Genomic DNA, 57,671 nt, shown 5'->3' with positions numbered 1-57,671 from the left:
ATTACGGCTGCCTGGGTACCGGGAGCATTTGAGATTCCGCTGACTGCACAGAAGATGGCACAGTCCGGAAAGTATGATGCAGTCATCTGCGTGGGAGCAGTTATCCGCGGGGATACTTCCCACTATGATCTGGTGTGCAATGAATCAGCCAAAGGAATCGCACAGGTTGAACTTGCAACAGGAATTCCGGTATTATTCGGGGTGATCACCACAGAGAATATCGAACAGGCTATCGCACGTGCAGGAAGTAAAGCCGGAAATAAAGGATATGACTGTGCATTGTCCGCAATTGAGATGGTAAATCTGATGAAGCAGCTTTAATCAGGTGCAGCCGATGGTGAAAACAATCATTTTTGATTATGATGGAACGATACATAATACTATTGGAATCTATGAACCGGCGTTCAGGGAAGCTTATCAGTGGTTGACAGAACAGGATGTTGTAGAGGAACAGAAGATAGAGACGGCACAGATCGCAGGATGGCTGGGCTTAAACAGCAAAGAAATGTGGGATACATTTCTGCCGGAATTAGATCAGAGGTACAAAGATCAGGCGAGTGCGATCGTGGGAGATTCCATGGTCAGGCAGATCAGGAAGCACCGGGCAGTGTGGTATCCGGGAGCGGAAGAGATGCTTACGGCTTTGAAGAACAGAGGATATCATCTTGTGATCTTAAGCAACTGTAAAGTGGCATACCGCAAAGCACATTGGGAAGAATTCCGGATGGAAAGATGGTTTGAACAGTTTTATGACTGTGAATCGTATGGATTCTGCCCTAAGACGGAGATCGTGCAGGAAATTGTCCGGGACTATCCGGGACCTTATCTGGTGATCGGAGACAGAAGACAGGATTTGGAATGTGCCAGATCCTGTAAAAGTCCGTTCATCGGATGTCTGTATGGCTATGGTGAGAAGGGAGAACTGGATGGAGCAGATTATTTTGTGAAATCTGTAGAAGAGATAACCGGAATCATATAATGTGAAAAAATGCACAAAAATAGAATTCTATTTTTGTAAATTATGTTTAATTCCACTCTTGCACTTTACAAGAAAAAAGTGTAAAACATTAAGTAAGCTAAAAAAAGTAAATAAGAAATGCAATGAAAGGGACACGTCACAAATCAAATCCGGATTTTCAGAGAGCCGCCGGATGGTGCGAAGCGGCAGAAGGTAGTTTGTGATATCACCTGGGAGCATCTCGCTGAAATATGTGTAGAAAGTGTATGGATTCATATCAGAAAAATATAAAGTAAGCAGAGACGTCATCTTCACGTTACAGAAGAGACTGTTTAATTATGACAGTAATGAGTGGTTGTAGGTAGTGATAGCTGCAGTAATACAAAGTGGTACCACGGAAGAATATTCCGCCTTTGTTATCTGAAAAGATAGCGAAGGCGTTTTTTTATATATTTTTTAACGCTAAATGCTAAAGAGAAAGAAGAGGATAGTTTATGAGTGGAATATTAATGATGATAATCGCCATCGTTGTTCTCGGAGGAGCATATCTCCTGTATGGCCGTTATCTACAGAACAAATGGGGCATTGACCCAAATGCCAAAACTCCGGCATACGAGATGGAAGACGGGGTTGACTATGTACCGGCCGATACGAACGTCGTATTCGGTCACCAGTTTGCATCAATCGCAGGTGCCGGCCCGATCAATGGACCGATCCAGGCAGCAATCTTCGGATGGCTTCCGGTGCTTTTGTGGATCTTAATCGGTGGTGTATTCTTTGGAGCGGTTCAGGATTTCGCATCTATGTATGCATCTGTAAAGAATAAAGGACGTACAATCGGATATATCATCGAAGAGTATATCGGAAAATTAGGTAAGAAATTATTCCTGTTATTCTGCTGGCTGTTCTGCATCCTTGTAGTTGCAGCATTCGCAGACGTTGTAGCCGGAACATTTAACGGATTCTCTGTAAGTGAAGCCGGAAAAGTAACAAAAATTGCAGCTAACGGTGCAGTCGCAACTACTTCTATGATATTTATCTTAGAAGCAGTCGGACTTGGAATGTTTTTGAAATACACAAAATTCAACAAGTGGATTAATACAGCAGTTGCAATCGTATTATTGGTAGCAGCAATCGCACTGGGACTTCATTTCCCAATGTATGTAGGACTGGATGCATGGCATCTCATCATCTTCGTTTACATCCTGATTGCCAGTGTTGCTCCTGTATGGGCACTTCTTCAGCCTCGTGACTATCTGAATAGTTACCTTCTGATTTTTATGATCGTTGGTGCGGTTATTGGTGTATTTGTAGCAAATCCATCTTGTAACCTTCAGGCATTCACAAGCTTTAACGTAGATGGACAGTATATGTTCCCTATCTTATTTGTAACAATCGCTTGTGGTGCGGTTTCCGGTTTCCATTCACTGGTATCTTCCGGTACAGCATCCAAACAGATTAAGAATGAGAAGAACATGCTTCCTGTATCATTCGGAGCAATGTTAATGGAAAGTATGCTTGCAGTTATCGCACTGATCGCAGTTGCATCTTTTGCCAAAGGTGAAGCAGCAGCACAGGGACTGACAACACAGCCTCAGATTTTCGCCGGAGCGATTGCGAACTTCCTGTCAGTCATCGGACTGCCACACTCACTTGTATTTACGCTGATCAATCTGGCAGTATCCGCATTTGCACTGACTTCTCTGGATTCCGTAGCCAGAGTAGGCCGTCTGTCATTCCAGGAATTCTTCCTCGATGATGATGTAGATCAGGATAACATGAGTCCATTCTTAAAAATAGTAACGAATAAATATTTTGCAACGGTCATTACACTGGTACTTGCATATTTCCTGACAAAAGTCGGTTATGCAGAGATCTGGCCATTATTCGGTTCAGCCAACCAGCTGTTATCCGTACTGGCACTGGTAGCTTGTGCGGTATTCCTTAAGAAGACGAAACGCCAGGGATTCATGCTCTGGGGACCAATGGTATTCATGATGGCTGTTACATTTACAGCACTTGGTATGACGATCGTGAAACTGACAAAAGCATTCCTGACAACAGGGCTGGATCTTGGAAATACATTACAGCTGATTTTTGCCGTATTGCTTCTGATCCTTGGTGTGCTGGTTGCAATCCAGGGTGTAAAGAAACTTCTTGAAAAAACAGATGATAAGAAAGCAACAGCTTAATCATTATTTTATTTGTAATAAGAACATATAAGAGAAACTGTGGTAATAGCGTGAAGGTTATTATCGCAGTTTTTTTTTATTTGATTTTCTTTATATAAATATGAGTAAAAACAGGACTTTGCCGAATTGGGAAAAATATATAAAAAAATAAATGATAACATAAAAATATTGATAATTAATCCAAAAATATTCTATGTCAAAAAAATAGTGTTGTAATTATAATGAGATTAGTCAATGAGTTAGACGCGATTAAAAACAAAACGCACAAAACAGGAGGAAAGAAAATGAAAAAGAAAAAAGTATTTGCACTCATGATGGCAGCAACACTTGCATTATCACTGGCAGGCTGTGGAGGATCTTCATCAGGGGATTCAAAATCATCAGGATCTTCAGACAGCAGCTCTGTAGCCAATAAGGACAAACCGCTTTGCTGGTTTAACCGTCAGCCTTCGAACAGTTCAACAGGGGAATTGGACAAAGAAGCGTTGAATTTCAATGACGATACTTATTATGTAGGATTTGATGCTAATCAGGGAGCAGAACTTCAGGGAGAGATGGTTGTTGATTATATCAAAGCAAATGCTGATAAGATTGACAGAAATGGTGACGGAGTTATCGGATACGTACTTGCAATCGGTGATATCGGACATAATGATTCTATCGCACGTACACGTGGTGTTCGTTCGGCACTTGGAACAGGAGTTAAAGATGGTGACGAAGTTGCTTCCGAACCGGCAGGAACAAACGTAGACGGAAAAGCAAAAGTTGTTCAGGATGCTAAGATTGATGTAGACGGAAAAGAATTTACAGTCCGTGAGCTTGCTTCTCAGGAAATGAAGAACTCAGCAGGAGCAACATGGGATGCGGCTACAGCAGGTAACGCAATCGGAACATGGGAAGCTTCTTTCGGAGATCAGATTGATATTGTTGTTTCTAACAATGACGGTATGGGAATGTCAATGTTTAATGCATGGGCAAAAGATAACAAAGTTCCTACATTCGGATATGATGCAAACAGTGACGCTGTTGCAGCAATCGCTGAAGGATACGGCGGAACAATCTCGCAGCATGCAGATGTTCAGGCTTATCTGACATTAAGAGTACTCCGTAACGCACTTGACGGAGCAGACGTTGATACAGGTATTGGTACAGCAGATGATGCCGGTAACTGCCTGACAGAAGGTGAAGATTACAGATACAGCGAAGAAGAAAGATCTTACTACGCATTAAATGTTGCAGTAACAGCTGATAATTACAAAGACTTTACAGATTCAACAAAGATTTATGACAAAGTGTCAAAACAGCTTGATTCAAGCAAGAGTCCATCTAAGAAAGTATGGCTTGATATTTACAATGCATCAGACAACTTCCTGAGCTCAACATACCAGCCACTTCTTGAGAACTATGATGATCTCCTTAACCTGAAGGTTGATTACATCGGTGGAGATGGACAGACAGAGTCAAACATCACAAACCGTCTCGGAAATCCAAACGAATATGATGCATTTGCAATTAACATGGTTAAGACAGACAATGCATCAGCATACACATCACTTCTCTCAAAATAAGAGACTGGTTAAATGGTAAATGAATGAAACGCAGAGGGGTGTCAGAGATGATACCCTTCTTTCATCAAGAAAAGGAAGCAGAGTTATGACAGTAGATAAGAATAAATACATCTTATCGATCAATGGCATGAGCAAGTCATTCGGTAGAAACAAAGTTCTGAAACATATAAGCCTGAATGTCAAACCTGGGACCATTATGGGACTTATGGGTGAAAACGGTGCCGGAAAATCGACAATGATGAAATGTCTCTTTGGTACTTATCAGAAAGATGAGGGGACAATTATATTAGACGGCAGAGAAGTAAATTTCTCGGGACCAAAAGATGCACTGGAAAACGGGGTAGCGATGGTACACCAGGAATTGAACCAATGTCTTGAAAGAAGCGTTGTAGATAATATGTTTCTTGGACGATATCCAAAGAATTCTTTTGGAATTGTCGATGAAGGAAGAATGAAAAAGGAAACTGCAAATCTCTTCAGACAGCTTGGAATCACAGCAAATCTGACGCAGCCAATGAAAAAAATGTCTGTGTCCAAGCGGCAGATGTGTGAGATTGCAAAAGCTATTTCCTATCATTCCAAAGTAATTGTACTGGATGAACCAACCTCATCCCTGACAGCACCGGAAGTTGAGAAACTTTTCAAGATGATGCGTCAGTTGAAAGCACAGGGAATTTCGCTGATTTATATATCACATAAGATGGATGAGATTTTCAATATATGTGATGAGATATCTGTGCTCAGAGATGGTAGTCTGGTTATGACAAAAGAGTGTAAAGATACCGATATGAATGAACTGATATCGGCAATGGTTGGGCGCTCGCTGGATAACAGATTTCCACCTGTTGACAATGAGCCCGGAGAGAAGATTCTCTCTGTACAGAATCTTTCGTCAAAATATGCACCAAAGATTCAAAATGTATCCTTTGATATCAGAAAAGGAGAAATATTTGGATTTTACGGTCTGGTTGGTGCCGGTCGTACGGAACTTTTAGAAACAATCTTCGGAATCCGCACAAGAGCAGAAGGAAATGTAATATACGATGGAAAGATCATGAACTTTTCATCGCCGAGAGATGCAATGGATCATGGATTTGCCCTGATCACAGAAGAAAGAAAAGCCAATGGTCTGTTCTTAAAAGGTGATATTACATTTAATACGACCATTGCTAACATGAATCATTATAAGAATGGTGCAGTGCTGTCGCATGACAGAATGGTACGTGCAACTGCGGAAGAGATTAAAATCATGCATACAAAGTGTATGGGCCCGGATGATATGATCACAAGTCTTTCCGGAGGAAACCAGCAGAAGGTAATCTTCGGAAAATGGCTGGAGCGTTCACCGAGTGTATTCATGATGGATGATCCGACGCGAGGAATTGATGTTGGTGCGAAATATGAGATTTATGAACTGATCATCAATATGGCAAAGCAGGGGAAAACAATTATTGTTGTATCTTCTGAGATGCCGGAGATTCTTGGTATTACGAACCGTATCGGTGTTATGTCAAACGGACGACTGGCCGGAATCGTAAATACAAAAGAGACGAATCAGGAAGAACTATTGAGACTCAGTGCAAAATATCTGTAACAGAGAGGGGTATGGAAGATGGCAGAAAAAAGCATTATCATTTCGGCTGAAGAAGAAGCAATACTTTTGAAACCGATTGACGAATATGTTGGGAAAATACAGGAGCAGATCGATGCACTGCGTGTGGAGGGATCTGACAAAGTCAACAGTTTAAAGAATCAGATTGCAATAGCAAAAGAGAATAAGAACTTAACAAAAGAAGAACAGAATAAGATTATCGGGGAATGTAAAAAGAATCTGGAGAAGGCAAAAGCAACAGAAAATGCAAATAAACAGCAGATTGCAAAACTGATCGCAGATGCCGAAGGTTTTCTTTCCAAACATTACAACAGTGAGTATTATAACCTTGTTGCAAAGAGCTGCGAAGCAGAGAAAAAAGCGGAAAACAGTAATTTTGAAAAAATAAAAGCAGATTTGCAGGAAGAACATAAGAAGGCAGTCAGCAGACTGAAAGATGCAGATGAGATCAAAGCTGAAAAATACACATATAAGAATAAATTATATGATGCACAGATGACACATGAGTCCAGGATCCAGGAGATCAAGGATAGGAAACATGATGCATTCATGCATAAATTCCACCTGATTGATCTGCTCAGGATGTCAAAATATACATTTGCACAGAAGCAGGCACAGAATTTTGAAAATTACAAGTATACATTTAATATGACACAGTTTCTGTATAAGAACGGTCTGTATATTGTAATTATCATGATCTTTATCGCATTGTGTATTATTACACCGATTGTGAAAAATACACAGCTTTTTACAACTACAAACATCCTTAACATTCTGCAGCAGGCTTCGCCGCGAATGTTCCTTGCACTTGGAGTTGCCGGTCTGATCCTTTTGACAGGTACAGACCTTTCTGTAGGACGTATGGTTGGTATGGGTATGGTTACAGCAACCATTATCATGCATAACGGAATTAACACAGGTACTGTGTTTGGTCATGTTTTTGATTTTTCGGGTATGGCACCGGCATCAAGAGCTATATTAGCCTTATGCGTGTGTATACTTTTTACAACTGTATTTGCAATGACAGCCGGATTTTTCATGGCAAGATTCAAGATGCATCCATTTATTTCAACGATGGCAAATATGTTGATCATCTTTGGTCTTGTTACATATGCTACAAAAGGTGTTTCTTTTGGTGCGATCGATCCGACGATCCCAAATATTTTTATTCCACAGGCAGGACGTTTCCCGATGATTATTTTATGGGCAGTAATTGCGATTGCTGTTGTATGGTTTATCTGGAATAAGACAACATTTGGAAAAAATTTATATGCAGTTGGTGGAAATCCAGAGGCGGCAGCTGTATCAGGAATCTCGGTATTTAAAGTAACGATGGGAGCATTTATCCTTGCCGGTATCCTTTATGGATTCGGTTCATGGCTGGAGTGTGTACGAATGGTTGGATCCGGTAGTGCCGCTTACGGACAGGGATGGGATATGGACGCCATTGCAGCCTGCGTAGTTGGTGGAGTTTCCTTTACCGGTGGTATTGGTAAGATATCGGGAGTTGTGACAGGTGTACTGATCTTTACATCATTGACCTATTCTTTGACGGTTCTTGGTATTGATACAAACCTTCAGTTTATTTTTGAAGGTATCATTATTCTGGCAGCAGTAACACTTGACTGTCTGAAATATGTACAGAAGAAATAATAAATAAAAGACTGTTTATACAGGTTCATACAAAAAGAAGTAGACCGTCCTGCTCATCGGAAAGATGAAAGGGACGGTTTTTTTCACTATGATGCGTTCGAAAGAAATTTTGAAGGCAGATTTTGCATTTGAATATGCTATAAGAGACGTAAATTTGTTATACTGGAATAAACGTATAGCGACCATGAAAAAGGGGAAAAAAGATGGAACGATATAAAGTGATTCTCGTAGATGATGAAGCAGAAGTCATCGATATGATAGAGAAAAAAATTCATTGGAATGATCTGGGGTTTGAGGTGGCAGGAAGTGCGACAAATGGGGTAAAAGCACTGGAATTGGTAGAAAAACTCCAGCCGGATGTGGTGCTGACGGATATTAAGATGCCTTATATGGACGGGCTAGAGTTATCCAGAAGGCTGAATCGGGAATATCCGAATATTTATATCATGCTCTGTACAGGATTTGATGAGTTTGAATATGCGAAAGAAGCAGTGCATCTGGAAATCAAGGAATATATGCTCAAACCGGTCAATGCAACAGAATTGTCGGAAAGCCTGACCAATCTGAAACATACGCTGGACAGGGAAAGAGAAGAAAAATTAAATGTAAAAAAATTAAATGATTATTTTCAGGAAGTACTTCCGAAATTACAGTCCAATTTTTTTATTTCATTAATTGAAGGAAGAGTAGAAAAACATGATTATGAAAGATTTTTACAGGCGTATCAGGTAGATATGAAAGGACCTCTCTTTGGTTGTGTAATCTTCCATACATCGGAGAACCATGTGCCCGAAGGCATGAACCCACTGCTTTTATCCATGTCGGTAGAAAGAGAAATCAAGCAGAGACTGATGGATCAGTGGAACTGTCGGGAATTTATATATATGGGAAATACACTGCTGATTCTGGAATTGGATGCGGAAGATAAGATTACCCAGATAACAGATGCCTGTGACAGATTCTGCCGGTGGGCGTACCGCATCATGGGTGCGGTTGTTACGGCAGGGATCGGAACAGTGTGTGACAGTCTGTATGAGATCAGTCTTTCCTACGAGCGGGCAAGAGAGGCAGTTTCTTACAGGGTTTTATACGGAACCAAACGGGCAATTAATATTGGAGAGATTGTTCCGAAGGAACAGATCAAACCGGTTCAGTCAGAAGAGTCAAGGATGCAGACGCTATTTCGTGCAATTCGTATAGGAGATTCAGCAGAGATAGAACGGGCAGCACGTGAAGAGATGGAAAAGCTTCATAAAAATACAGAAACCATGAGTCAGTATAATCTTGCCACAATGGAGATCGTCAGTGGATTTTTTAAGTTCTGTACAGATAATTCGCTGGATTTCAATAAAATATCCGGTAATATGCAGAACATTTACGAAAAAGTATCGCAGATGGATGAGAGTTCACTGACAGCATGGATTGTGCAGATGTCGGAAAGGATCAGTGAAAAGCTGAAATGTGCAAGAAACAGTTCTGCCAGACGGCTCATTGTGGAAGCACAGAACATTGTGAAAGAAAGATATATGGAAGCGGATATATCATTGGACGAGGTATGTGCGGTTCTAGGTGTATCGAATTCTTATTTTTCTTCTGTATTTAAAAAAGAAGCGGGAAAATCGTTTATCTCTTATTTGACAGATTACAGAATGGATATTGCAGCAGAAATGATATTGAATACAGATGAGAAAAGTTATACCATAGCAGAAAAAGTAGGGTATCTCGATGCCAATTACTTTAGTTATGTATTTAAAAAGAAGTTCGGAGTTTCTCCTTCGAAATATAGAGCATCTGTAAAGTAGAACAGTAATCCGTATGAAGGGAACAGGAAAAAGCGTGAAAAAAGGAAAAAGAGATTCGGATTTAAAAGAAAATGTTGTATTTAATATACAGTCGATCATCATGTCTGTTCTTATGGCGATTACACTGGTCACGATTGTAACTATGGGATTCCTTTTGTATCAAAGATTTAAGCTTGCGATCGATAAGATGGCAGTATCAAATACAGAGGCGACGGTGGAAAGCACAGTAGACAGGGTGAATTCGGATCTGTTGGATATCCGGCAGATTTTTAATGCAGCGAATTATAATATTGTTCAGGAATTTGATATATCCAGCGGAAAATTTGCTGAACAGTTCAGTTTATTATACGAGGTGAATTCGGATAAAATCGAGAGTCTGGCATTATATGGGAATGAAGGCCGGGTGATTGCTTCGGAACCGGTTGCTGTTGAAAAAGAAAATATAGATGTAAAAGGACAGGACTGGTATAAGAATGCCGAGAGTGCAATTGAAAATGTGCATTTTTCCGTTCCGCATATTCAGAATTTGTATGAAGATGGTCTGTACCGTTATCATTGGGTTGTTTCACTGAGTCGTTATGTGGATATAAACGATGGGGAAATTCCGGAAAGCGGCGTCCTTCTTGTAGATATGAAATATTCGGTGATTGAAGATGTCTTAAAGCAGATTAATGATTCTTCGGAAGGAATCTATTATTATATGATCAGTAGTGACGGACAGATGATCTATCATCCGAGAAAAACAGAGATGGCCAGAGGACTGTTTGAAGAGAATAGTCTGAAGGCTTCCGGGTATGAGGAGGGCACTTATGAGATCACAACAGATGGACACAAGGAAAGTGTAGTGGTTGGCAACATTGCCTATACAGGATGGAAACTGATCGGAGTTGTACCGGAGAGCGTGCAGACTGCAAGAATTAACAATTTCAGATATTATATCTTTACAACAATCATGGTTCTTATGATGATGCTTCTGGAAGGAAACAGGCTGATTTCCAGAAAAATATCCAAACCGATCCGAAAACTGGATGAATCAGTTAAAACATATGAAGCAGGAGGAAAACCGGATATTTACATAGGAGGCTCTTCGGAAATACGACATCTGGGTTATTCCGTTCAAAGATCATATGAACAGATTGAGACGCTTATGGAGGAAATTATCCGTCAGCAGAATGAACGGAGAAAAAGTGAACTGGATGCATTACAAAGTCAGATCAATCCGCATTTTCTGTATAATACACTGGAATCGATTACCTGGATGGTTGAAGCACAGAAAAATGAAGAAGCAGTTATTATGATCTCCGAACTGGCAAAGCTTTTAAGAGTCAGCTTATCCCGCGGAAAGACGATCATTCCGGTTAAAGATGAACTGCAGCACAGCAGAAGCTATATGAATATTCAACTTGTGCGTTATAAAGAACGTTTTCAAATGGAGTTTCAGACAGATAAAGAAATAGAAGATTATTGTATTGTAAAATTAGTTATTCAGCCGATTCTCGAAAATGCAATTTATTACGGAGTGGGAAATATGGATGAGGATGACGAAGGAAAAATCACGGTCCGGGGAGAAAAAAAAGAAGATGATATTTACATTACAATAGAAGATAATGGAATGGGAATGCGGAAGGAAGTCCTGGAAAATATCCTGAAAGATAACAATAAAGTTCCAAAACATGGTTCGGGTGTTGGCGTGATCAATGTGCATTCCAGAATTCAGCTGATGTTTGGCGAGCAATATGGTCTGGAGATATATAGTGAACCGGATGAGGGGACCAGGGTTGTTATCCATATACCGGCAATTCCATATACAAAGGAAAATGCGGAACAATTGGAGATGCAGAAATACATACAGGGGAGGGATGTAGATGAAAAAGAATAAAATTACATTCCTGATACTGGAGTGTATTTTCCTGATACTGACATTATTTTTTGCCTGGAAGATTTTTGACCGGGATGTGCCGGAAAAACGAGTGGCGGTAATCTTACCGGAATCAGGAGATAACCGGTGGAATTCGCTGATTAAAGGGATGAAGCAGTCGGCTAAAATAAACAATCTTCATATGATTATCTGTAATACAGATGAAATTGAAAATGCAGAGATGGAAAAAGAAATTATAAAAGAGCAGAAGCACAACAATATAGATGCATTTATCATATGTCCGGCACCGGGAAGTGATACGAAAGACATGTTAAAAAAACAGTGTGCCAAGACGCCCTATACTCTGATCATGGAGGATGTATATTCCAAAGAAGGCGATAATTCCGGTAATCCGGTAATCGGACCGGATTATTATAAGATAGGTTCTGAACTTGGAAAGCAGCTGGGAAAGAAGCAGCAGAAAATCGGAGTTGTCGCAAACTGGAAAGAATCAGAGTCAGATCAGGATGCGATCCGGGGATTAAAGGATTCACTGAAAGATACAAAAAGTCAGATCGACTGGTATTGTTACCGGAAAAAAGATCAGAATATCTATGAAAAAGTGAGTAAAAAAGACAAAGTAGACGCGATAGTGGTTCTGGATCCACATGCATTGGAAGAACTAGGTGAGCAGTCAGATGAAGATTCATATCAGGGAGCGGACATATATGGCATTGGGAGCAGTGTAAAAGCGGTAGTGTTATTGGATAACGGGAATATACAGGGACTGGTGGTTCCGGATGCCTATGAGATTGGATATAAAAGTGTCGGGGAAATGGCACAAAGGCTGGAACACAGATTTTACAGGCTAAAAGGCCATAAAACAGAGATAAAGGTGTTTGCCAGAGATGAATTTTCATTAAATGATAATTTGGAAAGGTTCTTATATTCTTATGAGTAAAAAAGACAGAAAAAAAAGAAGTATGACAGCAGTTATCCTGCTGATTGCTTTTCTGATTACCGGATGTGAAGACAAGAGTGTAAAGACAGATCCTATCATCCGGATAGGAGTTGTAACCTATACGCAGGATGATCCATTTATCAATGCTATGACAGATCAGTTAAAAGAGAATCTGAAAAAAATGGAAACAGATCATATGAAGATCATCACAACAGTAAAAAATGGCGATGATAATCAGCAGGATCAAAATGAGATTGTTGAGGAGATGATTGACGCCGGCTGTGATGTGTTGTGTGTGAATCTGGTTGACAGAACGGCACCATCCCGTATTATCAGGATGGCAAAACAAGAAGATATCCCGGTCCTCTTTTTTAACAGAGAGCCGGTCAGAGAGGATCTGATGCAATGGGAGAAGCTGTATTATATAGGATGTGACGCGGAGCAGTCCGGGATCATGCAGGGAGAAATTGTGGCGGATTATATTAAAAATCATCCGGAAGTTGATAAGAATCAGGATGGGAAAATTCAGTATATACTTCTGGAAGGAGAGGCCGGACATCAGGATGCCATCAGCAGAACAGACTATTCGGTTAAGACCTTGCTTGAGCAGGGGATTAATCTTGAAAAATTGAGTTATCAGTTTGCAGACTGGAACCGTGGACAGGCTGAAAACAGGATGAGTCGTCTTATTGAACAATATGGAGAGAAAATAGAACTGGTTATTTCCAATAATGATGAGATGGCACTGGGAGCAGTAGCAGCCTGGCAGAAGGCCGGATATGACTGTCCGGACTGGCCTGTCATATTTGGAATTGACGGTCTGGATGATGCTTTGGAGGCAATCAGGACTGGAAAAATGCAGGGGACCGTCTATAATGATAAAGAGGATCAGGCAATGGAATTGGCAAAATTATCGGTAGAGATCGTCTGTGGAAAAGACACAAATCGGAAAGACTTAAAGGAAGGCAGATATTATGTCTCCGAATATTGTCGTGTGGATAGCAGTAATGTAGATCGTTTTTTGAAATAATAATGAGGAAATGAAAAATGGACAACGCATGGATAATTGCATTTTACAAAGAAACAGATCCTGTAAAAAGGTTGGAATTATTAAAAGAGAATACCGGTGATGGAGAGTCGGAGGAAGACAAATACCGGAAACAGTTATGGGTTGCAAGACATGGAAAACGAACCCCTGTAAAAGATGAATTTATGAGATGCCTTATGGAAATGAAATATCTGGCAGAGGGCACGACAGTGGATCTGGGAGGAAAGCGGAGAAAGCAGGGAGCGAAGATAGCTGCCACTTTGGGGCTGTCAGAATCACTGCTTCAGGAAAAAGTATATAAGGAAATTCTTTTGCAGGAGCTTCAGAATGTCTTCCTGAAATTCATTGAAGTCAGCAGGGGAGGAAGAGCATTTACGTCACTTGTATTTGGAATGGGACAGATGTCAGAAGAAGGAGTGACAAAAAAGATTGCGCAGCAGATTAGTATGATCGCTTTCCATGCACCGCATCTACTTCATATGGAGAAAGAGTTTGGGCTGTTACAGGAGGCGGCGCTTGGGGCTTTCAGGCAGGCATATCCGAACAGGGAACATTTCCTGAAAAAACAATGAAATAAGAACGAATGTTCGAAAAACACTTGAAAAAAAGAACGCTTGTTTGTATAATAAAACTATGAATATAGAAATCAAAAACAGTAATTATACAACACAGGAGAAATTACAGATTCTCGCTGATGCGGCAAAATATGATGTGGCATGTACGTCAAGTGGTTCCAGCCGCCGTGGAAAGAAAGGAGAACTCGGCAATACAGAGGCATGCGGCATCTGTCACAGTTTTGCAGCGGACGGAAGATGTATTTCTTTATTAAAGATTCTGATGACAAACCATTGTGCCTATGATTGTAAATATTGCATTAATCGTGCAAGCAACGATGTGAAACGGGCAACATTTACGCCTGAAGAGATTTGTGAACTGACGGTTGAGTTTTACAGGCGTAACTATATAGAAGGCCTTTTCTTAAGCTCCGGAGTTTTGAAAAATCCGGCATACACGATGGAAAAGATGTGTGAGACTTTACTGCTGCTTCGAACAAAATATCATTTTAACGGATATATCCATGTGAAGACGATTCCGGGAGCTTCAGATGAACTTCTGGCCGCGGCGGGATATCTGGCCGACCGTATCAGTGTAAATCTGGAACTTCCGACGGAAGAGAGTCTTCGGACTCTTGCACCGAATAAGACGATGAAGACAATCCTTAATCCTATGGGAAAGGTTCAGAATACAATTGCTGCACACCGGATGGCCATCGGAAAGACAGCATATATGGAAAGAAGCAGGGGGAATCAACTGTTAAATAACGGCATTTTTTCGGAAATATCAAAAAGAAATTATCGGGAAACTCTGGAAGAAAAAAAGAAGATGGCCAGACTGGCAGGTGGAAAGAACGGAAGTCTGCCTTCTCAAAAAGAAATGGGGACATTGGATGGAATTCTTACATGGGACAATGCATATCAGTTAGCACCCCATGATATGTCCAGTTTAAAGCGTCGTTTTGCACCTGCCGGGCAGAGCACACAGATGATCATCGGTGCGACGGGGGAAAGTGACTATACATTATTGCAGACGACACAGCAGTTGTATCAGGGCTTTGATCTGAAACGAGTGTTTTACTCAGCATATATTCCGCTGAATGAGGATGATGCACTGCCGGGGCTTGGAACACCGACACCGCTTTTGCGTGAACACCGCCTCTATCAGGCAGATTGGCTGCTTAGATTTTATGGATTCCAGGCAGGTGAATTATTGTCGGAAGAAAAGCCGGATTTCAATGAACTGATCGATCCGAAGTGCGACTGGGCATTACGCCATCTCGAACAATTTCCTGTGGAAATAGAGACTGCAAGTTATGCAAGACTGCTTCGGGTACCGGGAATCGGTCCCAAATCCGCCAGCCGGATCACACATGCAAGACGGTATGGAAGACTGGATTTTGCAAGCTTAAAGAAGATGGGTGTGGTACTTAAGCGGGCGCATTATTTTATTACCTGTGGGGGAAAACAGATGTATCATACACCGGTTGAAGCATCGTATATTACGAGACAACTGGTGAGTGTAGATAAGAAAGATGTATGGAATATAGAACATTCCAATGAATCTTATGTACAATTGTCGTTGGCAGACTTTGGGATTGGGTAGGAAATTATGAAGATATATACTTGTAAGGATCGTCTGGAGGACATTATGACCTGCATCTATGATGCCTGGTCGGAAGCTTTACGAATCGGTCATGATCAGATACAATTAAAGAAAGAACCGATATTACAGCAGACAATGTTTGATGAGTATGTCCATGTAGACGGGGATAATGTGAAAGCAGAAAAAGTAATCCGTTCTGTTCGCAGGGATATTTCCGATGAAGCATATCTGGATGTATATTATGCAACCCTTTCTGCGGAGGAAGATGCGTTACAGGCAATCTATAATTTCCTGCGTGTTGGATTTGCTGTGGGAAGTAAGGTACTGGAACAGTATTCGAATCCTCATGTGATGCGTATATTGGAACTTCGGCGGAAAGTCGGTAATGAAAGCCATCATTTTAATGAATTTGCACGATTCCAGTCGCTGGACAGAAAAGTCTATGTCAGCCATCTGGAACCCAAAAGTGATGTGATCATGCTGGTTGGCAGACATTTTGCGGACCGGATGCCGTCAGAACATTGGATGATCATAGATGATAACCGGAAAACTGCATGCGTACATCCAAAAGACGGAGCAAACTATCTGCGTTATCTGACGGATGACGAATTTGAGTCACTTCGTAAAACAGAACAGTATGAAGATGAATATACAGAGATGTGGAAGACGTTTTTTCAGGCAGTTGCGATCAAAGAGAGGGAGAATTATGTGTGTCAGCGGAATTTGTTCCCAATCTGGAAGAGGAAGCATGCGGTGGAATTTCGACACACTTTATAAGGTAACAGAATTGGAGAAAAGAAAATGTCAGATAAACATATTTTTGAAAGGTTTGAATTTAGAAATATAAAACAGGATGAAGCAGAAGAAGCAGCAGAGATCGAAAGGATCTGTTTTCCGCCGAATGAAGCCTGTTCTAAGAAGCATATGAAAGAACGTGTTAACGGAATTCCAGATTTATTTCTGGTAGCGATTGATAAAGAAAATGGAAAAATGGCAGGTTTTTTAAATGGACTTGCAACGGATGATGAGATATTAAGGGACGAGTTCTTTACAGATGCCAGTCTGCATAACCCGGAAGGCAAGAATGTCATGCTTCTGGGGCTGGATGTAATGCCGGAATACCGCAGTCAGGGGCTTGCAAGAGAACTGGTACGCCGGTATCTCGAAAGAGAATGGAGAAGGGGAAGAAAAGAGATTATCCTTACCTGCCTGGAATCGAAGGTAGCGATGTATGAGAAATTCGGATTTAAAGATAAAGGAATCGCGCAGTCAACCTGGGGCGGGGAAGAATGGCATGAGATGAGTGTAAGAATTTAATTACCGAAGCACTTGGAAGAATCAAAGATGGAAATAGAGGAGAAAGATCAGCAAGAGAATAAATAGACAAGAACACAGGAGGCACAGCGTGAGCAAAATAGTAAATATAAATACCACATCAACAAAAGAAGAACAGTTAAAAGACCTGATAACATCCATCCAACAAGTAAAAGATTCTCTGGTAAATATACTGGATGAATATGAAGAAGACGGTGAAGTGGATAAAGCAGACACTCTGACGGAAGCGTTGGATGCATTGGAAGATGCGTATGATGCGGTCAATGATGTGTTGTTAGATGACTGATAAAATAGTAAAAAATAGTCTGGAAGCTATAGTCTGAAATCAGAAATGAATCCCTGAAATCACAGTAAAACGACAAATGACGGTGATTTCAGGGGTTTTTTGCTATGCGTTTAAAAAAGCTGTTGTTGGCAATTTTAACAAAAATATCATTCCTTTTACGAACGGTGAAACCAAGGAAGTGGGACATTGACGTCCCACTCCTTTTGATATAAACTATTATCTATATGTCTATAGTAAACTATAGACGTTATATTATAGTTAAAAGAGTAAGGAGAGTACATACGAATGAAGAGTTTTTATGAGTGGTACAGAAAACACATCACCGGTGCGATTTTCGTCGGACTGATCCTCGGAATCCTGACCGGACTGTTTTTGGCGGGACGGTTTAAAGTGGTTCTGACTGCAACGAGTGTACTGGGAAGCATCTATATGAGCGCATTGAACATGATGATCTTCCCACTGGTATTCTGTTCGATCGTTATGGGTATTGCAAGCATCGGAAGTGCCAGAACGACAGGTAAGATCACAGGAGCGGCAATGCTGTTCTTCCTGTGCACTACAGCACTGGCAAGTTTTGTCGGACTGATCATTCCGAGACTGATCCGTCTTGGAAAAGGCGTCAGCTTTAAGATGGCTACATCCGATATTCAGGCAACAAAGATGGACAGTATATTAGATACAGTGAAAGGACTGATCCCATCCAATCCGGTGTCTGCATTTGCAGAAGGTAATATGTTACAGGTGCTGGTATTCGCACTGATCATGGGCTTCACACTGATCGCGATCGGAGAAAAGGGCGAGCCATTATTAAAGGTAATTGATTCCTGCAACGAAGCATGCCTGAAGATTATCAGTACGGTTATGTATTTCACACCGATCGGAGTATTCTGTACGATCGTTCCTGTCGTAGAGGCAAATGGAACAAAGACGATCATATCACTGGCTACACAGCTGATTATCTTATATATTGCGTTCTTTGGATTTGCATTTGTTGTATATGGCGGTGCAGTAAGCATTCTCGGAAAGACAAGTCCGGTGAAGTTCTTCAAGGCGATCATGCCGGCAGCGTTGAATGCATTCGGTACATGTTCAAGTTCTGCAACGATTCCTCTCAGCAAAAGTTGTGTGGAAGATGAACTGGGCGTACCAAATCAGATATCCAGTATCACAATACCGCTTGGTGCAACTGTTAACATGGATGCGGTATCAATCCTGATGTCGTTCATGATCATGTTCTTTGCAAATGCATGTAGTGTACATGTCAGTGTTCCGATGATGATCATCATCCTTCTGGCAAATGTTCTTCTGTCAGTTGGAACACCGGGAATCCCGGGAGGAGCAATCGCATCGTTTGCGGCACTGGCAACGATGGCAGGTCTTCCGGCCGGAGTCATGGGTGTGTATATCAGCATCAATACATTATGCGACATGGGTGCAACCTGTGTGAATGTAATCGGTGATATGGCCGGATGTGTCGTACTGAAAGAGAAGATTGAGATTGAAAAATAAAATGAAAACCTCAGAAAAACAAAATAGATTAACAAGGACCTGGGTGGTTGCAGCTCTGGCGTGTGTCTGCTGCATCTTATGGGGCAGCGCAATTCCGGTGATCAAGACAGGCTATCGTATCTTATCTGTAGATTCTGCAGATACCGCAAGCCAGATCGTTTTCGCCGGTATCCGGTTTGCACTAGCCGGAATTCTGGTATTATTATTTGCATCTATCCGTGAAAAACATATAGTTCTTCCGGATGGAAAAGTATTCCGGTATGCGATTCCTGTCTGTTTTGCACAGACCTTTGTCCAGTACTTTTTCTTCTACATTGGAGTGGCACATACCTCCGGTGTAAAAGGCGGAATTATCACAGGTCTTGGAAATTTTATCGCAATTTTAATGGCATGTCTGTTAGTAAAAAATGAAAAGATGACAGGCAGAAAGCTTGCCGGCTGCATTCTCGGATTTGCGGGAGTCGTGATCATCAACATGGCAGGCGGTTCTATGGATATGGGTTTCAGACTGACGGGAGAAGGTTTTGTGCTGATCGCACAGTTGTCCTATGGAGCATCTACCGTACTGATTAATATTTTCTCTAAAAAAGTATCACCGGTTATCTTAAGCGGCTGTCAATTCTTCATGGGTGGAGTGTTGCTGTTTGTAGTAGGAAACCTTATGGGTGGACATCTGGATCACATGTCTGTTACGGGAGCAGTATTGATCCTGTATCTGGCGATGGTATCGGCTGTAGCATATACACTCTGGTCAGTTCTGCTGGCACATAATGAGGTGTCAAAAGTAGCAATCTTTGGATTTGTCAATCCGCTTTGCAGTGTGGTGTTATCGGCACTGGTTCTTGGAGAAGTAAGCCAGGCATTTAATGCGAGAAGTCTGATCGCACTGATTCTGGTATGTGTGGGAATTTATATTGTGAATTATAAAAATAAAAAGTAGATTTCAGGGAATATCTTTTTTGAAAAACAGTAATGAAATGTGAATAAAGTAAGAGGCTGAAAAGTTCTTTCTAAAAAGAATTTTTTCAGCCTCTTTTGCATGTCAGCGATATAGAGTTTACAATTTTCCTTCCGGAATCTTACTGATAATCGTCTTATAAATTCTGATCAAAAATGCCGTAGACACAATAAATGATATCACTTCCGCAATCGGGAAAGCCCACCATACAACGTGCAGCCCGCCGATCTTAGACAGGATATAAGCTGCAGGGATCAGTACAACCAGCTGACGCATGATAGATACGATCATGCTGAATACTGCTTTTCCGAGTGCCTGGAATACGGTACCGGCAATGATACAGAACCATGCGATCAGGTAGTGGATACCGATGATACGAAGTGCCGGAACACCAATCTTCAGCATGTCAGCAGATGCATTGAACATTCCAAGCAATACCTGTGGGATACCCTCAAAACAGAGGAATCCGATAAAAGTAAGGCAGAATGCAGTTGTCAGACTGATCCTGATCGTCCGGATCATACGCTTTCTCTGTTGTGCACCGTAGTTGTAAGCAATGATCGGTGTGATACCATTGTTCAGTCCGAATACCGGCATGAAGAAGAAGCTTTGAAGCTTAAAGTATACACCGAATACGGCAGTTGCGGTAGAAGAAAACTCGATCAGGATGCGGTTCATCGAATAGGTCATGATTGATCCGATAGACTGCATAATAATAGACGGGATACCAACTGCATAAATGTGTCCGATCAGGCTTATGTCCGGACGGAATCCTTTGAAGCTTAAGGACACTTCATGGTTATATTTGTGATTGCAGGTTCCGGCTACGATGCCGGCTACGCACTGTCCGATGACGGTGGCAACGGCAGCTCCGGTTACCCCCATCTTCGGGAATCCGAGAAGTCCGAAGATCATAATTGGATCAAGTATGATATTGGTGATAGCACCACATAACTGAGAAGTCATACTGAAGATTGTTCTTCCGGTAGAAGTCAGTAATCGTTCAAAGAAAATCTGCGTAAACAAACCAAAAGAAAAAATCATAACTGTACTCAGGTAATCAATTCCAAGATTCATGATCTCGACATCTGCATTTCCAATCTGGCTTGCATAGAACGGTTTTACAATCGTAAAGCCAAGGATTAAGAATACGATGTAACTGATGGCATAGATAAATGCTGCATTATCAGCGATCTTATTCGCTTTTTTAAAGTTGCGCTCTCCAAGGGACCTGGACAGGAGTGCATTCATGCCGACACCGGTACCGGTAGCTACCGCGATCAGAAGTGTCTGAAGTGGAAAAGCTAACGAAACGGCAGTCAGCGCATTTTCTGATAATTTAGCTACGAAGATACTGTCAACGATGTTATAAAGTGCCTGTACCAGCATGGAGATCATCATTGGCAGCGACATATTGAATACTAATTTCCCGACGGGCATCGTACCCATCTTGTTTTCTGCTACAGGAGCAGACGATTGTTTTTCACTCATAAATTCTCATTCCTCCACAGTGACGCCTGGAAATCAGAGCGTCGTTTTATATCAAATTAAAATATTCTTTTACCTGGTTCAAAATAATCTGCATCAACCGTGTACGTGCCTCCACACTTGCCCATGCGATATGTGGTGTAATAAGAAGCCGGCTGCTGTCCTGAACCCGGATCAGAGGGTTGGTCTCGCTCATTGGTTCCTGACATAATACATCAAGTCCTGCCGCCGCAATCTGGTCATCTACCAGAGCCTGATAAAGATCCTGTTCCACCACGATAGGTCCGCGGCCGAGATTGAGGAAGATGCAGGAGTTCTTCATTTTTTCAAATGCCTGTTTATCGATAAGGTTTTCAGTATATTCATTCAGCGGTGCATGTACGGAGATAATGTCCGAAGTGGTAAGTAAGGTATCAAAATCTACCTGTGTATATCCATCCTGGGCCGGGCGCCCGGAAGCGGAGTAATAGATTACATTTGCGCCAAATACCTGTGCAATCTGGGCAACTCTCCGGCCGATCGCACCAAGTCCGATGATACCCCATGTCTTGCCGTTGATCTCTGAAAAATGTTCAGCAAAGTGGGTAAATGAAGTATCGTTGATATAGTTCCCGTTCTTAATGTAGTCATCATAATAACGCAGCTTTTCAAGCAGATAGAAGAGCATGGCAAATGTATGCTGGGTTACCGTCTCTGTCGAGTATCCGGCCACATTTCTCCAGGCAATCTGGTGCGAATCGAGATAATCTTTATCAAGGTTATTGGTTCCGGTGGCAGTAACGCAGACGAGTTTCAGATTCTTTGCAGTGCCGATGGTCTGTTCGTTGATTGGTACTTTATTGATGATCAGAACATCTGCATCTTTGACGCGTTCCGGGGCTTCTTCCGGGGTGGTAAAGTTGTACTTGGTTACTTCACCAAGTTTGTCAAATCCAGATAAGTCAATATCATCGCCGATTGTTTTTTGATCTAAAAATACGATTTTCATAAAACTTCAGTCCTTTCATTTGTGTATTATATTGGAGGAGATCTGAAAAATCATTCCTGTAATCTATATGCCACACTTTGCGGTAGATTTTGCAGAAAGATTTTTTTCAGACACACTCTAACGCATGCAGATATATACCATGTATACTGCATATAAGAGAAGCATAATAATTCCCTCTTTGCGATTAATCTCCTTCGAAGTCCATGCAAAGACCAGTGTGATTACGCTGATCAGAATCAGAAATGCGATATCGATCATATTTTCCATTATGAATCCAACCGGACTTATCGCAGCTGCGACACCGAGTACGAGAAGAATGTTGAAAATATTTGATCCGATGACATTACCAACGGCCATATCAACCTCGTCTTTTTTGGCTGCAACAATGGAAGTCACAAGCTCCGGAAGGCTGGTGCCCATGGCGATAATCGTAAGACCGATGAGTGTCTGGCTGAGTCCGAGGCTGGAAGCAATTGCCGAAGCTCCATTTACAACGAAGTCCCCACCATATTTAATCGCTATCATACCGCCGAGGATAAAGATGATACATTTCCATGCCGGGAGAAGGTTGATGTTAGAAGCAACCTGTTCGATCTCTTCGGCGGAAAGAGAAGTTTTGGATCCGGCAGTGTCGGAATCTTCATCTGCAAAAGTCTGATTACGGGCATTTCTGGCAGACTGGATCATCCAGAGCAGATATCCTGCAAATATAATGATAAGGATGATTCCATCAATATGTCCGAGGGTCATGCCAAGATATCCAAGTAAAAGCAAGAGTCCGGCACAGAAGATAGACAGAGGGAATTCTTTTTGTAAGGTACTTTTCTGTACTGCAAGTGGAACGAATAAAGAACAGACACCGCAGACAACCAGCAGGTTGAAAATGTTCGATCCAATCGCATTACTGATGGCCAGGGTATTGTTGCCAGTGAGGGAAGCAGTGACACTGACTGCACATTCCGGAAGACTGGTGCCCATGGCGACGATCGTCATGCCGATGATCATGGAAGGGATTCTCAGGCGCTTAGCAACGGCAGAGCTTCCTTCGACAAAAAAGTCGGCACCCTTGATTAGCAGGACAAAACCGACAATTAGTATAATGATTGATTTTAATAGTAACATATCATTCTCCTTTTTCTTATAAAACAGATGCAGATGTATTATATCCCAATATACCGGTAATTAAAATACCAGACATTTACATCATAAATCTAAATATAGAGGAAATATCTTCCAGTGTCAATTATGCAATTTTTTCTTTCCAAACTTGCATAATTACTGTATATTTATAAAGAGAGAATAGAACGTGTACTTTCGGAGTTTTCATGCATGTGATTTTGTAAGTACATAAATGTAAAAAAGGAGAAAAATTATGTTGAGTATGGTCATTGACAGCATCAGTTCTTTTATGTACAGTAAATTGCTGATCATCATGTTAATCGGGGCTGGGGGATATTTTACAATCAGGACGAGATTCCCGCAGGTGCGTCTGTTCCGCAGCGCCTGTAAAGCGGTTATGGAGAAGCCGGATGATAAAGAAGCAGTCTCTTCCTTCCAGGCACTTATGGTTTCGACTGCATCACGTGTAGGAACGGGAAATATCGTAGGTGTATCATCGGCAATCTGTATCGGTGGATTCGGATCTGTATTTTGGATGTGGGTGATTGCAATCATCGGAAGTGCCTCTGCTTTTGTAGAAAGTACACTGGCGCAGATCTATAAGAAAAAAGATGAAGATGGCAATTGCTACGGAGGTCCGGCTTATTATATCGAAGCAGCGCTTCACTGCAGACCGCTTGCAATCGCATTTTGCATTTCTATGATTGCAACGTATGCATTTGGATTTAATATGCTGGCATCTTATAATTTGCAGTCTACATTTGCAGGATTTTCTTTTTATCATGCAGATGTGACTCCGTGGATCATCGGCGGCATTCTGGCTGTTATAACGGGATGGTGTCTGCTTGGTGGCGGATCACGTATTGTAAAAGTAACTTCGACATTAGTACCGGTTATGGGGGTTGCATATATTGTGGTGGCACTTATCGTAGTCATCTTAAATATCGGATATATTCCGACTGTATTTGCTACGATTTTCAAAGAAGCATTTGACTTTAAGGCTATCTTTGGTGCGTTTGCAGGATCTGCAATGATGCAGGGAATCCGAAGAGGATTATATTCCAATGAAGCCGGTATCGGTTCCGCACCGAATGCTGCAGCATCAGCAAATGTAAGCCATCCGGTAAAACAGGGACTGGTTCAGATGTTATCCGTGTTCATCGATACATTATTATTATGTACAGCTACAGCAATGATGTGTATGTCATCCGGCATAGAGCCGACAGAAGCACTCCAGGGTGCACCATGGGTACAGGCGGCATTGCATGAATCGCTTGGAGCCTTCGGACCTGCGTTTATCACAGTATCGATGATATTATTTGCATTTACAACATTGCTTGGTAACTGTTTTTATTGTGACAACCTGCTGACGTATATACATAAGAAAAAACCGGGAAAAACATTCATGGCAGGATTCCGTATTGTATGTGCGGTTGTTGTATTTGTAGGAGCTGGTATGGAGATGTCGATGCTGTGGAATATCTCGGATGTACTGATGGGAGTCATGGCAATCATCAACATTCCGGTCATCCTGATCTTGTCTAATACAGCAATGAAAGCATTAAAAGATTACGAAAGACAGCTTAAAATGGGTGTCAATCCGGTATTCAAAAGCGCAGATATCGGAATGAAGCAGGAGCTTGACTGCTGGAAATAGTCTGGAAGTTGGTAATGCTATGGGTAATAAAGTAATCAGATAGTGAAAAGATAGTGCCATAGATAATAAAGCAATCGTGTAGCGGAAAGATAACGCTATAGATAAATGAGGTATAATATAAGAGGAGTTGCCTATGGCAGGTCCTCTTTAAAAATTAGGTGGAAAATAAGGAGAAAGAAAAATATGTATTATGTACCGGATGGAACAAAAGAATGTGGATATTATGAATGCAAAAAATGTGGTAACAGATTTTTATCATTACAGACAATGCAAAAAATTCCTTGTCCGGATTGCGAAATGGAAGTAGATTATGAGATTGGTCCGGATGAATCGCTGGAGGATGTGTTAGATACCGCGGAATTGCTGGAGAAGATTGAGGGTGCAGAAGAGGTAGAGAAGATGGATGCGTTGCTTAGTCTGGCAATCACCGGCGGGGATTGTAATTGGATATAGTTGCTATTTAATACACTTGTTTATTGTGGCATCCCGGTTCATGAGAAAACGCTGCAAACAGGATACCAGCGCTTTCTCATGTCGTGACTGGAGCCGAAAGTGTATGAAATAGTTGAAGGGCGTAACTGTGAGTGCTTACCCCGGAAGTTTTTGAAGAATATCCACCGTATGTGATCCCGCCCCCACAAGCTCTGGTCTTTCACACACAGACAGATGATAACGGATAAATGTCTCAAACGTCTTGTCATCCATCGCATTCAGGACTGGGCGCATGTAGTCGGAAGGTCCGTCGGCGGAGATGACCTTGATGCGTTTTAGTCCGGCGGCTTCGTTGTAGGCATCCATGTCTTCCAGTCTTACATAATCATACAGATCTTCCGGTTTTGGCTGAACACGGAAGTTTTCATCAATCTTACCATTTTCAATACATTCTAAGATGTGGTTCTGCTTGAAGCCATAAGTAAGAACACTGTATTCATTCATGCAGTAGGCAACTAACATTACCCCATCGTCTTTTAATACCCGTTTGGCTTCTGTCAGGGCTTTTACTTTATCTTCCATGGAGTATAGATGATACATCGGTCCGAATACCAGGACAACATCGAATTCCTTATCTGGAAATCGGGATAACTTCATGGCATTTCCCTGATAAGCTTTTACGGAGCTGTTCTTCTTCTTTAAGATTCCGAGATTATACTTTACCAGTTCTACGGCGGTTACATCGTAACCTTCTTCAGCAAGTGCCACGCTGTAACGTCCGGTTCCGGCGCCGACATCGAGAATCTTGGCGGATTTGTCTTCCGGGAGGTATTCGTGGATGTATTTCATAGAAGTGGTGAATTCCACCTGGCCGTGGCGGCTTCCAAGGCGTTTTTCTTCGTTGAATTTATTATAATATTTTTCGAGTTCAGTCATCATAGTGAAAAAGTCTCCTTAGTAAAATTTCGTAATTAAACTTTAACATATAGTTGCGGATTATGTACAAACATATTTTATTTTTTCTGATTACATCATATAATGATTCCAGGAATCTGTTCGTACTTGTACGATAGAACTTTTGATACCGAAGTAGTGTAGCTTAAGAGTAATCTGTGGTATTTTATGAAGAGATATAGAAAAAAGATGATAGAGGAAAATATAATGAAGCATTTTGAAAATGAGAAAGAGGAAGGTGCTAAAAGCATAGAATATATAGAAATTAAGCATTTTAATGCTCCGGAACTGGATGTCTATGCAAGACTTACAGAGGCACAGCTTCTGAATAAAGATCATCCAGAGGATGGACTGTTCATAGCTGAAAGCCCGAAGGTGATTGGAAGGGCATTAGAAGGAGGGTATCAGCCGGTATCGGTACTGGTAGAGAAAAAGCAGATGCTGGAAGATGCAGAGACGATAGAAATTCTAAGGAAATGTGGAAATATTCCGGTGTATACAGCAGAATTTGAAGTGCTTACAAAGCTTACTGGATTTAAGCTGACCAGAGGAATGCTGTGTGCAATGAAAAGAAAAAATCTGCCAAAGCTGCAGGATATCTGTAGTGGCTGTAAGAGAATTGCGGTTCTGGAAAATGTAATGAATCCTACAAATGTAGGAGCAATTTTCCGTTCGGCAGCAGCTTTACATATGGATGCTGTGATATTGACTCCGGGATGCAGTAATCCACTTTACAGGAGGGCAAGCCGTGTCAGTATGGGGACAGTGTTCCAGATTCCGTGGACATTTGTGGATAACTCTTTTGTGTGGCCGGATGATGGTATGGCGTGTTTGAGAAAAATGGGATTTAAGACGGTTGCGATGGCGCTGAAGGAGGATTCGGTAAATATTGATGATCCGGATCTTATGAAAGAGGAAAAGCTGGCAGTCATTCTTGGAACAGAAGGGGATGGCCTGGCAGATGCGACACTGGCAAAATGTGATTATACAGTGATGATCCCGATGTCGCATGGAGTGGATTCATTGAATGTTGCGGCGGCAAGTGCCGTGGCTTTCTGGGAGCTTGGAAAGAATTCATCCACATATCAGAAAAATGAAGAAAAGGAATAGATCGATCTGGCACATCATCTGGATATGAAGGTGATCGCAGAAGGTGTGGAGACGAAAGAGCAGGCAGATTTCCTGAAGAATTATGGATGCGATTATCTGCAGGGATTCTATTTTTCCAAAGCGGTTTCAGAAGAAGAGTTTGAAAAACTTCTGGATTCGCAGTCAGGTATTGTGATATGATAAAAAGCAAAATAAGGCAGATACAGGAGGAACGAGAAAATGTATATTACATGTTTGGATGTTGAAGGAGTATTAGTACCGGAGATCTGGATTGCATTTGCAGAGGCAAGTGGAATTCCGGAGCTGAAAAGAACGACAAGAGATGAACCGGATTACGACAAATTGATGCGGTGGAGACTTTCGGTATTAAAGGAACATGGACTTGGCATCAAAGAGATTCAGGAGACAATTGCGAAGATTAATCCGCTTCCGGGAGCAAAAGAGTTCTTAGATGAACTACGTTCGTTCAGTCAGGTCATTCTGATCAGTGATACATTTACAGAGTTTGCCATGCCTTTAATGGAAAAGCTTGGCCGTCCGACACTCTTCTGCAACAGTCTGGAGATTGCGGAAGATGGCGAGATCACGGACTTTAAGATGCGTGTGGAAAATTCTAAGCTCAGTACGGTAAAAGCACTGCAGTCTATCGGATTTGAAACAATCGCAAGTGGAGATTCTTATAATGATCTGGGAATGATTCAGGCCGGAAAGGCAGGATTCTTATTCAGAACAACAGACAAGATCAAAGAAGATTATCCGCAGATCCCGGCTTATGAGACATATGAGGAGCTGCTTGGGGCAATTAAAAAAGTAATTGGTGTTTAATACACTAATTCATTGTGACCTCCCGGTCCATGAGAAAGCGCTGGTAGGCAGTAGTGTATAAAATAGTTGGAGGGCGTAACCGTGGTAACTTACCCCGGTTACGCCCTCCAACTATTTGATTAAGCCCTCCGCATGCGCAAGCGCCGCGGAAATATTAGGACAGAAGTTCTCCTCCCCTACCAGCTCTACAAATCCAGCTTTCTTCATAACCCGCATCGGCTGTTCATTAACATGCGAGAATACCAGGGTGATTCCTTTTCCTTCACATACTTTTACAAGATTCTGAAGTGCGTTCATTGCTGTACTGTCGATGGCAGGTACGCTTCTCATACGCAGAACCAGACAAGTAGTGAAATCCTTGATCACGATATGCTCAATTGCATCTGCCGCACCGAAGAACAGAGGTCCTGTGATCTCGTAGACACGGATCTGCAGTGGCAGTTTCTGGAGATGTTCGTTGACATCCGGTGTATCGTCATCTACATATACCCAGCTGTCTATATGGGTTTCTTCACTCATACGTTTAATAAAGAGAAGACAAGCAAGCACCATACCGATTTCAATCGCAACAACCAGGTCAAACAGAATGGTAAGGATGAAGGTGGTAAACAGTACGATGATGTCACTCTTTGGTGCGGTACGGATCAGGTGAACGAAAGTACGCCACTGACACATATTATAAGCAACGATGAAAAGAATCGCCGCAATCGTTGGCATCGGAATCATTCCGGCAAATGGCATCAGTACAACAAGTACGATAACCAGTGTGATAGAATGAACCATTCCGGCAACCGGAGTACGTCCGCCGTTTTTAATATTGGCAGCTGTTCGTGCAATGGCTCCGGTAGCAGGAATTCCGCCAAATAAAGCAGATGCAATGTTACCGGCACCCTGGGCAACCAGTTCCATGTCGGAACGATGCTTTCCATTGATCATTCCGTCTGCAACTACGCAGGAAAGGAGTGATTCGATCGCAGCAAGTACCGCAATCGTAAATGCATTTGGAATCGCATTTTGTACAACCTCCAGATTAACGGAAGGAATATGGAAGGATGGCAGGGAATTACTGATCGTATAAAGATTTCCAATTGTGGATACTTTAAGCGGCAGGAATTTTACCATCAGGATTCCAATGATAACAGCAATCAGTGAACCAGGGAGTTTCTTAAAGATCATCGGGGAGATGATCAGGATCGCAAGGCTTACAATGCCAACGATCAGCGCATCTTTGTTCGCTGTTGAAATATTTTCAATAAATGCCTTGAATTTTTCAGTAGTTTCGATTGGCTTTACGCCGTCCGGATAAGTAACTCCAAAGAAATCTTTTAATTGTCCGATAACGATCGTGACTGCAATTCCGGAAGTAAATCCCGTTGTAATGGTATATGGGATGAACTTAATCAGGCTTCCGAAGTGGCAAAGCCCCATCAGGATCAGGAAGATACCTGCAAGGATGGTTGAAATCACGAGTCCGTCCAGTCCGTCTTTTGCAACGATACCTGCAACGATGGTTGCAAATGCCGCAGTTGGTCCTGCAATCTGTACACTGCTTCCGCCAAGGGCAGAGATGACGAATCCTGCAACGATGGCGGTAAAGATTCCGGCTTCCGGCCCGACACCAGATGCCAGGGCAAGCGCAATGGACAGCGGAAGTGCGATGATCGCAACGATGATACCGGCAGTCACATCCTTTACAAACTGAGTACGGTCGTAAGATTTCAGTGAAGTCAATAACATTGGTTTCAATGAATTCATGTGTAAATATTACCCTCTCTCTCTTTTGTTTTATTCCTCTAATCTATAAAAACAACACCAAAAGTATAGCATAAGAAATAATAGGGGTGTGGTATGTTTGAATTTATATACAATATTACGAATAAAATACTGCAAATAAGTCAGTTTATGTAAGAGAGAGGGGAGCTGCGTAATAGAAGAAAAGTAAAATGAAAGTAAATCAAAGGAAAGTGCTTGAAATTCATATCTTAAGCGTCTATAATAGTTGCGGGCAGTGAAAAACTGCTATGTATTTTTGAAAAAATTCAACGAAAAAGGCAGGTGAACAGAATGGACGGTTGCGATAGTCATGGGCGAAGTTGCAGCATAGGATGGAAATCAGAATATTTAAAAAGCGACGGTCGGTTCTGTTATATTTAAGCCGCAGATATCTGCAGGAGGGTATCGGTGGCAGAGTCTGTAGACCGTTACGATATATAATGAATATATGATAAATTTCTTTTATTTCTTATCCTATTTTCCCAATGAGTATTACAAGTGAATATGTGCAGTCGTTTATGTAGGAAATGAAATCCTACAGTTGTATATGCAGGATGAATAATATCTTGTGTATGTTTTACAATGCGAAAAAACAGACAGTGGAGAGCAGAAAGATATGCGGAAAATAAAAGAGCATAGATTCTTTTTGATACCGCAAGAAAAGCTGCCAGTGGCAAGTTCTATGTATACCATAATATGCAAGAGAAGCTGCCGGCGGCAGGTTCTATGTATGTAAAAATATCTGCCGGAAACTGTCAGCGTCAGCAGGGTATATTTTGTACCTCTGTGGGCGAGGAAAAAGGATAGGAGGTAGAGGTATGGAAAACAAAGATTATACAGCCGAGATACTGGAAATTATCAGAAGCAATACTTCACCGGGTATCATGCGCAGTAAACTGGAAGATTATCATGCGAATGACCTTGCAGAAGTTTTCCCACAGTTAAAAGTATCAGAAAGAAGAAAGGTATGTAGAATTCTGGATCTGGATATGCTTTCTGATATCTTTGAGCATATCGATGAACAGGAGGCAGCTGAATATCTGGATGAGATGGATATTAAGAAAGCAGCAGCAATCCTATCAGCGATGGAGACGGATGCGGTAGTAGATGTGCTTCAGATGATCCCGAAGGACAAGAAGATTCTTCTGATCGAACTGATGGATGATGATGCCAGAAAAGATATGGCAGTGATTGCTGCTTTTGATGAAGATGAGATCGGAAGCAGGATGACAACGAACTGTATTATGATCCGTGAGAATCTTACAGTAAAACAGGCTATGAACAGTCTGGTAGACCAGGCGGCAAAGAACGATAACATTTCCACGTTATTTATGGTAACGGAGGATAATACATTTTATGGAGCGATGGATCTGAAAGATCTGATCATTGCGAGACAGGAGTCTCCACTGGAAGACCTGATCGCAACATCTTATCCATATGTATATGGTAATGAGCTGATCGATGACTGTATCGAAAGGCTGAAAGATTATTCAGAAGATTCCATCCCGGTTCTGGATAATGATAATAAGCTTCTCGGAGTTATTACATCCCAGAGCATGGTAGACCTGGTCGATGACGAGATGGGTGAAGACTATGCGAAGTTCGCCGGTCTGACCGCAGAAGAAGATCTGAAAGAACCATTAAAAGAAAGTATCAAAAAGAGACTTCCATGGCTTCTGGTATTATTAGGACTTGGAATGATCGTTTCATCCGTTGTTGGATTATTTGAAGAAGTGGTAAGTCAGCTGACGATTATCATGTGCTTCCAGTCATTGATTCTTGACATGGCCGGTAACGTAGGTACGCAGTCACTGGCGGTAACGATCCGTGTACTGATGGATGAGTCCCTGACAGGAAAGCAGAAAGTAGAACTGGTATTTAAGGAAATGAAGATTGCATTCTCGAACGGTTCGATCCTGGGAATTCTGTCGTTTGCACTGATCGGGCTATACATTGCATTATTCAAAGGAAAGACGTTTGTATTCGCATATGCGGTATCTGGATGTATCGGAATCTCACTGCTGCTGGCAATGGTAATCTCAGGAGCGGTCGGAACACTGATCCCGCTGTTCTTCAAGAAGATCCATGTAGACCCGGCAGTTGCATCAGGACCACTTATCACAACGGTCAATGACCTTGTAGCGGTTATATCATATTATGGACTGAGCTGGATCTTCCTGATCAATATGATGCATCTGGTTGGATAGAGTGAGTATATAGTAAAATGGATATTAAAGATTTAAAAATATTTCAGACAATTGCAGAAGAAAAAAGTATAGCAAAGGCATCCCGTATTCTCTACATGACGCCTCAGGGAATCAGTAAGATTGTAAAAAACCTGGAGCAGGAGATGGGATGCCGTCTCTTTTTGAGGAATAAATCAGGCATGGAGCTTACGGAGAGCGGGGAACGTTTTCTGGAATATGCGAAGAAAGATATTGCAGATTATTATCAGGTGAAGAAAGATATTCTGCATATTGAACAGCGCCAGAAGAAAGTGGTAGATTTGTTGTCAGCATATGGAATTATCCGTATGGTGACCCCGGAATGCATTATAGAATTTGGCCGAAGATACCCGGATATTGAGTTCCATTACAGGGAATATCCGGATCTGCAGGTAGAGCGTTTGTTTGCAGAAAATGAGGGAAATGTAGCATTTTCCATCGGGGAATTTGATGAGGAATTATATCATGTAGTACCGATAGAAGTATTTCAGTTGCAGCTTCTGGTAAATGAAAAAGATCCGTTAAGCCAGAAAGAGAGTGTGACGATAGAAGATCTGAAAGGAAGACCATTATATATTGAAAGTAGTCAGTTTGCACTCTATCATCTGATTGTGAAAAAATGTGAAGAAGCCGGATTCCAGCCGGATATTGCATTTCAGACAAGTGGATTCAGTCTGTGCCATAAGATGGTAAAGGCTAACAAAGGAATATCAGTGACGGTAAATTTTGTCTTTGATGATATGAAGGAAGAAGGAATGAAGATGGTTCCATTTTCCGACGGGAATTATGAATGGAAAGTATGTATGATCACGAGAAAAGAGGAAGAAGAAAATGAAGCGGTCCAGTGCTTCAGAAAGTTTATACAGGAGTGGATTGAAAAGATTAAGCGTGGAGAAATTATACGGTAAATGAGCAACTAAAGTGTGTCTGAAAAATGCTTTCTGTTAAATATACTGCAAAGTGGAACATATAGATTGTAGAAATGATTTTTCAGACACGCGCCAGCTTTGCGGCATATCTTGTGTTTATTCGGCTGGCATAGATCTGTAGAGTGTTACGTAAGAAAAAAGTTGATATAAAGAAACAAAAAGTTGAGGATAAGCCATAAATTCTACATTGTCAACAAATGAGCAGTGTCAGAGTTATGGCTTTTTTGTATAGAAATATAGCAATTATAGATAAAATGAATAAGGCACTGATTCTATAGATAAAGACACTTTAACAAATAAAATTTGTGAATATATAATATGGATATATGGTGTCGTGGACAAAAGCTCAAAAAGGCAGGCATACTTGTACGATAATGCATTTAAGACAAGGAGCAAGAGGATATCTTTTGATCATAACATCGGTATATGGGTATTGGGGAATACCTGGAGAAAATAATATTTATTTACAGGAGGTTATATTTATGAACATCGGAGTAACAGAAATCAGCCCAAGAGAGGTACAAAGAGCAGCAGAGAAAAATTTTAAAGGTGGATACTATTGTTGTGAAGCACTGATGTGCACCATCCGTGATGCTTTCAAACTGGATGTACCAAAAGAAGTCATTGCAATGTCATCCGGTATGGCAGTCGGAGCAGGAAAATCAGGATGTGTCTGTGGTGCATTTAATGGTGGATTACTTGCACTTGGAATGTTCTTCGGAAGAACAGAACAGGATGGACCAACCAATCCAAAGAGTATCAAATGTATGGAACTGACACATGAACTGCATGACTGGTTTAGAAAAGCCAATGGAAAGAATGCAATCTGCTGCAGAGTCCTGACAAAAGAATTCAACATGGGACAGGGAGAGCATAAAGAGCAGTGTATCTACTTCACAGGCCTGTGTGCATGGAAGGTAGCACAGATTGTCTGTCGTGAGCTGGGAATCAAGAACCTGGATGAAATTGATGAACCGGCGGAGCGTCGTGCAATTGCAGATATCTAGACTGGAAAGGAAGACAAGAAACTATGAAAGACGTAATCAAAAAAGTACCGATTCCAATCTGTGGAGTTATGCTTGGAGCAGCGGCCCTTGGTAACCTGCTTCAGAGCTATTCTGAAGGAATTCGTTATGTGTGTGGAGTGTTTGCAGCATTTTTACTGATTCTGGCACTTTTGAAACTGATCATGTTCCCGGGGGCTGTAAAAGAGGATATGAATAATCCAATTATGGCAAGCGTATCCGGAACATTTCCAATGGCACTTATGATCTTAAGTACTTATGTGAAACCATTTATCGGACAGGCGGCTTATTATATCTGGCTGTTTGCGATTGCATTACATATTGTGCTGATTATTTATTTTACTGTGAAGTTTGTATTCAAACTGCAGATGCCAAAGGTATTCGCAAGTTATTATATCGTATATGTTGGAATTGTCGTTGCATCAGTCACGGCACCTGCTTATGAGAAACTTGCAATCGGAAGTGCGGCGTTCTGGTTTGGATTTGTAACGCTGATTCTGTTACTGATCCTGGTTACATATCGTTATGTAACAGTGAAAGAAGTACCGGATCCGGCAAAACCACTGATCTGTATCTATGCGGCACCGACAAGCCTCTGCATCGCAGGATATGTACAGTCTGTCATGCCGAAATCTTACGGATTCCTGATGGGAATGTTTGTAGTTGCAACGGTGATCTACATTTTTGCACTTGTAAAAGCAATCGGCTATCTGAAGATGCCATTCTTCCCAAGTTATGCGGCATTCACCTTCCCATTTGTCATCAGTGCGATCGCTTCAAAACAGACGATGGCATGTGCAATGAATATGGGACATCCTATGCCGTTCCTGAAATATGTAGTACTGATTGAGACGATTATTGCGGTTGTTCTGGTTGTGTATACTTATATCCGGTTTATGGGATTTATCTTTGGTGGAAAGAAATAAATAAAATAATAAAGGGTGGCTGCTTATTGTAGGGCAGCTGCTTTTTGTGTTACACTAAACAAAGTCAATTTACAGAGACAGGGGAGAAAGGAGGAAAATGGCTATGAAATATAAATTTGATGAAATCATTGACAGAAGCAGGACAAATTCGTTTAAATGGAAAGCCAGAGAACTGAAAAATAATGGGCATGAAATGTATCCAATGTGGGTGGCGGATATGGAATTTGACGCATCTCCGGCAATCCAAAAACGTTTGGCCGACAGGGTGAAAGAAGGCGTATTTGGCTATGAACTATTGTCAGAAGATTATTATAAGGCAGTACAATACTGGTTGAAAAAACGTCATGGCTGTGAAATTCCGGCAGGACAAATAGTATACTGTGCGAATATGATGAGCGGACTCAGTATCATCCTTCAGGAATATACAGAAGAACAGGATGAAGTAATGATGAATGTTCCAACATATGGAAATTTCTATCATACGATTGAGGGGTGTGGACGTGCGGTCAATGGCAGCAAGCTGAAAGAAGTGAATGGAAGATTTACATTTGATCTTGAAGATATGGAGCGGAAAGTGACGAATAGAACAAAAGCATTTTTGTTGTGTAATCCGCATAATCCGACAGGAACTGTATGGACAGAACAGGAACTGGAAGGAATCTGTCAGTTTTGTAAGGCGCATGAACTACTTATTATTTCGGATGAGGCGCATTATGATTTTGTGTTTCACGGACAGCATACAATGTTGAGAAAGATTGCTGAGAAATATGATGTATCATCAGTTACGATGATATCTCCGGGAAAGAGTTTTAATGTGGCGGGCGTACAGACAGCAGCGTTACTTGTAGACGGAGATACGATGAAGAAGCAAATTATGAGCCGGATGAATGCAATGGCTTATCCATTTGAACACGCATTTGCAGAAGGAGTAACAGTCGGAGCATATATGGAAAGTGAAGATTGGTTCGAGGAAGTCTACCGTTATATTAAAGAAAATAAAGAAATGACAGTTCAGTATATCAGGGAAAATATTCCGCATCTTAGAGTGCCGGAATCGGAAGCTACTTATCTGTTATGGGTGGACTGTAGCGCTATGAAGATGACAGATGAAGAAATTATTGAATTCTGGAAAAATGAATGTGGTATAATGCCAAGTGGCGGCTTGGAATTTGGTGAGGCAGGAAGTCAGTATGTCAGATTGAATCTTGCCTGCCCGAAGAAAATACTGCTTAGAGTATTGGAGAATATGAAAAAAGGATTTGACGGATTGAAAAGCTAAATCCTATAAATAAAAAATAAGTGTATGAAGTATAGAAATGTTTATGCTTCATACACTTATTTTTGTTGTGGATTTTGCTGTAGTATTACTTTGTGAATGCAAGTTCAATGGCTTTGTGAAGATCAAATCTTTATTATAAATATAACAGAATATCAGCTGAGAGGCTTATAGATTAAAATGATACATCGGTTAAATTATAGAAATATCAAATTTGATAGAAGAAATTGAGAGATGTTATAATTAGTTAAAATAACAGAGAAGAGGAGAAACGGACATGATAAAATATTCCTACACATTAGTTGTTGAAGATATAGAAAAATCAGCAGCATTTTACCAGCAGTATTTCAACTGGAATGCAGACAGAAAAGGGAAAGAGTCGGCGTGGATAAACACAAAATCTCCACTTGTATTCAGTGTGGTTGAAAAGACTTATCTATATGATGGTCTTGGAATTTCAGAAGAAGAATTACCGGAGCAGTCTTTCTGTACCTGGCTATACGGATCAGAAGAAGAACTTTTGGCTGAAAAAGCGGAGCTGCTAAGAAAAGGGCTGATACAGATTGGAGCATTAGGTCACTTTCTGAGAGATGGAAATGGCAGAATCTGGGAGTTGAGAAAAGAAGGAGATTTAATTTAATGGGAAAGCATACAGCGCATGGATATTTGGTAGAAGATGTATATAAAGAAGCGGAAAAATTTACAAAAGTGTTTGGTTTTAAACCAGCGAGGATTGATGAGACATTTGCCGGATTTCCGATGGAAGGAAAGGTGGAGTTTTTTCTGTGGCAGTGGAAACATCTGGAGGATAATCTTGGAAAGGATGTAATGGAAAAGGTGAAATATCGGGATCAACAGGCAATTCGATGTGACACACCGGAAGAAGTGGACGAAGCATATGAACAGCTGAAAGCGGAAGGGATGGAATTTATTTCAGAACCAAAAGACTATGAGTGGAATGCCCGCTGTGTATATTTTTTGGATGCGTCAGGACATATGTGGGAAATATATTGCTGGACAGGCGCAGTACCGTTAGGAGATCTGGATCCGGCCAAGGAAAAGAATGGATTATAGAAATGAAGACGAAATAGTTGGATGGTGCATAGAAAGATTGCAATAAAAACATAGATAACATCTATGAATAATGCAACATATAAAAACAATCAATTTGAGTTATTTGATAGAAAATGAGACAATCAAATAAGTGATTAAGAATGGAGGATTAAACAAATGAAAAGGAAAATTATAAGCACATTGTTATGTGTATCTATGTGTGCTGCATTGATGATGGGGTGCGGTCAGTCAGACAAATCGGACACAAAAGAGAACAAGAAAACAGAAGAGTCAAAAGATGAAGCAAAAGACGACAAGTTGGACCTTGGTCTGGATGTTGATTCTGTAACAGTTGCAACGTCACCGGGATATGAGCCGTTTGAGTTTGAAGAGGATGGTGAACTGAAGGGTTATGATGTGGATATCTGGAATGAATTTTCTGAGAGAACAGGGATTGAAGTAAAATGGGAGTATGCTGATTTTAGCGGGCTTCTTGGATTACTTTCTTCGGGAAAGGCAGATGCAGTATCTGCGCAGATGTCCCCAACAGAAGAAAGAAAGGATTCATATTTATTCTCTGATCCGGTTGATTATTATGGTTCTACAGTGGTAGTTGCGAAAGATAATGACGAGATTAAGAGTGTAAAAGATTTGTCTGGAAAAACAGTAGGTGTTGGTTCTGGAAACTCTATGCAGCAGGCTGTAGAAGACATGTATCCAAAGGGTGATGTTAAGTTTGAAGTATACACATCTGCAACTTTGGAAGCAATGTTTGATGATATTGCTTATGGACGTATCGATGCAGTACTTGCTCAGGACATTCAGACATACATGGCTATGAAATCAAATAAGAATCTTAAAATCAAAGTTTTGGAACCATTTGCATATGATATAGCAACTATTGTATTTGCAAAGGATAATACAGAGTTGTGTGATGCTATGAATAAATTTATCAAGATTATCAAAGAAGATGGTACTCTGCAGGAAATCTCTGAGAAATGGATTGGTGCAGATATTACTACTAAGAAGGAATAACTATGACTTATTTAACAGAAACGTTTATCCCATATACAAAAGTATTGACTCCACTGCTTTTAGAAGGATTATGGATTACGATATATGTTTCGGCTTTAGCCTTTCTGCTTAGTGTTATATTGGGAGCTATATTGGCAATTATTCAGCATTTTCACGTAAAAATATTAAGTCAGCTTGCAAAAGTCTATGTATCATATTTCAGAGGTACACCGCTGCTGATTCAGTTGTTTCTGTTTTATTATGGATTACCAATGGTATTTGATGTAATGAAACGATGCCCGAAGACATTTGCGTTGGTGCTGTGTCTGGGACTTAACAGTGCAGCGTATATATCTGAGAGTATACGTGGAGCAATTGAAAGTGTAGATAAAGGACAGTATGAAGCGAGTATTGCATTTGGGTTGACACATTCGCAGATGATGCTGAAGATTATACTTCCGCAGGCAGCTGTTGCAGCAATCCCTCCAATTGTGAATTCATGCCTGGATATTATCAAAATGTCTTCACTTGGAATGACGATTGGTATTCAGGATATTATGGGTGAAGCTCAGTTGACAGCAGCTACATATTACAAGACATTTGAGACATATATACTGGCAGCAGTATTTTACTGGATACTGGCTATTGTATTGGGAGTAGTGCAGAAAAAGGTTGAAAAAGTAATAAGCTCTGCTTATCAGAAATAGTTATGAGGGGGTGTGGATAACATCCCCTTATACATATAGGAGAAACATATGCTTGAAATTAAGAATTTGTCAAAAAGATTTGGAAATCAGCAGGTACTGGATCATATTAGTCTGAAGATTGAAAAAGGAAAAGTAATTGCGGTTATTGGTCCGTCGGGAACTGGTAAATCAACACTTCTTCGCTGTATTAATGTACTGGAAAGACCGGAAGAAGGAACAATCCAGCTGGATGATCAAATGTTTGATTATGAAAAACTTAGCAAGGCAGATATTCAGGTGTTGCGTACACGGACATCCATGGTTTTTCAGAATTCAAATTTATACCGGAATAAAACAGCACTTGAAAATATTACAACTCCACTGACATTGGTAAAGAAGATGCCGAAAGAAGAAGCAGATAAAATTGCATTAGATTTGTTGGAAAAAGTAGGGGTACTGGAAAAGAAAGACGCATATCCAGAGACACTTTCAGGAGGAGAAAAACAGCGTGTAGGAATTGCCAGAGCACTGGCGGTTAATCCGGATATTATTCTATTTGATGAACCAACATCTGCACTTGATCCGGAATTAGTTGCCGGAGTGTTAGATGTTATCAAAGATCTGGCAAAGCAACATACAACGATGTTAATCGTGACACATGAAATGAAATTTGCAAAAAATGTTGCAGATGAAGTTGTTTTTATGGAAGGTGGACACATTGTAGAGATGGGATTGGCGCATGAAGTGTTTGAAAATCCGAAAGAAGAAAGAACCAGACAATTCCTTTCCCAAAATAATGAATAATTTAAAAAGTAAAAAAGGAACTCAAATTTAACATTCAAGTGTTGGAAGAAATTTGAGTTCTTTTTTTATTTTTAAAAGATAGGCCTATGTCAAGATTTCTTGCATAGCCTTGAAAAAAAGGTTATACTCATAAGTATCAGTAAGAGGGAGGTTGCCTTTATGCCAAAACGATTTTGTGTGACAGGAACGTGTATTCCGGAAAAAAATTATATGGTAGATATCAGTGGACGGATTGATCAGATTATTCGGGATTATATTGAAAAAGGTCAGTATTTTACAATCAATCGTGCGCGGCAGTATGGAAAGACAACGACTCTTTATTTGTTGGAGCGGCGTCTGAGAGAGAAATACATTGTTCTGAGCCTTAGTTTCGAAGCTGCAGATGAGTATTTTGAATCCATGGGAAGTCTGGCAGAAGGGTTGCTTATGGATATCGGTGAATGTCTGAAAACACAAAATGTAGATGATAATGTTATAGAAGAATGGAATTATCCTCTATCAGAGCGTTTTCCGATGCGTTCATTGGGGATGAAAATCAGTTCTTTGTGCAAGACATGTGGAAAAAAAATCATACTTATGATTGACGAGGTGGATAAAAGTTCGGATAATCAGATTTTTTTATCATTTTTAGGATTGTTAAGAGAAAAGTATCTGAAATGGCAGCAGGGAAAAGATGAGACATTCCAGTCAGTGATTCTGGCCGGGGTCTACGATGTAAAAACATTAAAATTAAAACTACATCCACAAGAAGAGATGAAGTATAACAGTCCGTGGAATATTGCAGTAGATTTTCAGATGGATATGAGTTTTGACTGTGAAGATATCGAATCTATGCTGAAAGAGTATGAATCAGAGCATCGGACAGGAATGCATGTACAGGATATTGCGAGGATAATATACGATTATACTTCGGGCTATCCATATCTTGTTTCCAGAATCTGTCAGATTATAGATGAGAGAATTGTAGGAATAAAAGAGTTTGGAAATGTTTCATCAGCCTGGACGAAGGAAGGGGTTCTGGCTGCGATAAAGATTTTACTAAAAGAACCGAATACTTTATTCGATGACATGACAAAAAAACTGTTAGATTATCCACAGCTGCAAGAAATGCTTCAGAATATTCTTTTTGGCGGAATTGATTTTCCATTTAAAAGAGAAACACCGATGGTTGATCTGGGAGTTACCTTTGGATTTTTAAAAGATAAAAATGGAATTGTTGCAGTTTCCAACCGGATTTTTGAGACACAACTTTACGAAGTATTTTCTGCGGAGAGAGCAATTAATAATAAAATATTTGAGGTAGCAGGGTGAAATGGTAAAGATAGATCTGATCACCGGATTCTTAGGCTCCGGCAAGACAACATTTATAAAAAAATATGCAAAATATCTGATCGACCAGGGAGCAAATATCGGAATACTGGAAAATGATTACGGTGCAGTCAATGTAGACATGATGCTGTTAAAAGATCTGGAAGGTGAGAACTGTGAACTGGAGATGATCGCCGGAGGATGTGATGCGGATTGCCATAGAAGGCGCTTCCGTACGAAACTGATCGCAATGGGAATGTGCGGATATGACCGTGTGATCGTAGAGCCGTCGGGGATCTATGATGTGGATGAATTTTTCGATGTATTACGGGATGATCCGATCGACAGATGGTATGAGATTGGGAATGTGATCACGGTCGTTGACGCAAAACTGGAGGAGGAACTGTCGGATGAAGCAGATTATCTGCTGGCATCCGAGGCTGCGAATGCAGGATGCATCGTACTCAGCAGAAGCCAGGAAGCGTCGGAGAAAGAGATTGAAAATACAGTCTCACACCTGAATGCTGCAATGGAGAAAGTACAGTGTAAAAGAAGATTTAAGGATGAGATTGTGGTAAAAGACTGGACGGCATTTGATGAGGCAGATTATGAGACATTTTTATCCTGTGGATATGTACCGGAGAATTACCGGAAGATGCATATCGAAGAGGGAGAGACATTTAAATCCCTGTATTTTATGAACCTGGATAAGACGACAGACGAGATCACAGAAGCAGCAAAGAACATTCTGGAGGATAAAGAATGTGGACGAGTATTCCGTGTCAAAGGATTCCTGAAAGATGAAGCCGGAGAGTGGCTGGAATTAAATGCCACACATCAGGAGATGAGAATCTGTCCAATTCCGGAAGGACAGGTAGTTGTGATCGTGATTGGAGAAGAACTGAATGAGGAGAGGATACAGCAGTATTTTGCGATGCAGTAAGAAGATACAGGGCAGAGAACGATTTAAAGAAATCGTTAGAAAATAACTATAAAAATAAATGTCAAAAATAAGAATGCCATATGGTACTGTGCGATCACAGATGTGAACTGCACCATATGGCATTTTTGTTATTCCGGCTGGTCCGGCCGGGTATATTCGTTATAAATGATGATCTCTTTTCGGGAACTTTCCGGCTCCCGGATACGGGTTAAGATCTGTCTTGCGGCAGAGATTCCCATGTCATATTCGTTCTGAACAATGATTCCGTCATCTGAAGAAAACAACCGGTAGAGATCTTTGTGCTGATAGCCGAGAAGCTGTACATCCGGATAGTCTGCATGATGCTGGTTAAGATAACAGCAGGCATCTACCGTCATCAGGTTATTGCCGATCACCAGAGCTGTGCAGGACTGTGCCAACAGTTGGCCGGTGAGGTCGTAGGCATTGTGCGTAAGAGAAGTTGTCTCCTTTATCCGGTCATGGTCAACAGGCAGATCATGTTCGGTCAGGAAATCCAGATATGCCTGCAGACGTTCCCTGGAAGTGCTGAGATGTGGAACATCACCGATATAGCCGATCCGGGTATGTCCGCAGGACAGCAGATAGTCCATTCCCTGTTCGATGGCATCTGTATCAGATACACTGATGATATCGAATGGACAGCCTTTCAGCTTGCGGTCCACGAGAACGACAGGGAATCCGGCAGGAATATATGGCGCGATGTCTTTATAATTCTTTGCCGAAGAGGCCAGTACAATGCCGTCTACAATACCGGAAGTAAGATACTTTAACTGTTCAATCTCAAGATCCGGAGATTCTTTGGTATTGGTAATAATCAGTGTATAACCGGAATTGCGAAGCTCTTGTTCCAAGGAATCAATGATGTTGGAAAAGTAATTATTCGAAATATCCGGAACGATAAATGCAATGATATGCTTCCTGCCCGTTTTAAAGCTTTTGGCAGTCTGATCCGGTGAATACTTCAGCTCTTTGATCGCAGCTCTTACTTTTGCAAGAGTTTCCGGAGAGAGCGCTTTGGTTCCGTTAATCGCATAGGATACGGTTGCAACGGAGACACCGGCTTTTTTTGCAACATCTTTCATGGTACTCATATAGTTATCCTCCGTGGTGAAACGTTTATACAATCTATGATAAAATAGAGATAAAACTTTTGTCCTATTTTTATTTTAAGAGACGATTATAGAAAAGTCAATGTGATATTTTAGAAATACAACGCGTAAAAATGCCTAAAAATAGGCACTGAAATATGTGGATTACTGCTAATTGACAATTATATATGCAGAGAAGTAGAATGAAGACATAAAGGATAAACGTTTAACCGAACTGGATAAAACAGGAGGGTGAAAAATATGTATTGGAAAGAGGCATATAAGACAAGAACGAAAGCGGCATATCAGGGATATAACACGATCTATAATAATGAACCGAGACTGGATTTTGCGGAACTTCTGGATCATATGGAAAGATTCACAGAAGTATATAAGGAATGTAAGAATGATCCGCCGGCAATCCGCGAGGCGAAATGTCTGGATGCACAGTTTCCGCAGATTATGCTCGGAATCATGCCGAATGATCTGTTCTGCGGAAGGGCGGATATCTTTCCGCTTGGAATGAATGCACAGTACATCAACAGCGAGTGGGGATTCGCAATGAATTTTGACTGGTTTGATGAGAAGATCGCAGATGAAGAGATTCCGGTGAGTGACAGAGAACATCTGAAAGCATTGCGGGATTACTGGATAGATCATACATCGACAAAGAAGTTCCTTGCAGAGATGGATCCGGAAGATAAAGTGTATCTGGTAACAGGATGTGTGACCGATGGAACAGTTCTTGATCTTGCAAATTATCCGCATGCAGCAACTGCACTTCAGCGAGTAGCAGGGATCTTTCTGGATTATCATAAGCTTCTTTCATATGGACTGGAAGGGCTGTATGAACTGATCGGTACGAAGCAGAAAGAGCACACGGAATATGATCCGAATTTCTATACAGGAATGCAGATGGGAATCCGCACGGTGCAGAAGACACTGTTATGGTATGCAGAGGAAGCAAAGAGACTGGCAGTGCAGGAGGAGAAGGAAGACAGAAAGTCAGATCTTCTGGAGATGGAACGGATCTGCAGAAAACTTACGAAGGAACGTCCGGAAAGCTTCCGTGAGGCCATTCAGTTAGTCATCATCTATACGATGATTGACGGGGCAAGAGAATGGGGACGCATGGATGATTATCTGGCATCATTCTATACAAAAGATATCCAAAACGGAGTGATCGATGAAGAGGAGGCTATCCGACTGCTGACCAGTTTCTGGCAGCTGATGATCGCAAAAGAGCAGGTAACGGATGATCGCGTGATCGTAGGAGGACTTGGAAGAAAATATCCAAAAGAAGCAGATGAACTGGCACTTGTCATCATGGAAGTATCCAGACGTGTCAGAGATATCGTGCCACAGCTTACACTTCGCATGTACAAAGGTATGGATGAGCGTTTGTATAAAAAGGCAATGGAATGCATCGGAGAAGGAACGACATATCCGATGTTATATCAGGATGAAAATATCATTCCGGGAGTCATGAATGTATTTGGAATCAGCTATGAAGAAGCACTCAACTGGATGCCGCTTGGCTGCGGGGAATTTACGATTGATCACAGCATTATTGTAAGCCCGAATTCCGTACTGAATCTGGCGAATGTATTATGGGGAACCATTAACGGCGGCTATGATGCAACAGGTACTTACCGTCTGACTCCGAATCAGACCAGTCTTACGGACTATCAGACATTTGATGAACTGTGGAAGACCTTCTGTGATAATGTAGCTTTCTTGACAGATGTCAGTGCGAGAAACCATTCCAGAGGCTATGAGATCATTGCCCAGGATATGTCCCTGAACCTTCATAATATCCTCTATGACGGATGCATCGAGAATGGCAAAGGTGTCATAAGCGGCGGAACGGTAAAATGTGGCGGAAGCGATGAGATATATGGAATAGTCACCTGTTCCGATTCCCTGTATACAGTGAAAAAATGTATTTATGATGATAAAAAAATTACCGCAGAAGAACTCTTACAGGTACTAAAAGAGAATTATCAGGGACACAAAGATGTGAGAAAGATGCTTCTGGATGTGGATAAATTCGGAAATGATCTGGAAGATGTGGATAACATGATGAAAGCAGTGCACGAGATGGTGTGTAATACAATGCTTGCAATATCCGGCAAGTATTACGGACTGGACTGCTTTGGAATGGTCAATATCAATAACCGTGATAACACAACATACGGAAGACATACCGGAGCAACCCCGGATGGAAGATATGCAGGCGATTCACTTTCCAATGCCAATAATCCGACATCGGGGATGGATAAGAACGGTGTAACAGCATTCATCAACTCGTTGTTAAAAGCAAGAGGAGACATTCACTTTGGAACCGTTCAGAATATGAAATTTTCCAAAGAAACATTTAACGATATGAGAGAGACGGTCATCTATCCGCTTATGGATTCTTATTTTGGACGTGGCGGAACACAGGCAATGATCAATGTAATCGGAAGAGAAGATCTGGAGAATGCAAGAAAAGAGCCGGAGAAATATTCGAACCTGATTGTCCGTGTCGGAGGATTCAGCGCACGTTATGTAGAACTTGCGGATGATGTGCAGTTAGATATTTTGAATCGTACGTTGAATTAAGCTGAAGGTGACAGATCAGGAGGTGGAAAATTGGATAAAGAAAACACATTAACAATATTCGATCTTCAACGCTTCGCTCTGCATGACGGACCGGGAATCCGTACAACCGTATTCTTAAAGGGGTGTCCGCTTGACTGTCTGTGGTGTCATAACCCGGAATCAAAGAAAAAGACATCACAGCTTGGATATTTGGAAAAGAACTGTATCGGATGCAGACGGTGTGAAAAGGTATGTCCCCGGAAGGTGTATGAAATCACCGGGGAAGGGGAGCAAAAAAAACATAACGTATATTTGGAAAGATGTATCCAGTGCGGAAAATGTGTAGAAGCCTGTCCAAACCATGCACTCAAAATATATGGCTGGAATGTCACAGTAGAAGAAATTATGCATACCGTCTGCAAAGACATTGATTTTTATCAAAAAAGCGGCGGTGGCCTTACCATCAGCGGTGGGGAACCGATGTTACAGTTTCAGGGACTTCTGAAACTTGTAAAGAAGGCAAAAGAATGTGGAATGCATGTATGTCTGGATACCTGTGGTTATGCGGATATGGATAAATATAAAGAGATAGTGCCATATATCGACCTGTTTTTGTTCGATTATAAGGTGACCGGTGAAAAAGAGCATGAAAAATATACCGGAGTCAGTAACAAAAAGATACTGGAGAATCTGGATATGCTTTGTAAAAATAATCATGCAGTAATTTTAAGATGTCCGATCATACCGGGGATTAATGATCACGAAGAGCATTATAAAAAGATTGCAGAGTTATCCAGAAAATATCCACAGATCGTAGAAGTAAACCTGATGACCTATCATGACATGGCAAAAGGAAAAGCCGCACAGATTGGAACAACCTATGCACTTGCAGATCTTAAGACGATTGAAAAAGAAGAAAAGCAGAAGATATATAAGCTGGTAGAGAGCTACGGATGTAAAAAATTGAAAGAAAGCTAAAAGGAGGAAATAAAACATGAAAGCAGCAGTATTTTACGAACCGGGTGTTGTAAAAGTAGAAGAAAAGGATGATCCGGTGATTCATGGGGATGAAGTCCTGGTCCGTGTCATGGCAGCAGGTATCTGTGGAACAGATCTGCACATATATGATGGTGCCAAAGGTGCATCGGAATGTTTCCCACCGGTTGTATTAGGACACGAGTTTGCCGGAATTGTAGAAGCGGTAGGAGAAGATGTGGTACATGTCAAGGTTGGTGATCATATAACGGTGGATCCTAGTATCATGTGTGGAAAATGTTATGCATGCCAGACCGGAAGACCACATTTCTGCGAATCCTATTCTGCGACAGGTGTTACTTATGATGGCGGATTCGCACAGTTATGCAAGGTCAGAGAAGAACAGGTCTATGAGCTGAAGAAAGAGGTACCATTTGAGGAAGGTGCTATGTGTGAACCACTGGGATGCTGTTTACACGGAATCGATCGGGCAGGCATCCGCACCGGAGATACGGTTCTGATTATTGGTGGTGGTACAATTGGACAGATCATGATCCAGCTTGCAAGACTTGCAGGGGCAGCAACGGTTATCTTATCAGAGCCAATCGAATCCAAGCGGGAAATGGGTCTTAAGATGGGAGCCGATTATGCGGTGGATCCTATGGAAAAGACACCATTTGACCTTATGAAGGAAGAAGGCATTAGAGAAATCAATGTAACAATCGAATGTGTGGGAAGAAAAGATACGATGTTAGACGCATTCAGATACGTTGGCAATGAAGGCCACATTCTCTTATTCGGTCTGACCGAACCGGACTGTGAGATCCCGGTTAAGCCATACGAGATATTCCAGAGAGAACTGACAGTTACAGCGTCTTACGTCAACCCATTCTCACACGGAAGAGCAGCAGGACTTGTGAACTCCGGAAAGATCAGACTGGCAGATTTGATCTACGACAGACTTCCATTGGATGAGATCAATGAAGTATTCAAAATCCGTGGCAAAAATGGTAAAATGATGATATTCCCAAACGAGTAAAATATGACAATCAAAAGGAGGAAGAACAACATGAAAAATTACGCAACAGGAATCCAGCACATCGGAATTCCAACAAAGGACATGGAAGCAACAAAAGCATTTTTTGCAAAACTTGGTTTTGAACCGGCATTTGAGACGGTGAATGAGGGTGCAAAAGTAGCATTCTTAAAATTAGAAAACCTGGTGATTGAGACATATGAATCAGATGAGGCAACGATGAAAGCCGGAGCCATCGATCATGTCGCAATTGATGTAAAAGACATTGAAGAGACATACAAAGAAGTCTGTGCAATGGATCTTAATACGACAAATGATGAGATTCATTTTCTGCCATTCTGGGATAATGGAGTAAAGTTCTTTACGATAAAAGGACCTAATGAGGAGAAGGTTGAATTCAGCCAGTTTCTGTAAATCTATTTGAAAAAATGGAAATCGTTAGAAATACATCAGGAATGTTAATAAAATAACTAAAAATCTTTGTGTAAAAGACACAAAATTGATATATTTCAACAAAGGAAACGGAAAAATAATTGTGTATAATAGATGAAAAATAAAAAAATGACCAAATGTCATTGAGAAAAATTGTGCACTGTGATATAGTAAGCACAGTTGAACAAGAGAGCTGAGATAGGAGAGCGGATACGAGTAATCAGACGGTTACTTTTATACGCGCTCCTTTTTTTTGAAAAATAATTGAGATTGTAATAGAATAAGTTGGGAAAATAAAAGTTCAGCAAAAAAGATAAGGAAGAGGAAAAATGGATCAGATATTTTACGATGCGGTCGGTAATAATCCAATCATTGCGGCTGTAAAGAATATGAAAGACATAGAAGTATGTTGTGCGATAGAGGAGATACAGGTGGTATTTATATTATTTGGAGATGTCTGTTCAATAGACAGGATTGTACAACAGGTGAAAGAAGCAGGAAAGGTTGCAATGGTACATGTAGATCTGATCAGTGGTCTTAGTCCAAAAGAGGTTTCTGTGGAATATCTTAAGGAACATACAGAAGCAGATGGCATTATATCAACAAAACCATCGCTGATCAAGAAAGCAAGAGAACTTGGTTTGTATACAGTTCTCAGATATTTTTTACTGGATTCCATGGCATTTGAAAATATCAGACAGCAACAGCATACGGTAAGACCGGATTTTATAGAGGTACTTCCGGGTGTGATGCCAAGAGTGATAAAAAGAATCTGTGGTTCGGTGAAGACACCGATCATAGCAGGAGGACTGATAACAGATAAAGAAGATGTGATGGCTGTATTATCAGCCGGAGCAATTGCAGTTTCATCAACCAATCATCAGGTGTGGAAGATGTAATGACTGTACAGAATGAAACAGAATATTTAATTGCTTTTTGGGGAGCAATTCAAATAGAACGCATGCGAAAATAGTAACCAAAGAAATTAGCAGAAAATCAGGAGGAAACAAATATGGCTAAATATGTAATGGCGTTAGATGCAGGAACTACCAGTAACAGATGTATTCTTTTTAATGAAAAAGGTGAGATGTGCAGCGTGGCACAGAGAGAATTCACACAGTATTTTCCAAAACCGGGCTGGGTTGAGCATGACGCTGATGAGATATGGGCAAGTATGCTTGGAGTTGCAGTAGAGGCAATGAATATGATCAATGCAGAAGCAGAAGATATCGCAGCGATTGGTATTACAAACCAGAGAGAGACAACAATTGTCTGGGATAAAGAGACAGGAGAACCGGTACATCATGCAATCGTATGGCAGTGCCGCAGAACATCAGAGTATTGTGATTCCTTAAAAGAAAAAGGATTAACAGACAAGTTCCGTGAAAAAACAGGACTGGTCATCGATGCATATTTCTCGGGAACAAAAGTAAAATGGATTCTGGACAATGTTCCGGGCGCAAGAGAAAGAGCGGAAAGAGGAGAATTATTATTCGGTACAGTAGAGACATGGCTGATCTGGAAACTGACAAAGGGAGCTGCTCATGTAACAGATTATTCGAATGCATCACGTACAATGTTATTTAACATTAATACATTGGAATGGGATGATGAGATTCTGGAAGAACTGAATATTCCAAAATGTATGTTACCGGAACCAAAGCCATCAAGCTGCATTTACGGAGAAGCAGATCCTTCTTATCTTGGAGGTGCGATCCCGATTGCAGGTGCAGCAGGTGATCAGCAGTCCGCATTATTCGGACAGACATGCTTTAAGCCGGGAGAGGCGAAGAATACATATGGAACAGGTTGTTTCCTTCTGATGAATACAGGAGAAAAGCCGGTATTTTCTAAGAACGGACTGGTTACCACAATTGCCTGGGGACTGGATGGAAAAGTAAACTATGCACTGGAAGGTTCTATCTTCGTAGCAGGAGCTGCAATCCAGTGGTTAAGAGATGAACTTAGGATTATTGATTCGGCACCGGATTCAGAATATATGGCAAAGAAAGTAAAAGATACCAACGGATGTTATGTAGTACCTGCATTTACAGGACTTGGAGCACCGCACTGGGATCAGTATGCGAGAGGAACAATCGTAGGAATCACCCGTGGAGTGAACAAATATCACATCATCCGTGCAACACTGGAATCCCTTGCATATCAGGTCAATGATGTATTAGTTGCAATGAAGGCAGATTCGGGAATTGATCTGGCAGCATTAAAGGTTGACGGAGGCGCAAGTGCCAACGATTTCCTGATGCAGACACAGAGCAATATCATCAATGCGCCGGTAAACCGCCCGCAGTGTGTAGAGACAACAGCGATGGGAGCTGCTTATCTGGCAGGACTTGCAGTCGGATACTGGGGAAGCAAAGAAGACGTTGTTAAGAACTGGGCGATCGATCAGACATTCGAACCTAAGATTGATGATGAACAGAGAAATAAGATGATCAAAGGCTGGAATAAGGCCGTAAAATACGCTTATGGATGGGCGAAAGAAGATTAATAATTGAAGAAAAACAGATAAATAGAAAAAAGGGGGAAATTTTCTATGTTACCTTATATTGCAGAATTTTTGGGGACAATGATACTGATTATTCTTGGAGATGGAGTGGTTGCAAATGTAACCCTTAATAAATCAGGAATGAAAGGTGGCGGAACAGTTCAGATCACATTCGCCTGGGGACTTGCGGTTATGGTGCCTGCATGCATATTTGGGGCTGCATCAGGTGCGTCATTTAACCCGGCTCTTACATTAGCACTTGCAATTGACGGAAGTTTTGCATGGTCTATGGTTCCTGGATATATTCTGGCACAGTTTGCCGGTGCATTCGCAGGTGGTGTGATTGTATATCTTTTATTTAAAGGACAGTTTGATGCAACAGAAGATAAAGCTACCAAACTTGGAGTGTTCTGTACAGCACCATCGGTTCCAAAACTTGGACTTAACATTTTCAGTGAAGCGGTTGGAACATTTATACTTGTATTTGCAATCAAAGGAATGGCGAATGTGCCGGAACTTACAGATGGACTTGGTAAATTTATCGTATTTGGAATCATCGTTTCGATTGGTATGTCACTCGGTGGTCTGACGGGATATGCGATTAATCCGGCGAGAGATCTTGGACCACGTCTGGCACATGCGGTTCTTCCAATCAAAGAAAAAGGAAGTTCAAACTGGAGTTATGGAGTGGTGCCTTTAGTAGGACCAGTAATAGGAGCTGTTGCTGCGGTATTGCTTTTTGGGGCGATTCCGTGGTAGAATAACAGAGAAAAGAGAATAATAGGCGTGAGAGAAGAGAGCCTGACAGGATAACCGCATATTCGGGATGCGTTTACTTGTCAGGCTCTTTTTTCAGAAATAAGCCGGAAATTACAATATGTCAGAGGCAGGAACCGCCATGTAATACGTGACGAATACCTCGTAGCAAGAGCACAAAAGGATTCTTGAAAAGACGTAAAGGAGAGAAAGAAATGTATGATGTAATCATAATCGGAAGCGGAGTCTCAGGCTCTGCGGCCGCAAGAGAGTTATCCCGCTACAAAGCGGATATATGTGTATTAGAAAAAGAAGAAGACGTCTGCTGTGGAACGTCAAAAGCCAACAGTGGAATTGTGCATGCCGGATATGATGCCGAAATTGGGTCACTTATGGCAAAGTTAAATGTCCGTGGAAATGCAATGATGGAAGAGCTTTCAAAAGACCTGGATTTTCCATTCAAGAGAACCGGTTCACTGGTAATCTGTCTGCGGGAAGAAGACATGGACAAATTACAGGCATTATACGACAGAGGCGTGGCAAACGGAGTAACGGGACTTCAGATCTTAAGCCGGGAAGAAGTGCTCAAGATGGAACCGAATATTGTAGATAATGTCTATGCAGCGCTTTATGCACCGTCAGCAGGTATCGTATGTCCATTCGGATTGAATATCGCAATGGCAGAAAATGCCTGTGAAAATGGTGTGGAATTCAAGTTCGATACAGAAGTAACAGAGCTGAAAAAAGTAGAAGATATCTGGGAAGTCCATACAAATCAGGGAGTTTTCAAGACAAGATATGTAGTAAATGCAGCTGGTGTCTATGCAGATAAATTCCACAACATGGTCAGCAAAAAGAAAATACATATCACACCAAGGCGTGGTGATTACTGTCTGCTGGATAAGACAGCAGGAGCACATGTAAGCAGAACAATATTTGCATTGCCAAATGAATTCGGAAAAGGAATTCTGGTGACACCGACAGCGCATGGCAATCTGCTTCTTGGACCTACAGCAATAGATATCGAAGAAAAAGAAGGAACGAACACGACAAGAGAAGGACTGGATCAGGTGCTTACAAAAGCAGGACAGAATGTAAAAGACATTCCGATGCGTCAGGTAATCACCTCATTTGCCGGGCTTCGTGCACATGAAGACGGACATGAATTTATCATAGAAGAAGTCGAAGATGCAAAAGGGTTCATCGACTGTGCGGGAATTGAGTCTCCGGGACTTACCAGCAGTCCGGCAATCGGGGAGATGGTTGCAGGTATCTTAAAAGAAAAGATGCAGTTGGAAGAAAAAGAGAATTTTATTGCAACAAGAAAAGGAATCCTGGATCCAAATACTCTGACGAAAGAAGAAAGAGTGAAATTAATCAAAGAGAAACCGGCATACGGTAATATTATCTGCCGTTGTGAGATGATCACAGAAGGTGAGATTATCGATGCAATCCATAGACCTCTGGGGGCGAAGTCTCTGGACGGAGTAAAACGTAGAACCAGAGCAGGTATGGGGCGGTGCCAGGCCGGTTTCTGTTCCCCTAGAACGATGGAGATTCTTGCAAGAGAGCGGAACGTTCCAATGGAAGAAATTACGAAGTCAGGTGGAAGTTCAAAAATTATCGTAGGAACAAATAAGGATCAGCTGTAACAATGATGCAGAAAGCTGTGACAGAGAATTTAACGGCAACAGATTGGAAAGTAGTTTGAAATAGAAAAAAGGAAGATAGAATATGAAAACATACGATATAGTAATCATTGGCGGCGGCCCTGCAGGACTTGCGGCAGCCATATCAGCACGGGATAATGGAATCCAGGATATCCTGATCCTGGAAAGAGATAAAGAACTGGGAGGAATTCTGAATCAGTGTATTCATAATGGATTCGGTCTTCATACATTCAAAGAAGAACTGACCGGACCGGAATATGCAGGAAGATTCATCGAACAGGTAAAGACTCTTGGCATTGAATATAAATTAAATACAATGGTTATGGATATCAGTCCGGATAAGATTGTGACTGCCATGAACCGCGAAGAAGGTTTGTTTGAAATCCAGGCAGGAGCAGTGATCCTGGCGATGGGATGCCGTGAGCGTTCCAGAGGCGCACTGAATATTCCGGGTTACCGTCCGGCAGGAATTTACTCAGCAGGAACTGCGCAGCGCCTGGTTAATATGGAAGGTTATATGCCGGGAAGAGAAGTCGTAATCTTAGGTTCCGGTGACATTGGCCTTATCATGGCAAGACGTATGACACTGGAAGGCGCCAAGGTCAAAGTTGTGGCAGAATTAATGCCATATTCCGGAGGCCTGAAGCGTAATATCGTGCAGTGTCTGGATGACTACGACATTCCGTTAAAATTAAGCCATACCGTTGTAGATATCAAAGGAAAAGAAAGAGTGGAAGGCATCACACTGGCAGAAGTAGATAGTAAGGGCAAACCAATTCCTGGAACAGAGGAAGAGTATACCTGTGATACATTATTACTTTCCTGTGGACTGATCCCGGAAAATGAAATCTCCAGAGGTATGGGCGTAGATATGAACCCAGTAACATCCGGACCGAAGGTCAATGAAAGTCTGGAGACAAATATCGAAGGCGTATTTGCCTGTGGAAATGTGCTACATGTGCATGATCTGGTAGATTTCGTATCAGAAGAAGCAAAAACTGCCGGAAGAAACGCAGCGGAATATGTGAAAGATTTAAAGACAGAAACAGACAGTGATGAAAAGGTACAGAATATTGTGTTAAATCCGGTGGAAGGTGTACGATACACAGTTCCAAGTACCATCAATCCGGCACATATGGATGAAAGTCTTACCGTACGGTTCCGTGTCGGCGGTGTTTACAAGAACTGCTATGTAAGTGCATATTTTGATGAAGAAAGAGTGATTCATAAGAAACGTCCGGTCGTTGCACCAGGAGAGATGGAGCAGATCAAGCTTACAAAAGAACAGCTTATGAAGTATCCGAATCTTAAAACCATTACAGTAAAGATAGAGGAGGCATAAAGATGGAAACAGTAACAAGAGAACTTATATGTATCGGCTGTCCGATGGGCTGCCCTCTGACTGTAACAATGGAAGCAGGAGAAGTCATCAGCGTAACAGGAAATACCTGTAAGCGTGGAGATATCTATGCGAGAAAAGAAGTAACCAATCCAACCAGAATCGTAACCTCGACGGTAAGAGTAAGCGGCGGAGAAGCGGATATGGTATCGGTAAAGACAAAAGAAGATATTCCTAAGGGGAAAATCTTTGAATGTGTGAAAGCATTAAAGACTGTGGAAGTTCCGGCACCGGTACATATCGGTGATGTATTAGTGAAAGATGTTGCGGGGACCGGTGTGGATATCGTTGCAACAAAGAATGTAGAAACTGTATGATGAAAGTGAATAAAAATGTCTGGAAAGCCTTTATAGAAAGGAATTCCAGACGTTTTTTTCTCTTAATATACAGATAAGTAGTAAACAACAGAATTGAAAACTGCAGAATTTACAGGTATAATTTTAGCAACAAAGAGTGATTGAAGAGAGAAAAAGAGAAGAAGAGGAAGACAGCAATGGAACCATATTACTACAGCAAAATGAATAAAATACAGCAGGCAGCCTATCACGCCATCTGGCAGGGACTGCTTACAATCTCAGATTCTATACAGATTCCAAGACTGGAAGCGGAGGAACTTTATAATGTATTCTTCCGGTTGCGCTTAGATCATCCGGAAATCTTCTGGGCGACCGGATATAAGTACAAATATTACCAGGATTCGCCGAATTTCATCTTTATCCCGGAATATCTATTCGATAAAAATAAAATAAAAGAACATCAAAAAGCCATGAAGTCCAGAGTAGAAAAGCTCACAAGACCGGTAAAAGACAAATCTGAATGGGAAAAGGAAAAATATGTGCATGATTTTATCTGTGAAAATGTACATTATGACAAGTTAAAAAAGCCATATTCCCACGAGATCATCGGACCACTCGGACAGGGAGTAGGTGTCTGTGAAGGCATTGCCAAATCCGTAAAAGTATTATGTGACGCGCTTGGTATCTGGTGTATGATCGCAGTCTGTGGGAACAATCCGGAAAAAGGGATCAAATACCGCCATACATGGAATATCGTAAGAATCGGTGGAACGTATTATCATCTGGATGCGACATTTGACAATACGCTTGGTAATGGTGGGAAGATGGCAGAAAAGCAGGCAAAAAAAGAGAATCGTTATGATTATTTTAATCTGGATGATAAAAGTATTTTCAGAGATCATGAGCCATTGATCGCACCTGCACCAAAATGTGAAGATGGAGATCATTTTTATTATAAAGAAAAGAAACTGTCATTTACGAAGACGGAAGATGTATATAAGAGAGCATTGCAGACGGCGAAAAAAGGGAAAGTATTCACGTTCCACTGGAGAGGCGGCTATCTGACGAAAGCAGTTCTGAAAGAACTTCTGGATCTGATTGAAAAAGCGGGAAAGGAAAAACAGAAAAATGCAAGGATCAGCCTGAACTGGCCGCAGGCAGTGCTGCGTTTTGATTATGTAGAGACTGCCGGAGAGACGGAACCGGAGGTTGTGGTCGAAGAGGCAAATGAAGGAGAGAAAGAGTAGTGGATGCATTTGTAATGTTACAGGAGCTGTTGGAGCAGGATCAGTTCGAGTTGATTCTGCCGGATGAGAAAGAGTGCAAACAACAGGAAGAAGATAATAAACCGGAAAGTCCGGCAGCAGGACAGAAGAAAAAGCAGGATATCCGCCTGGTCTATCTTATGAATGATGCGGTGGAAAGCTTTCTGGTCTTTCATAATGCGAGAATGACGGGCGAGTATCAGACGGATTATGAAGGTGAGATTATAGCTTCCATGAGCTGTCAGGATGTTTTAAAAGATCAGAAAGAAGAAACTCTGAAAGAAGTGAGTGAAGAAGCAGGGAAGGGCCATGAAAAAGAGACAGCTGATAATGAAACGGCAGAAGAAAAAAAGACAGAGTATATTCTCGTAGTGCATCAGGGGGATTCTGTTGTTACAATATTCTTTGAAGATATTCTGACAGACGTACATTTATATGATTATGGCGGAATCGGACATTTCTGGGTAAAAGAGTATGAATACTTAAGACAACTGGAATACCGCTTGGCGATTATGCGTGATAAGCTTGATTATCTGGGAGAGGAATACTGTACACCGGAGGAACAAAAGCTTGCGATGCTGGTAGATTTTCCACCGCTGAACTATTGCTGTTATCCGGCAGTACCGGAGAAGTATATTGTCCCAAGGGTAGAGCCATGGGTGCCGACGCAAGAAGCGATTGCGGTAATGGAAGAACTGGCAGAAGAGGCCGGAGACTGCGGTTTATCAAGAATCCTGAAAACATACCGGCAGCAGCCAAAGCCACGCATAGCAAGGAAGATTGCAGCAATGCTTCATCAGAACGCACATGCCCAAGTAGTCGATCTGCTGGATGAAAGATTGAAACAGGCAGTGTCCATTTATAAAAAACGCTCTTTCGGAGAAGAAATGGATCAGGTATGTCTGGAACTGTTCCGCAAAGTAGAAAACAGACAGAGACAATTACAGAAAGAAGGCAAAGAATCTATAATTCTAAGAGAAGAACCATTTGAGATTGCAAAAGACAGTATCGGTTATCAGGTACATCTGATGATCTGGGAAAAGAAACTGATGAACCGCAAGGTGAAGATAGAAAGTTATCCAGTGACATGCTCCCACCACTTAAATCACAGATTTTGAAGTGAGGGCTTCTTGCTCAATGGCTCTACTGAGCCAAGTATCTACAAGCTATCCTCGCGTGCCCCGCGATTCATTTTTACCCAGTTATGGA

At 41.3% G+C, this 57,671-nt stretch carries 53 protein-coding genes (1 of these 53 running past the window's edge); 47 read left to right on the top strand and 6 right to left on the bottom strand.

What is annotated here, in order from left to right; all coding sequences use genetic code 11:
* From ribH to ACWJAF_RS08680, 17 genes are all read left to right on the top strand, one after another.
* A protein-coding gene (gene ribH, locus ACWJAF_RS08760; protein WP_006427673.1) for a 6,7-dimethyl-8-ribityllumazine synthase crosses the window boundary here: on the top strand, window positions 1-321 show its 3' portion. 153 nt of this gene lie to the left of the window's left edge; only the last 321 of its 474 coding nucleotides appear in the window; its start codon lies beyond the left edge, outside the window; it ends in the stop codon at window positions 319-321.
* Between the two features lie 13 nt (window positions 322-334).
* Window positions 335-979 (top strand): HAD family hydrolase, encoded by a 645-nt coding sequence (locus ACWJAF_RS08755; protein ID WP_448863308.1) that lies wholly within the window; start codon window positions 335-337, stop codon window positions 977-979.
* Between the two features lie 473 nt (window positions 980-1,452).
* The gene (locus ACWJAF_RS08750) at window positions 1,453-3,150 is read left to right on the top strand and encodes a carbon starvation CstA family protein (protein ID WP_448863306.1); all 1,698 of its coding nucleotides are present in this window, start codon (window positions 1,453-1,455) and stop codon (window positions 3,148-3,150) included.
* Between the two features lie 284 nt (window positions 3,151-3,434).
* On the top strand, window positions 3,435-4,718 hold the full coding sequence (locus ACWJAF_RS08745; protein ID WP_296095051.1) for a substrate-binding domain-containing protein: 1,284 nt from the start codon (window positions 3,435-3,437) through the stop codon (window positions 4,716-4,718).
* A gap of 85 nt (window positions 4,719-4,803) precedes the next feature.
* Complete coding sequence (locus ACWJAF_RS08740) at window positions 4,804-6,312, top strand: sugar ABC transporter ATP-binding protein (protein ID WP_448863303.1); 1,509 nt, start codon at window positions 4,804-4,806, stop codon at window positions 6,310-6,312.
* An 18-nt stretch (window positions 6,313-6,330) separates the two neighbouring features.
* Window positions 6,331-7,983 (top strand): ABC transporter permease subunit, encoded by a 1,653-nt coding sequence (locus ACWJAF_RS08735; RefSeq protein ID WP_448863301.1) that lies wholly within the window; start codon window positions 6,331-6,333, stop codon window positions 7,981-7,983.
* 203 nt (window positions 7,984-8,186) lie between these two features.
* Window positions 8,187-9,785 (top strand): response regulator, encoded by a 1,599-nt coding sequence (locus tag ACWJAF_RS08730; RefSeq protein ID WP_448863299.1) that lies wholly within the window; start codon window positions 8,187-8,189, stop codon window positions 9,783-9,785.
* Between the two features lie 13 nt (window positions 9,786-9,798).
* Window positions 9,799-11,664: a sensor histidine kinase gene (locus ACWJAF_RS08725; protein ID WP_448863297.1), complete on the top strand. Its 1,866-nt coding sequence runs from the start codon at window positions 9,799-9,801 to the stop codon at window positions 11,662-11,664.
* On the top strand, window positions 11,651-12,604 hold the full coding sequence (locus tag ACWJAF_RS08720) for a substrate-binding domain-containing protein (protein WP_448863295.1): 954 nt from the start codon (window positions 11,651-11,653) through the stop codon (window positions 12,602-12,604). The genes ACWJAF_RS08725 and ACWJAF_RS08720 overlap by 14 nt, the downstream gene beginning before the upstream one ends.
* A complete protein-coding gene (locus tag ACWJAF_RS08715; protein WP_296032343.1) occupies window positions 12,597-13,634 on the top strand; it encodes a galactose ABC transporter substrate-binding protein in 1,038 nt (345 codons plus the stop codon). The genes ACWJAF_RS08720 and ACWJAF_RS08715 overlap by 8 nt, the downstream gene beginning before the upstream one ends.
* 17 nt (window positions 13,635-13,651) lie before the next feature.
* The gene (locus ACWJAF_RS08710) at window positions 13,652-14,224 is read left to right on the top strand and encodes a DUF6553 family protein (protein ID WP_448863293.1); all 573 of its coding nucleotides are present in this window, start codon (window positions 13,652-13,654) and stop codon (window positions 14,222-14,224) included.
* Window positions 14,225-14,285: 61 nt separating this feature from the next.
* Window positions 14,286-15,812, top strand: a complete 1,527-nt coding sequence (locus ACWJAF_RS08705; RefSeq protein WP_448863290.1) for a putative DNA modification/repair radical SAM protein — start codon at window positions 14,286-14,288, stop codon at window positions 15,810-15,812.
* Window positions 15,813-15,818: 6 nt separating this feature from the next.
* Window positions 15,819-16,589, top strand: a complete 771-nt coding sequence (locus ACWJAF_RS08700; protein WP_448863288.1) for a TIGR03915 family putative DNA repair protein — start codon at window positions 15,819-15,821, stop codon at window positions 16,587-16,589.
* Between the two features lie 24 nt (window positions 16,590-16,613).
* A complete protein-coding gene (locus tag ACWJAF_RS08695) occupies window positions 16,614-17,129 on the top strand; it encodes a GNAT family N-acetyltransferase (RefSeq protein WP_448863287.1) in 516 nt (171 codons plus the stop codon).
* 88 nt (window positions 17,130-17,217) lie between these two features.
* Window positions 17,218-17,433: a hypothetical protein gene (locus ACWJAF_RS08690; protein ID WP_448863285.1), complete on the top strand. Its 216-nt coding sequence runs from the start codon at window positions 17,218-17,220 to the stop codon at window positions 17,431-17,433.
* Window positions 17,434-17,718: 285 nt separating this feature from the next.
* Window positions 17,719-18,942 (top strand): dicarboxylate/amino acid:cation symporter, encoded by a 1,224-nt coding sequence (locus tag ACWJAF_RS08685; RefSeq protein WP_296032337.1) that lies wholly within the window; start codon window positions 17,719-17,721, stop codon window positions 18,940-18,942.
* A complete protein-coding gene (locus tag ACWJAF_RS08680) occupies window positions 18,932-19,882 on the top strand; it encodes a DMT family transporter (protein WP_448863283.1) in 951 nt (316 codons plus the stop codon). The genes ACWJAF_RS08685 and ACWJAF_RS08680 overlap by 11 nt, the downstream gene beginning before the upstream one ends.
* Before the next feature lie 117 nt (window positions 19,883-19,999).
* On the opposite strand, the gene ACWJAF_RS08675 is transcribed toward ACWJAF_RS08680, so the two are convergent.
* Together ACWJAF_RS08675 and ACWJAF_RS08670 are read right to left on the bottom strand one after the other, a co-directional pair.
* Entirely contained in the window at window positions 20,000-21,391 is a 1,392-nt protein-coding gene (locus ACWJAF_RS08675) for an MATE family efflux transporter (RefSeq protein WP_448863282.1), read from the bottom strand.
* Window positions 21,392-21,437: 46 nt separating this feature from the next.
* Window positions 21,438-22,376 (bottom strand): D-2-hydroxyacid dehydrogenase, encoded by a 939-nt coding sequence (locus ACWJAF_RS08670; protein ID WP_448863280.1) that lies wholly within the window; start codon window positions 22,374-22,376, stop codon window positions 21,438-21,440.
* Between the two features lie 21 nt (window positions 22,377-22,397).
* On the opposite strand from ACWJAF_RS08670, the gene ACWJAF_RS08665 reads away from it, so the two are divergent.
* Window positions 22,398-22,532, top strand: coding sequence for a DUF6783 domain-containing protein (locus tag ACWJAF_RS08665; RefSeq protein ID WP_448863278.1), 135 nt, complete (start codon window positions 22,398-22,400; stop codon window positions 22,530-22,532).
* On the opposite strand, the gene ACWJAF_RS08660 is transcribed toward ACWJAF_RS08665, so the two are convergent.
* Window positions 22,494-23,498 (bottom strand): calcium/sodium antiporter, encoded by a 1,005-nt coding sequence (locus ACWJAF_RS08660; protein ID WP_296094300.1) that lies wholly within the window; start codon window positions 23,496-23,498, stop codon window positions 22,494-22,496. The two genes, ACWJAF_RS08665 and ACWJAF_RS08660, sit on opposite strands and share 39 nt — an antisense overlap.
* A gap of 250 nt (window positions 23,499-23,748) precedes the next feature.
* Here ACWJAF_RS08660 and ACWJAF_RS08655 point away from each other — a divergent pair, with 250 nt between their 5' ends.
* Together ACWJAF_RS08655 and ACWJAF_RS08650 are read left to right on the top strand one after the other, a co-directional pair.
* On the top strand, window positions 23,749-25,152 hold the full coding sequence (locus tag ACWJAF_RS08655) for an alanine/glycine:cation symporter family protein (RefSeq protein WP_448863276.1): 1,404 nt from the start codon (window positions 23,749-23,751) through the stop codon (window positions 25,150-25,152).
* 183 nt (window positions 25,153-25,335) lie between these two features.
* Window positions 25,336-25,605 (top strand): hypothetical protein, encoded by a 270-nt coding sequence (locus ACWJAF_RS08650; protein ID WP_448863274.1) that lies wholly within the window; start codon window positions 25,336-25,338, stop codon window positions 25,603-25,605.
* Window positions 25,606-25,740: 135 nt separating this feature from the next.
* Here the strand turns inward: ACWJAF_RS08650 and ACWJAF_RS08645 are convergent, their stop codons facing one another.
* On the bottom strand, window positions 25,741-26,523 hold the full coding sequence (locus ACWJAF_RS08645) for a class I SAM-dependent methyltransferase (RefSeq protein ID WP_448863272.1): 783 nt from the start codon (window positions 26,521-26,523) through the stop codon (window positions 25,741-25,743).
* Between the two features lie 222 nt (window positions 26,524-26,745).
* Here ACWJAF_RS08645 and ACWJAF_RS08640 point away from each other — a divergent pair, with 222 nt between their 5' ends.
* From ACWJAF_RS08640 to thrH, 3 genes are read left to right on the top strand one after another with little or no spacing between them, the layout of a single operon-like run.
* Window positions 26,746-27,648, top strand: coding sequence for a TrmH family RNA methyltransferase (locus tag ACWJAF_RS08640; protein ID WP_448863270.1), 903 nt, complete (start codon window positions 26,746-26,748; stop codon window positions 27,646-27,648).
* Window positions 27,649-27,828, top strand: a complete 180-nt coding sequence (locus ACWJAF_RS08635) for an EAL domain-containing protein (protein ID WP_448863343.1) — start codon at window positions 27,649-27,651, stop codon at window positions 27,826-27,828.
* 39 nt (window positions 27,829-27,867) lie between these two features.
* Window positions 27,868-28,473 (top strand): bifunctional phosphoserine phosphatase/homoserine phosphotransferase ThrH, encoded by a 606-nt coding sequence (gene thrH / locus ACWJAF_RS08630; RefSeq protein WP_296032322.1) that lies wholly within the window; start codon window positions 27,868-27,870, stop codon window positions 28,471-28,473.
* 111 nt (window positions 28,474-28,584) lie between these two features.
* On the opposite strand, the gene ACWJAF_RS08625 is transcribed toward thrH, so the two are convergent.
* Window positions 28,585-30,228: a SulP family inorganic anion transporter gene (locus tag ACWJAF_RS08625; RefSeq protein WP_448863267.1), complete on the bottom strand. Its 1,644-nt coding sequence runs from the start codon at window positions 30,226-30,228 to the stop codon at window positions 28,585-28,587.
* Window positions 30,229-31,064: 836 nt separating this feature from the next.
* On the opposite strand from ACWJAF_RS08625, the gene mgtE reads away from it, so the two are divergent.
* From mgtE to ACWJAF_RS08565, 12 genes are all read left to right on the top strand, one after another.
* Window positions 31,065-32,453 carry a magnesium transporter gene (gene mgtE / locus ACWJAF_RS08620; protein ID WP_448863266.1) on the top strand — a complete coding sequence of 463 codons (1,389 nt, stop codon included), beginning with the start codon at window positions 31,065-31,067 and terminating at the stop codon, window positions 32,451-32,453.
* Between the two features lie 17 nt (window positions 32,454-32,470).
* Entirely contained in the window at window positions 32,471-33,379 is a 909-nt protein-coding gene (locus tag ACWJAF_RS08615; protein ID WP_448863264.1) for a LysR family transcriptional regulator, read from the top strand.
* A gap of 503 nt (window positions 33,380-33,882) precedes the next feature.
* Window positions 33,883-34,407 (top strand): C-GCAxxG-C-C family protein, encoded by a 525-nt coding sequence (locus ACWJAF_RS08610; RefSeq protein WP_296094319.1) that lies wholly within the window; start codon window positions 33,883-33,885, stop codon window positions 34,405-34,407.
* Between the two features lie 23 nt (window positions 34,408-34,430).
* A complete protein-coding gene (locus ACWJAF_RS08605) occupies window positions 34,431-35,351 on the top strand; it encodes a TDT family transporter (protein WP_296032317.1) in 921 nt (306 codons plus the stop codon).
* A gap of 103 nt (window positions 35,352-35,454) precedes the next feature.
* Window positions 35,455-36,630, top strand: coding sequence for a MalY/PatB family protein (locus tag ACWJAF_RS08600; RefSeq protein ID WP_296032315.1), 1,176 nt, complete (start codon window positions 35,455-35,457; stop codon window positions 36,628-36,630).
* A 274-nt stretch (window positions 36,631-36,904) separates the two neighbouring features.
* Window positions 36,905-37,267, top strand: a complete 363-nt coding sequence (locus ACWJAF_RS08595) for a hypothetical protein (protein WP_296032314.1) — start codon at window positions 36,905-36,907, stop codon at window positions 37,265-37,267.
* On the top strand, window positions 37,267-37,701 hold the full coding sequence (locus ACWJAF_RS08590; protein WP_448863261.1) for a VOC family protein: 435 nt from the start codon (window positions 37,267-37,269) through the stop codon (window positions 37,699-37,701). The genes ACWJAF_RS08595 and ACWJAF_RS08590 overlap by 1 nt, the downstream gene beginning before the upstream one ends.
* Before the next feature lie 156 nt (window positions 37,702-37,857).
* Complete coding sequence (locus ACWJAF_RS08585; RefSeq protein ID WP_448863258.1) at window positions 37,858-38,715, top strand: substrate-binding periplasmic protein; 858 nt, start codon at window positions 37,858-37,860, stop codon at window positions 38,713-38,715.
* A gap of 2 nt (window positions 38,716-38,717) precedes the next feature.
* On the top strand, window positions 38,718-39,401 hold the full coding sequence (locus tag ACWJAF_RS08580; RefSeq protein WP_296032311.1) for an amino acid ABC transporter permease: 684 nt from the start codon (window positions 38,718-38,720) through the stop codon (window positions 39,399-39,401).
* Window positions 39,402-39,449: 48 nt separating this feature from the next.
* A complete protein-coding gene (locus ACWJAF_RS08575; RefSeq protein WP_448863256.1) occupies window positions 39,450-40,184 on the top strand; it encodes an amino acid ABC transporter ATP-binding protein in 735 nt (244 codons plus the stop codon).
* Window positions 40,185-40,343: 159 nt separating this feature from the next.
* Window positions 40,344-41,495, top strand: a complete 1,152-nt coding sequence (locus ACWJAF_RS08570; RefSeq protein ID WP_448863254.1) for an ATP-binding protein — start codon at window positions 40,344-40,346, stop codon at window positions 41,493-41,495.
* Between the two features lies 1 nt (window position 41,496).
* Entirely contained in the window at window positions 41,497-42,435 is a 939-nt protein-coding gene (locus ACWJAF_RS08565) for a GTP-binding protein (RefSeq protein WP_448863252.1), read from the top strand.
* A gap of 128 nt (window positions 42,436-42,563) precedes the next feature.
* Here the strand turns inward: ACWJAF_RS08565 and ACWJAF_RS08560 are convergent, their stop codons facing one another.
* A complete protein-coding gene (locus ACWJAF_RS08560) occupies window positions 42,564-43,547 on the bottom strand; it encodes a LacI family DNA-binding transcriptional regulator (protein WP_448863250.1) in 984 nt (327 codons plus the stop codon).
* A 258-nt stretch (window positions 43,548-43,805) separates the two neighbouring features.
* On the opposite strand from ACWJAF_RS08560, the gene ACWJAF_RS08555 reads away from it, so the two are divergent.
* The 12 genes from ACWJAF_RS08555 to ACWJAF_RS08500 all read left to right on the top strand — a co-directional run bounded on the left by ACWJAF_RS08555 (window position 43,806) and on the right by ACWJAF_RS08500 (window position 57,580).
* Complete coding sequence (locus tag ACWJAF_RS08555) at window positions 43,806-46,148, top strand: pyruvate formate lyase family protein (RefSeq protein ID WP_448863248.1); 2,343 nt, start codon at window positions 43,806-43,808, stop codon at window positions 46,146-46,148.
* 30 nt (window positions 46,149-46,178) lie between these two features.
* Window positions 46,179-47,105, top strand: a complete 927-nt coding sequence (locus ACWJAF_RS08550) for a glycyl-radical enzyme activating protein (protein ID WP_296032395.1) — start codon at window positions 46,179-46,181, stop codon at window positions 47,103-47,105.
* A gap of 16 nt (window positions 47,106-47,121) precedes the next feature.
* Window positions 47,122-48,141 carry a zinc-dependent alcohol dehydrogenase family protein gene (locus tag ACWJAF_RS08545; protein WP_448863245.1) on the top strand — a complete coding sequence of 340 codons (1,020 nt, stop codon included), beginning with the start codon at window positions 47,122-47,124 and terminating at the stop codon, window positions 48,139-48,141.
* 30 nt (window positions 48,142-48,171) lie between these two features.
* On the top strand, window positions 48,172-48,552 hold the full coding sequence (locus ACWJAF_RS08540; RefSeq protein WP_055214853.1) for a VOC family protein: 381 nt from the start codon (window positions 48,172-48,174) through the stop codon (window positions 48,550-48,552).
* A 347-nt stretch (window positions 48,553-48,899) separates the two neighbouring features.
* Window positions 48,900-49,469, top strand: coding sequence for a glycerol-3-phosphate responsive antiterminator (locus ACWJAF_RS08535; RefSeq protein ID WP_448863243.1), 570 nt, complete (start codon window positions 48,900-48,902; stop codon window positions 49,467-49,469).
* Window positions 49,470-49,582: 113 nt separating this feature from the next.
* Window positions 49,583-51,079, top strand: coding sequence for a glycerol kinase GlpK (glpK, locus tag ACWJAF_RS08530; protein WP_448863242.1), 1,497 nt, complete (start codon window positions 49,583-49,585; stop codon window positions 51,077-51,079).
* Between the two features lie 45 nt (window positions 51,080-51,124).
* Window positions 51,125-51,835, top strand: a complete 711-nt coding sequence (locus ACWJAF_RS08525; protein WP_448863240.1) for an MIP/aquaporin family protein — start codon at window positions 51,125-51,127, stop codon at window positions 51,833-51,835.
* A gap of 212 nt (window positions 51,836-52,047) precedes the next feature.
* On the top strand, window positions 52,048-53,484 hold the full coding sequence (locus ACWJAF_RS08520; RefSeq protein WP_448863238.1) for an FAD-dependent oxidoreductase: 1,437 nt from the start codon (window positions 52,048-52,050) through the stop codon (window positions 53,482-53,484).
* Between the two features lie 82 nt (window positions 53,485-53,566).
* Window positions 53,567-54,844, top strand: coding sequence for an NAD(P)/FAD-dependent oxidoreductase (locus ACWJAF_RS08515; RefSeq protein WP_448863237.1), 1,278 nt, complete (start codon window positions 53,567-53,569; stop codon window positions 54,842-54,844).
* Window positions 54,845-54,846: 2 nt separating this feature from the next.
* Window positions 54,847-55,218 (top strand): DUF1667 domain-containing protein, encoded by a 372-nt coding sequence (locus ACWJAF_RS08510; protein WP_448863235.1) that lies wholly within the window; start codon window positions 54,847-54,849, stop codon window positions 55,216-55,218.
* 176 nt (window positions 55,219-55,394) lie between these two features.
* On the top strand, window positions 55,395-56,444 hold the full coding sequence (locus ACWJAF_RS08505; RefSeq protein ID WP_448863340.1) for a transglutaminase domain-containing protein: 1,050 nt from the start codon (window positions 55,395-55,397) through the stop codon (window positions 56,442-56,444).
* A 14-nt stretch (window positions 56,445-56,458) separates the two neighbouring features.
* On the top strand, window positions 56,459-57,580 hold the full coding sequence (locus ACWJAF_RS08500; RefSeq protein ID WP_448863338.1) for a DUF3878 family protein: 1,122 nt from the start codon (window positions 56,459-56,461) through the stop codon (window positions 57,578-57,580).
* Window positions 57,581-57,671: the final 91 nt, after the last annotated feature.

The organism is Dorea sp. (assembly GCF_977044405.1).
This window is presented reverse-complemented; position numbering and strand designations above follow the sequence as displayed.

Bases quoted from the DNA above. Each gene is read 5' to 3' on its own strand.
- ACWJAF_RS08755 (WP_448863308.1), top strand. From the start codon at position 335: ATGGTGAAAACAATCATTTTTGATTATGATGGAACGATACATAATACT.
- ACWJAF_RS08750 (WP_448863306.1), top strand. From the start codon at position 1,453: ATGAGTGGAATATTAATGATGATAATCGCCATCGTTGTTCTCGGAGGA.
- ACWJAF_RS08745 (WP_296095051.1), top strand. From the start codon at position 3,435: ATGAAAAAGAAAAAAGTATTTGCACTCATGATGGCAGCAACACTTGCA.
- ACWJAF_RS08740 (WP_448863303.1), top strand. From the start codon at position 4,804: ATGACAGTAGATAAGAATAAATACATCTTATCGATCAATGGCATGAGC.
- ACWJAF_RS08735 (WP_448863301.1), top strand. From the start codon at position 6,331: ATGGCAGAAAAAAGCATTATCATTTCGGCTGAAGAAGAAGCAATACTT.
- ACWJAF_RS08730 (WP_448863299.1), top strand. From the start codon at position 8,187: ATGGAACGATATAAAGTGATTCTCGTAGATGATGAAGCAGAAGTCATC.
- ACWJAF_RS08725 (WP_448863297.1), top strand. From the start codon at position 9,799: ATGAAGGGAACAGGAAAAAGCGTGAAAAAAGGAAAAAGAGATTCGGAT.
- ACWJAF_RS08720 (WP_448863295.1), top strand. From the start codon at position 11,651: ATGAAAAAGAATAAAATTACATTCCTGATACTGGAGTGTATTTTCCTG.
- ACWJAF_RS08715 (WP_296032343.1), top strand. From the start codon at position 12,597: ATGAGTAAAAAAGACAGAAAAAAAAGAAGTATGACAGCAGTTATCCTG.
- ACWJAF_RS08710 (WP_448863293.1), top strand. From the start codon at position 13,652: ATGGACAACGCATGGATAATTGCATTTTACAAAGAAACAGATCCTGTA.
- ACWJAF_RS08705 (WP_448863290.1), top strand. From the start codon at position 14,286: ATGAATATAGAAATCAAAAACAGTAATTATACAACACAGGAGAAATTA.
- ACWJAF_RS08700 (WP_448863288.1), top strand. From the start codon at position 15,819: ATGAAGATATATACTTGTAAGGATCGTCTGGAGGACATTATGACCTGC.
- ACWJAF_RS08695 (WP_448863287.1), top strand. From the start codon at position 16,614: ATGTCAGATAAACATATTTTTGAAAGGTTTGAATTTAGAAATATAAAA.
- ACWJAF_RS08685 (WP_296032337.1), top strand. From the start codon at position 17,719: ATGAAGAGTTTTTATGAGTGGTACAGAAAACACATCACCGGTGCGATT.
- ACWJAF_RS08675 (WP_448863282.1), bottom strand. From the start codon at position 21,391: ATGAGTGAAAAACAATCGTCTGCTCCTGTAGCAGAAAACAAGATGGGT.
- ACWJAF_RS08670 (WP_448863280.1), bottom strand. From the start codon at position 22,376: ATGAAAATCGTATTTTTAGATCAAAAAACAATCGGCGATGATATTGAC.
- ACWJAF_RS08660 (WP_296094300.1), bottom strand. From the start codon at position 23,498: ATGTTACTATTAAAATCAATCATTATACTAATTGTCGGTTTTGTCCTG.
- ACWJAF_RS08655 (WP_448863276.1), top strand. From the start codon at position 23,749: ATGTTGAGTATGGTCATTGACAGCATCAGTTCTTTTATGTACAGTAAA.
- ACWJAF_RS08650 (WP_448863274.1), top strand. From the start codon at position 25,336: ATGTATTATGTACCGGATGGAACAAAAGAATGTGGATATTATGAATGC.
- ACWJAF_RS08645 (WP_448863272.1), bottom strand. From the start codon at position 26,523: ATGATGACTGAACTCGAAAAATATTATAATAAATTCAACGAAGAAAAA.
- ACWJAF_RS08640 (WP_448863270.1), top strand. From the start codon at position 26,746: ATGAAGCATTTTGAAAATGAGAAAGAGGAAGGTGCTAAAAGCATAGAA.
- thrH (WP_296032322.1), top strand. From the start codon at position 27,868: ATGTATATTACATGTTTGGATGTTGAAGGAGTATTAGTACCGGAGATC.
- ACWJAF_RS08625 (WP_448863267.1), bottom strand. From the start codon at position 30,228: ATGAATTCATTGAAACCAATGTTATTGACTTCACTGAAATCTTACGAC.
- mgtE (WP_448863266.1), top strand. From the start codon at position 31,065: ATGGAAAACAAAGATTATACAGCCGAGATACTGGAAATTATCAGAAGC.
- ACWJAF_RS08615 (WP_448863264.1), top strand. From the start codon at position 32,471: ATGGATATTAAAGATTTAAAAATATTTCAGACAATTGCAGAAGAAAAA.
- ACWJAF_RS08610 (WP_296094319.1), top strand. From the start codon at position 33,883: ATGAACATCGGAGTAACAGAAATCAGCCCAAGAGAGGTACAAAGAGCA.
- ACWJAF_RS08605 (WP_296032317.1), top strand. From the start codon at position 34,431: ATGAAAGACGTAATCAAAAAAGTACCGATTCCAATCTGTGGAGTTATG.
- ACWJAF_RS08600 (WP_296032315.1), top strand. From the start codon at position 35,455: ATGAAATATAAATTTGATGAAATCATTGACAGAAGCAGGACAAATTCG.
- ACWJAF_RS08595 (WP_296032314.1), top strand. From the start codon at position 36,905: ATGATAAAATATTCCTACACATTAGTTGTTGAAGATATAGAAAAATCA.
- ACWJAF_RS08590 (WP_448863261.1), top strand. From the start codon at position 37,267: ATGGGAAAGCATACAGCGCATGGATATTTGGTAGAAGATGTATATAAA.
- ACWJAF_RS08585 (WP_448863258.1), top strand. From the start codon at position 37,858: ATGAAAAGGAAAATTATAAGCACATTGTTATGTGTATCTATGTGTGCT.
- ACWJAF_RS08580 (WP_296032311.1), top strand. From the start codon at position 38,718: ATGACTTATTTAACAGAAACGTTTATCCCATATACAAAAGTATTGACT.
- ACWJAF_RS08575 (WP_448863256.1), top strand. From the start codon at position 39,450: ATGCTTGAAATTAAGAATTTGTCAAAAAGATTTGGAAATCAGCAGGTA.
- ACWJAF_RS08570 (WP_448863254.1), top strand. From the start codon at position 40,344: ATGCCAAAACGATTTTGTGTGACAGGAACGTGTATTCCGGAAAAAAAT.
- ACWJAF_RS08565 (WP_448863252.1), top strand. From the start codon at position 41,497: ATGGTAAAGATAGATCTGATCACCGGATTCTTAGGCTCCGGCAAGACA.
- ACWJAF_RS08560 (WP_448863250.1), bottom strand. From the start codon at position 43,547: ATGAGTACCATGAAAGATGTTGCAAAAAAAGCCGGTGTCTCCGTTGCA.
- ACWJAF_RS08555 (WP_448863248.1), top strand. From the start codon at position 43,806: ATGTATTGGAAAGAGGCATATAAGACAAGAACGAAAGCGGCATATCAG.
- ACWJAF_RS08545 (WP_448863245.1), top strand. From the start codon at position 47,122: ATGAAAGCAGCAGTATTTTACGAACCGGGTGTTGTAAAAGTAGAAGAA.
- ACWJAF_RS08540 (WP_055214853.1), top strand. From the start codon at position 48,172: ATGAAAAATTACGCAACAGGAATCCAGCACATCGGAATTCCAACAAAG.
- ACWJAF_RS08535 (WP_448863243.1), top strand. From the start codon at position 48,900: ATGGATCAGATATTTTACGATGCGGTCGGTAATAATCCAATCATTGCG.
- glpK (WP_448863242.1), top strand. From the start codon at position 49,583: ATGGCTAAATATGTAATGGCGTTAGATGCAGGAACTACCAGTAACAGA.
- ACWJAF_RS08525 (WP_448863240.1), top strand. From the start codon at position 51,125: ATGTTACCTTATATTGCAGAATTTTTGGGGACAATGATACTGATTATT.
- ACWJAF_RS08520 (WP_448863238.1), top strand. From the start codon at position 52,048: ATGTATGATGTAATCATAATCGGAAGCGGAGTCTCAGGCTCTGCGGCC.
- ACWJAF_RS08515 (WP_448863237.1), top strand. From the start codon at position 53,567: ATGAAAACATACGATATAGTAATCATTGGCGGCGGCCCTGCAGGACTT.
- ACWJAF_RS08510 (WP_448863235.1), top strand. From the start codon at position 54,847: ATGGAAACAGTAACAAGAGAACTTATATGTATCGGCTGTCCGATGGGC.
- ACWJAF_RS08505 (WP_448863340.1), top strand. From the start codon at position 55,395: ATGGAACCATATTACTACAGCAAAATGAATAAAATACAGCAGGCAGCC.
- ACWJAF_RS08500 (WP_448863338.1), top strand. From the start codon at position 56,459: ATGTTACAGGAGCTGTTGGAGCAGGATCAGTTCGAGTTGATTCTGCCG.